This window comes from Sulfuritalea sp. (assembly GCF_017302275.1).
In the GTDB taxonomy this organism is placed as follows: Bacteria; Pseudomonadota; Gammaproteobacteria; order Burkholderiales; family Rhodocyclaceae; genus Sulfuritalea.
On sequence record NZ_JAFLDR010000006.1, the window covers coordinates 1 to 57,504 of the forward strand.

The window sequence follows — 57,504 nt, forward strand, 5'->3', positions numbered from 1 at the left end:
CCTGTCGCTGGTCTTTGTCGGCGCCGGCCGCAGCCTGCGCGAGCAGGCCCTGCCGGTGCTGTTCCGCATCGGCGCCGCAAAAGGCGCGGCGCAGGAAGTCCCGGTCGTCGTCGGCCAGACACTCAAGGTGCTGGCCGCCACGCGCGCGCGCCAGGCCGGCGTGGCGGTGCCCGCCGCCGCCGTGGTGCGCAACGCCGCCAACGAGACCGTGGTCTGGGTGCATGAGTCGGCCGAACGCTTCGTCGCCCGCCGCGTGCGCACGGCCCCGCTCGATGCTGGCCGCATGCTGGTGGCGGAGGGCCTGGTCGGCACCGAACGCGTGGTGACCGACGGCGCGATGGCGTTGTCGCAGATCCGCTAGGCAACGCCCATGACTCCGAAAGCTCTTCTCGAATCATGAAACGCCCACACTCCTGTCATGTCATGGGCGAGCAAACTCGGCCCGCCCCCCTTCGCCCCCCTCGCGGGGGGTTACCAAACGGCTCGCTTCGCTCGACGTCACCAGCGACCCGATCCCTGGTTTCGACGTAAGGGTTCACCATGTTCAACTCGGTCATCGATTTCAGCCTGCGCAACCGGCTGCTGGTGTTCGCCGCGTCGCTGCTGCTGCTCGCCTATGGCGGCATCGCCGCCTTGCGGACTCCGGTCGATGTCTTCCCCGACCTCAACAAGCCCACCGTGACCCTGATGACCGAGGCCGGCGGCATGGCGCCCGAGGAGGTCGAGCAGCTGGTCAGCTTCCCGGTCGAGGCGGCGATGAACGGCATGCCCGGCGTGACGCGCGTGCGCTCGGTTTCCGGCATCGGCCTCTCGGTGGTCTATGTCGAGTTCGACTGGGGCAGCGACATCTACCGCAATCGCCAGCAGATCGCCGAGCGCCTCAACCTGGTGCGCGAGCAATTGCCGCCCGGCATCGCGCCGCAAATGGGGCCGATTTCCTCGATCATGGGCGAGATCGCGCTGATCGCAATTCCGCTGCAGGGCGATGCGGCGGCGGCCGCGACCGGTCGCGGCGCGGAGCAGTCCGGCTCGGCGGCGATGGCGGCGCGCGAGTATGCCGACTGGGTGATGCGGCCGCGCCTGCTGACCGTGCCCGGCATCGCCCAGGTGATACCGATCGGCGGCGAACTGCGGCAGTACCGCGTCACCCCCGATCCGGCGAAGCTGATGGCGCTCGGCATCACGCTCGACCGCCTGAAGGACGCGATCCGCGACTTCAGCCACAACACCGCGGGCGGCTTTGTCGACGCCGGCGGGCGCGAGTACCTGATCCGCAACCTCGGCCAGAGCACGCGCCTCGACGACCTGGCGCGCCTGCCGGTGGCGGTCAAGAACGGCCAGCCGGTGCTGCTGCGCCAGGTCGCCGAGGCCGGCTTCGCCGCGGCCGTCAAGCGCGGCGACGCCGGTTACGCCGGCAAGCCGGCGGTGATCCTCTCCGTGCAGAAGCAGCCCGGCACCGACACCGTGAAGCTGACGCGCGAAGTCGAGCGCGCGCTGGCCGAGCTGGCGCGCACCCTGCCGGCCGGGGTTGCCGCGCCGCGCTTCCTGTTCCGCCAGGCCGAGTTCATCGAACGCTCGGTGAACAACGTCATCGAGGCGTTGCGCGACGGTGCGGTGATGGTGGCCGTGGTCCTCTTCATCTTCCTTGCCAACTTTCGCACCACGCTGATCTCGCTCACCGCCATCCCGCTCTCGCTGCTGATCGCCGCGCTGGTGTTCAACTACCTCGGCCTGTCGATCAATACCATGACTCTCGGCGGACTCGCCATCGCCATCGGCGAGCTGGTGGACGACGCCGTGGTCGATGTCGAGAACGTCCTCCGTCGCCTGCGCGAAAACCGCGTCGCCGCCTCGCCGCGGCCGGTGCTGGAGGTGATTGCCGCCGCCTCCAGGGAAGTGCGCTCGGGTGTGGTGTATGCGACGCTGATCGTGGTGCTGGTGTTCATCCCGCTGTTCGCCCTGCCCGGCATCGAAGGCCGCCTGTTCACGCCGCTGGGCATCGCCTACATCGTGTCCATCCTCGCCAGCATGCTGGTGGCGATGACCCTGACGCCGGTGCTCTGCTACTGGCTGCTGCCGAAGATGAAGCGCATCGAGCACGGCGACAGCCGGCTGGTGGCCTGGCTCAAGCGCCGCGACGAAGGGCTGCTGCACTGGTCCTTCGACCGCGCGCGGCCGCTGCTGGCGGTCGCCGCCATCGCCGTGCTGGTCGCGGCGGCGAGCGTGCCGCTGTTTCCGCGCGCCTTCCTTCCGCCCTTCAACGAAGGCACGCTGACCGTCAATGTGCTGCTGAATCCCGGCACCGCGCTGGCCGAATCCAACCGCATCGGCGCCGAGGCCGAGCGCCTGATCCTGACCGTGCCGGAGGTGACCCAGGTCGGTCGCCGCACCGGCCGCGCCGAACTCGACGAGCATGCCGAAGGCGTGCATTACGGCGAGCTGGACGTCGATCTCAAGGGCTCGACGCGCGGCCGCGACGCGGTGATCGCCGACATCCGCACCCGGCTGGCGGTGCTGCCGGCGGCGGTCAGCATCGGCCAGCCGATCTCGCACCGCCTCGACCACCTGCTTTCCGGCGTGCGCGCCCAGATCGCGCTGAAGATCTACGGCGACGACCTCGACACCCTGCGCGCCCAGGCCGCCGCCATGCGCGAGCGGCTGGCAAGTGTGCCCGGCATCACCGACCTACAGATCGAAAAGCAGGTGCTGATCCCGCAGTTCAAGATCCACGTCGACCACGAGCAGACCTCGCGCCACGGCATCGCCGCCGGGGTGCTGGTCGCCGAACTCGAGCGTATGCTGCAGGGCGAGGCGGTGGGCCACGTGATCGACGGCAGCCGCCGCTTCAACCTGGTGCTGCGCCTGCCCGAGGCGGCCCGCGCCGGCAGCGGGCTGGAGAACCTGCTGGTGGAAACACCTACCGGCCACGTGCCGCTGGCGCGGCTGGCGCGCATCGAGGACGGCAGCGGGCCGAACCAGATCGGACGCGAGAACGCGCGCCGCCGCATCGTCGTCAGCGCCAATACCGACGGCTCCGACCTGAGCCGCATCGTCGCCGACATCCGCGCCGTGCTCGCCGCGCAACCCATGCCGCAGGGCTACTTCACCGCGCTCGAAGGCCAGTTCCAGGCGCAGGAGGAAGCGGCGCGCCTGATCGCCGGCCTGGCCCTGGTCTCGCTGGCGCTGATCTTCCTGGTGCTGTATTCGCGCTACCGCTCGGCGGTGCTGGCCGCCATCATCATGGGCAACATTCCGCTGGCCCTGGTCGGCAGCGTCGTCGCGCTGTGGCTATCGGGCCAGCCGCTGTCGGTCGCCGCCCTGGTCGGCTTCATCACCCTGACCGGCATCGCCACGCGCAACGGCATCCTCAAGATCAGCCACTACATCAACCTGTGCGCCTTCGAGGGCGAGACCTTCGGCCGGCAGATGATCGTGCGCGGCTCGCTCGAGCGCCTGACCCCGGTGCTGATGACGGCGCTGGTGGCGGCTTTCGCCCTGGTGCCGCTGCTGCTGGCCGCCGACGCCCCGGGCAAGGAAGTGCTGCACCCGGTGGCCGTGGTCATCTTCGGCGGCCTGGTCAGCTCCACCCTGCTCGATACCCTGCTGACCCCGGTGATGTTCTGGCTCTGGGGTCAGAAACCGCTGGAACGCCTGTTGCAGGACGCCTCGTCAACCACTTACTGAAGGAGACACGCATGAAACCAAGACTGGCGCTGTTTGCCGCAATCTTCGCCGCCGCCGCGCTGCCGGCCTGGGCCCACGACGACGCGACCCTGGACACGATGAAGTCGCCCAACGGCGGCCAGGTGCGCATGGCCGGCGTCTATCACTTTGAACTCCTGCTGGCCAGGGACAGCAAGGAAGCGAAGGACAACCCGGTCATTGTCTTCGTCACCGATCATGCCGATGGCAAGGTGGCGAGCAAGGGTATGAAGGCCACGGTGACGATGCTCGGCGGCGGGCAGAAGGCCAGCGTCGAACTGCAGCCCGACGGCGACAATCGCCTCAAGGGCACGGCGCGCTACGCCTCGGCGGCGGACCTCAAGGCCGTGGTGGCGGTGACCCTGCCCGACGGCAAGGTCGAGCAGGCGCGCTTCACGCCCTTCGCCAAGGCGGCGCCGGATCCGCACGCCGGGCACAAGCACTGAGGGATGGATGATCGGCGTCCTGATCCAACTCGACCACACCTGGGATGAGGTTCGGGCATATCGCAAGGTCGAAAATCGCCGTGTCGCCAGCGACCACAGGAAGTTCCCGTGGGGCGCCGACTTGTATGTCGCAGTGATGGAAGGCGCCGCGGAGCGTTTGCGGCCCAAGCTGATGACCGCGGTGGCGATCATGGCCGGCCTGCTGCCGATCATGTGGAGCACCGTCACCGGTTCGGAAGTGATGAGCCGCATCGCCGCGCCCATGGTCGGCGGCATGATTTCGTCGACCATGCCGACCTTGATGGTGACTACGGCGATCTATGCGATCGTCAAGAGGTGGCGGTTCGACGCAAAAGCTTGACAGTATTGACGCGCGCCCAAAACTACCCAGTTTCATGAGGTGGTGCGCGTTCAAAATAGCCCAGGGTGATTTACCTTCCCTGCTCATTTGTTGAACAGGACCAAAAGGAGATGATCACCATGAATCAACTGGGAAGAGTCCGGCTCATGTGGCGCGCCGATTTTGACCCGGCATGCCCACGATTGGCCGAGACGCCTCTCCCTAACAGCAGGTCTAGTTTGGCCTGATACCTGATACCCGCAGACCGGTAGTGAAGTCAATGCGGCCGAAGTATCGGACTGATTCGACCGCCAGCCAGGGCGGCTGCGTTCCTTCGACTTCAGACACGGACGCGGGCCGTAGCGGCCTATCTGCCCAGTACCGCTGGCAGATAGCTCATCGCGATCTGGTTGCGCCCACCTTCCTTGGCGCGGTAAAGGGCTTGATCGGCGGCATGGATCAGATCGACCAGGCGACATCCCGCCTGCCATTGCGACAATCCGCCGGAGACCTTGAGCGTCAACGTGCGCCCGTCTTGCAGCACCAGGGATGTCGCGGCAATGTTCTCGCGCAGTCGATCGGCGACCAGCCTGGCCTGGGCAATTTCGGTCCCGGGCATGAGGACAATCATTTCCTCCCCGCCATAGCGGGCGCACAGGTCGGTTGCGCGCAGGCTTCGCCGCAGCATCATGCCAATGTGGCGCAAGGCCTCGTCGCCGCTCTGGTGTCCGTACTGGTCGTTAACTGCCTTGAAGTGATCGATGTCTACCATCAGAAGCGAGGCATTCTGGCCCGTGCGTTCGCACAATTCCAGTTGTTTGGGGAATACATCCTCGAACCAGGCGCGGTTTTGCAGTCCCGTCAGTGCATCGGTCTCCGCCTTGTTGCGGTACTCGCGCTGCAGCTCCAGGCTACCAAGCAGGACGACGTTGTTTTCTCGAATCCGCCGGGTAAGCACATGCAGGAGGTTGAGTGCCATGGCGGGCTGCAGCGTCAGCATTTGCCAAAATACCGGCTTTGGGATTGCCAGCAGTTCGGTTTCAACCGCTGCCACGACGTAGGCGGACGGTGGGCTGGTGTCGATAATGGATAGCTCGCCGACACAATCCCCAACGGCCAGGCGCACCAGCGGATTGACCACGCGGGGTTCGAGGCAAACCAGCAACTCACCGCCGAGCACAACGAATATGTCGGCATTGATCTGCTTCGGATCAAGCAACACGTTTCCAACGTCGACGCTCATGGTGCGGCTTTCGCCAAGTTCGGCTGCGATCGCCGCAAGATCTACATCCCTGAAAATCGAAGCCGCCGATAGCTGCGCTGCAAGCTTCTCCGACGGGATCCTTGTCTCTGTCATTCCATAGCCCTCCCAGGCACGGCATCGCGATTATTGGTATTCAGGAATGGGGCCACCCTCCTGAGCCGGTTCTGCATCCATGCATGCTAGGCGATTTGCGGGCAATCAACAAATGCCACACCTGCTTGGGAGGGTGCGCCTCCTGGCAATCGAGGAGTCAAGCCGATGGTGATATCCCCCGGGTGTCCGGCGGCGTCGCCGCCCATTGCCTTGGAGTAACTTCCGACCTGCCTCGACGGCAAGATGGATCCGCTGCTTTCGCTTCGTCATTCCTTTTACGCCGCCAAGAGCTGGGATCGGGAGCGGCGCCTGCTCACCCGCATTGAGTTTGGCGCCAGGGCACCAATCCGCACTTCATCGTGACCAAACTCGACCGGCCGGCCGAGGATTTCTGGGACAAGCTGTACTGCCAGCGCAGCGACGCCGAGAACCGGATCAAGGAAACCCAACTCGATTTTTCGGCATGCGCGCGAGTTGCCATAGGTTCCTGGCCTTGCGGCTGCTGGTGATCGCTGCCATCTGGCCGCTGCCCAGGCTTTGGCGCGGGACCGCCGGAATCCTCGGCTGCCTTTCGCCGCCGGGCACCCGGCGCGAATTAACGCAGCAGCGAAATGAATGTCGCAGCGATGATGGCCGAAGTAATGACGCCACTGATGTTGGCACCCAGCGCCTGTGGCAGGACGATCGCTCCCGGATTGGCCTCGGAGGCGATTTTCTGCACGATCTTGGCGGTGGTCGGCACGCAACTGACACCGGCGATGCCGATGACGGGGTTGTACTTGCCGCCGCTCAGGAAGTACAGGGCGTAGCCCCCGAGAAGCCCGCCGAGGGCGGAGATCAGCAGTGCCAGCATGCCCAGCAGCAACAGCTTGAGCACCGTCGGTTCGAGCAGGGTGCTGGCCTCGCAGAGTATTCCCAGCGTCAGCCCGAGGAAGAATGTTGCGCCGTAGAGGAAGGTGTCCTCGAGCAGCTTCTTGAAATTGTCGAGGCCGCTTTCGCGCACCGCCACGCCGAGGAAGAGTGAGAAGAACAAGGGCGCGGCGACCGGGAACAGCAGGCAGAGCAGGGTACAGGCGACCACGGCGAAGGTCAGTTTCTGCGCACGGCTGATTTTCGGTCCGCGGTCGGCGCTCATGTCGATGCCGCGGATGTGCTTCGGCACCAGCCACTTGATCAGGTAGGGATAGGCGCCGTAGGTGAGGCCGAGGTAAAGGTAGCCGACCACGGTGATCGGCACGAACAGGTGCTTGGCCAGGATCAGCGAGGTGAACAGCACCATCGGCCCGTCGGCGCCGCCGATCGTGGCGACCGAGGCCGCTTCGCGCTCGGTGAGTCCGAGGCCGATGGCGATCGGGAAGACGACGATGGTTCCCAGTTCGGCGCAGAGCGCAATGAAGATGCTTTGGAAGGGACGCGCCATGACATAGCCGACATCAAGCAGGACGCCGATGCCCATGAACACCAGGCAGGCGATCAGGCCGTTGCTGAAGGTCAGCGTATAGATCGGCTGCAGCCAGTTGATCTGCAGCACGTTCACCAGTCCAACCGGGTCCGAAAGCAGGGGGTCGACAAACAGGGTACCGGCCTTGTTGCCTTCGAGGAACATCACGCCGGCATTGACCGAGGACATGCCCAAGCCCATCGGAACCATCAGCAGCGGTTCGAGGATGTTGCGCGAGCCAAGGTAGATCAGGACGAAGCCCAGCAGCATCAGGAATATGCGCCCGAACATGATCTTCGGCTCGGAGGCCGCCAGGGTGGCGATGCCCTGGAACAGATCGAGGAAGTTGATGCCGTCCATGCGGCTCAGTCCGGCGCTCCGGCACCGCCTCCACGCCGCGGCGTGCCGCCCGCGTCAGCTGGCTTGAACGGATCCATGGCGCTCACGCGATCGTCACCAGTACCTGCCCGCCTTCGACCGCATCCCTGGGCGAAACCAGTACGCGGGTAACCTTGCCGGCGTGCGTGGCGACCACCGGGGATTTCATCTTCATCGCCTCGAGCACCAGCAAGCGATCGCCGGGGCCAACGGTCTGCCCGACACTGACATGCACTTCGACGACCACGCCCCCCATTCCGGCGACGACGTCACCCGCCGCGCCCGGTGTGGCGGTGGCGGTCGTCGCGGCTGGCGTTGGCGCGACGGGAGCGGTGGCCATGCCGGCGACGCCGAGGGCCGCAACCGGAGGCGGCACCGCTTCGCCGGGGGCTAACTCCAGCACGGAGACGTCGTATTCACGGCCATTCACCGTAACCTTGAAATGTCTGGGCATGTCATTCCTCCTCTAGCGGGGGCCGGGTCTGTGGGAATGCTGGGCGGTGCGCGCGCCGCTCGCCCAGCGATTGCCGGTTTTCGCGATGTGCAGTACGTGGTGCGGCCCGATCATGGCGAAGATCGCGGCCGACAGCGCGGCGACATCATCCTCGGGGACGCCGGGGCCGATCGGGCAAACCTCGCCCAGCGGCACCTCGACCGGTTTCGCCTTTTCCAGGCGGGCGGTGCACCAGACCATGGCCTTGATCAGCATGGCGACGATTGCCGAAATCACGATGGCGATGCCGAAGACCTGGAGGGACTTGATGAGGGCGGCGGTCAGCATGGGGCGGCTTCCTTTCGTCTTCGGCTACAGCGGGATGTTGCCGTGCTTCTTGGCCGGCCTGAGTTCCCGCTTGTCGAGGGTCTTGCGCAGGGCCAGCGCAACCATCCAGCGCGTGTCCTGCGGTTCGATGACGTCCGTGACGTAGAAATTGCTGGCCGAGACATAGGGCGAAGCGAACTCGTCCCGGTATTCCTGGGCCAGTTCGGCGGCCTTGGCTTCGCGATCCTCGGCCTTTTCGAGTTCCTTGCGGTAGAGGATTCGCACCGCCGCTTCGGCGCCCATCACGGCGATCTCGGCCGTCGGCCAGGCGAAGACCATGTCGGCACCGAGTTCCTGGCTGCACATCGCGAGATACGAGCCGCCGTAGGCCTTGCGCAGGATCACGGTGATTTTCGGCGTGGTGCAGGAACCATAGGCAGACAGCATCTTGGCGCCGTGGCGGATGATGCCGCCGCGCTCCTGCTCGACGCCGGGCAGGAAGCCCGGTACATCGACCAGGGTTACCAGCGGGATGTTGAAGGTATTGCAGGTGCGCACGAAGCGCGCGACCTTGTCGGCGGCATTGAGGTCGAGTGCGCCGGCCATGACCATCGGCTGGTTGGCCACCAGGCCGACCACCACGCCGCAGATGCGGGCGAAGCCGACGATCACGTTGCGCGCGAAGCCGGCATGCACTTCAAGCAGTTCGCCGCCATCCACCAGGCGGCGGATCACCGCATGCATGTCCAGCGGCTCGGAGGGGCTGTCCGGGATGCAATCGTTGATGCCGGGATCGGCCAGTTCCTCGATGTCCAGGTCCAGGTTGTGCGGCGGGTCCTCCGTGTTGTTCGGCGGCAGATAGGACAGCAGCTGCTTGACCACGGCGATGGCATGGCGGTCGTCCTCGGCGATGAAGTGGGCATTGCCGCTCACCGTGGCATGCATCTCGGCGCCGCCGACTTCGGCCATGGTCGTAGCGCGGCCGGTGACGGCCTTGATCACTTCCGGCCCGGTGAGGAACATGTGGGCGTTGTGCCGCGTCATGATGACGAAGTCCATCAGTGCCGGCGAATAGGCGGCGCCCCCGGCGCAGGGACCGCAGATCACCGCGATCTGCGGCACGACGCCGGAGAGCAGGACATTGGCGTAGAACACATCGCCGTAACCGGAGAGTGCATCGACGCCTTCCTGGATCCGCGCGCCCCCGGAATCCTTGAACGCCACCACGGGTACGCCGATCTTCAATGCATGCTGCATGATGCGTGCGATTTTCTTCGCCTGCATCTTGCCCAGGGTGCCGGCGACCACGCTGAAATCCTGGCTGATCGCCGCCACCTGCATGTCGCCGACGTAGCCGGTGCCGGCGATCACGCCGTCGGCGGGCAGGGCCCGCCCGGCCATGCCGAAATGGGTGGCATTGTGCGCCGCATGCAGGCCGAACTCCTGGAAGCTGCCTTCCAGTACCAGTTCGCCGATCCGCTCGCGGGCAGACAGTTGTCCTTTGGCGTGCAGGGCGTCCAGCTTTTCCCTGCTGACGTGTTCCGTCAGCTTTGCGCGCTTGTCGCGCAGTTTCTGGATCAACTCCGGTCGAATCGTCATCGGATCTCCTCCCAGACGGTACAGGCAAACGCTTTTCCGTTCATGGCCCCGGTCTTTTTGCCGGCATTGCCTCCGCGTAGTATCCACAGTTTCATGCCGGCACGCCAGTATTGCAGGAACAAGCCGCAAGCCTGCCGATCGGGGTCGGGGTGCCGGGAACAGGCTGAAGCCGGTGCAGACGCATCGACCATGTATTCCCGGAACACGGTGCTGCGGCGCCCGACGGCAAGCCGCCCTGGCGCCGGCATCGGCACGTGACGATGCGTGCCTCGGATATGGTAGCCGCTCTCAAGGTTTGTGAGCCGGAATCATGTTTGTTGCGCTGGTAGCCATCGCCTTGCTGATTGCCTCGGTCGGCGCCATCTATTTCATTTTGAAAAGCATGGGGCAGGATGGCGTGGAAATCGCCGCCCCCGGCAGTTGCAAGAGCGGAACCTGCGGCGTCCGCAAGGTCGCGGGCGGCGAAGGGGGATGCCATCAGGAAGAGTCCTGGTTTAGTGAAGCCGGCGCGATCGACGAGCCGGCCACCCTGGATCGCGAGGGTGCGCTGGCGCAACCGCCGGGCAGCCGCCCGGGCCGAGCTCTGATTGCACCCGGCGACGATTCCACGCCGGCCGCATGGGCCAGGAGGCGCCGTGTTGCCAGCGACCGAAGGAAATTCTGGCGGGCGCCGACTTTCCCTGAAGGACGGTATGGTCCTCGTTGACCACGGTCCTGGTCACCGCCCGGGAAATCGGAACCGTCAAGCTCGGCTGCCTTTCAGACGGCGCGCTGGCGTCGATGCTGCGCTAAATCGTGCCCACCGCTCTCGGCCGATAGTCTGTCACGCAAAAGAAGACCCAATTTGCCACGTAGTTCGGCTCGTCCCCACATCGGGTCCGGGGCAGGCCATTCCGGCGAAAGCCGGAATCCAGGCGACGCCAGCTTCTGGATCCCGGGCCAAGCCCGGGACGACGGCCAATCTTGCGTCCATCGGTTTCTAACTGGCCCTGAACTAGCAGCAGCCGCGGCTTTCGGCGCTGCCACCGCTGCTCGCGCTGCCGGCGGTGTTCGTGCCCGCATTGGCGACCGCATTCGTGCCAAACGGCAGCGCCTTGCCGCAACCCGCGAACAGGCCGTAGTGGCGCGAGAAGTCGCCGATGAAATCGAAGTGCGGCGCCAGCCGGCTTTCCCTGAGCATGCGGAAGGTGTTGCCGCAGACCGGGAAGACGCGCCCCGTTTCGATGCGATGGTGCTTGTCGAGGACGAAGGCCTGCGCGTGCTGCGCGATGCTGCCGCGATACACCACGGCCTGGCCGTAGTCTTCGCAATCGGATTCCAGCCCGTCGAGCTTGAACAGGCGGTAGGTGGCGGAATGGAAGTTCACGCCGGCGGTGCGCGGCGCCAGTTCGGGATCGGTGACCGCCAGCGGCCGGTCTTCCACCAGGCGCGGATCGGCAAAGCCCGCCTGCCGCGCGAGGCCGAGGAAGTCGTTCCAGTACAGCGCGCCGCCCAGGCATTCGCCATACAGCACCGGGTCGTTCCTGACGGCTTCCGGCACGCGCCGGTCGGCATACACGTCGGAGAAATAGAACTCGCCGCCGGGCTTGAGCAGGCGCTGCACGCCGCGCAATACCGCCTCCTTGTCGGGCGACAGGTTCACCACGCAGTTCGAGACGATGACGTCGAAGCTGGCGGGCGCCAGGTCGAGCTCGTCGAGGCGCTCGATGTAGCCGTGCAGGAAGCGCACGTTGGCATAGCCGAAGCGCTCGGCATGCCAGGCGCGGTGCTTGACCGCCACGTCGAGCTGCTCGTCGGTCATGTCCACGCCGACCACTTCGCCCTGCGCGCCGGCGAGCTGCGCCAGCGCATACACGTCGCGCCCGGAACCGCTGCCGAGGTCGAGCACGCGGCAGCCGGCCAGCAGCGGCGGCGCCACCAGGCCGCAGCCGTAGTAGCGTTCCAGCACCTCGGGGTGGATGCGCGCCAGCAGGGGCTTGAGCCAGCCCGGCACGGCGGAGGCGTCGCAGCAGGCGCTGGTCCTGAGGTCGGCGGTGCCGGCAAGCTGCTTGCCGTAGTAGTCCTTGACGAGTTCGTGCATGTCGTTTCCTTGTCGATGGCGTTTGCCGTGGGTTGTTTTACTGCCGCGGTGCTGTTCCGGCGCGGTATACCTCGGTGGCGGGATGGAAGGCATACCAGGCGAACCAGTAGCCGACCATCGTCGCCAGTTGCGTCCCGTCGCTGCCGTGGGCGGTTGCGCGCCGGACCTTGTGGTCGTAGCGGATGCTCACGACAGTATCACCGATGCGGTCGGTGATTTCGCCCGCGGTTTTGCCCAGTTCGGCGAAGGGATAGGCCTTCGCGCGGCCGTCGATGAGGATGCCCAGCACCCGTTCCTTGGGATGGAAGCCGGCGGCGCGAAACTGCACCGGGAACATCAGTTCCCCGGATTTTTCATAGCCGTCGTAGGGGTTGCGCCGGTAGGGGCGCACATTGCCGGTGTTGGTCGACAGCACCTGCGTCGCCGGCTGCGCCTTGCGCCAGTCGGCCCAGGAAGTATGGGTCAGCGGCAACATGGTCAGACGCTTGCCCTTGAGGGGGCCGCTGATGGCCTGCCCAAGTATTTGAGACCACAGGGAATTGGTCTGACGGTCGTAGAGCAGCACGTCGCTGTTGTAGAGCAGGCCGGAAACGCCGAAGGTCAGCTCGCGGCCTTCGACGCGTGCGTCGAAGGCGACCCCGGTGCCGCATAGCGGGCAGAAGGTGATCGTTACCGGATCCTTGCCGATGCGGTCGTTCACCACTTCATGCCAGTTGAGGATGGGCACCGGGTAGGCGCGCGCCGTCTTACCCCTGACCAGGCCCAGCACCTCGTCGTCGTTGCGCAGGAAGGCGGCAAAGCCGGCCATGACGAAATCCGGCTTGTCGATGGAGGGAATCCCGTCCTTCTCCGGTCCGCCGAAATTGATCTGCAGCCAGGGGATCAGCGAGTCCTTCAGATCGAAGCCGTTCATCTCCTGCGCGGCGGGGGCTGCCGAGTAGATTGCGGCAACCAGCACCAGGCCGCCGAGCACGCGCCGCAGCCAAAGCGCATGGCGGGCGATCGGGGATCTGTCGGGCAGCGGTGGGTTCAGGCTTGGCATGCCTCTTGGTCGCGCTCGGGGCGGCTTGCTTACAGGCGGCAGGAACATTTTCCGGGGGTGCGCACACCCGGGCTGGCATCGCACCGCCGTCCGTGCGGCCAAAAAGTCGTGCGTCAGCAGCGGGGGTTCATGGCGATGAGCCGGGCGTTTACGCCGTCCTGCCGCGGCATCGCTGCCGCGCGCTCAGTTCTGGCGGGGCGCGGCCGTGGCGCTCACGCCGGCGCGCAGGAAGTGCTCGACGAATTCGCGGTCGAAGCGATCGACGTGCTCGTTCAGCCATTGCAGGGTGAAGGCCGCCAGTTCGTCCGCGACCTCGAAGTCCTGGGCGCGTTTGCGGAATCTTTCCAGTTGCTGGGTCAGGCTCTGGTGTTCGATGACATGGGTCTCGACGTCGGGAAAGGAAAGCATGCGCATCAGGCTTTCCTCGACGGCGAAATGGATGCGCGTTTCAATCGCCAGTTCGTCGAGGATGGCGTTGGTGGCGTAGCCGTAGTGCTTGCCCACCGCCACGCGCAGCCGCTCCAGCAGCGCGTGCAGGCGCTTGTGCTGGGCATCGAGTTCGGCGATGCCGATCTCGAAGTTGGCGGGCAGGGTCTTGCCGTTAGGAGTCGTCACGTCGGTTGGAGCGGGCTGGGGAAGCGGCATCCTAACATCGTCGCGCCCGAAATATGCCAATCAGGCAGCAGCGAAGCGCCGCCGGTACTCGCGCGGGCCACTGCCGGTCCAGGCGCTGAAGGCGCGATAGAAGGCGGCGGCGTCGGCAAAGCCGAGGTCGGCGCCGATGCGGCCCAGCGGCCGCGACGTCTTGGTCAGCCATTCGATGGCCAGCTCGCGGCGCAGGCCGTCCTTGATGGCGCGGAAACTGGTGCCTTCGTCTTCCAGCCGTCGATGCAGGCTGCGCGGCGAGAGGAACAGGCGTTTGGCCAGTGCCGGCAGCGCGAGGTGCTCGGGCAGGGCGGCGCGCAGGTGTTCGCGCACGCGCAGGGCCAGCGCGCGGTCGCGGCGGTACAGGGTGGTGATGCTGGCCGGCGCGTCGGCGAGAAAGCGCGTCAGCGCCGCCTCGTCGCGGCGCACCGGCAGCGCCAGCCATTCGGCCGGAAAGCGCGCCTCCAGGCGTGGCGCATCGAAGGTATGGCGCGGCGCGAAGACCAGCTCGTAGTCGGCCACATGCAGCGGCGGCGGGTAGGGGAAGCTGACCTCGTCCAGCGGCAGCGGGTGGCCCACCAACCAGGCGGCAAGGCCGTGGATCATGCGCAGCAGCCATTCGTAGGCAAACACGCGCCCGGCGAAACCAACCGGCAGCGGCTGTTCCTCGCTGATGACGATGACGGCGGCACGGCCGCTTTTTTCGACCTCGACGGCCAGGTCATCGAGTACGACATGGAGGTAGCGCGCGATGCGTTCCAGGGCGAGCCCGAGAGTCGGCGCCGACAGCACGGCGCGACAGAGAAACTCGAAGCTGCCGCGGTGCAGGGGGCGCGAGAACAGCGCGAAGCCCTCGTCGTCAAGGCTATCGTTGATCAGGCGGTAGAGGGCGGCATAACGCGCCACGGGGATGCGGGCGGTGCGGTCATGGAGCAAGTCTTTGGCAATTCCTGCATGTTCCAGGAGTTGCGCCGGACTCAGCCCGGCGCGCGCTGTTCCCGACAGGATGCCGGTTACGAAGCCGATGGCGACCGTCGGCGAACTGCCGGCGGCGGCTTGGCGTGCTTGTCCTGTCTTGGCCATGATGGCAGATTATGCATAGTTATCGTCGTTTTGTGTCATGGCGGACCAAGGCGGCCTTGCCTATCATTCGGGTTCTGCCGCCTTTCCGAGGAGCCGTGCCATGACCGATCTCAGCATCGCCGCCAAGCTGGTGCCCTACAAGCCCAGGCACAAGGTTCGCTTCGTCACCGCCACCTCGCTGTTCGACGGCCATGACGCCTCGATCAACATCATGCGGCGCATCCTGCAGGCAACCGGCGCCGAGGTGATCCATCTCGGCCACAACCGTTCCGTGGACGAGATCGTCAACGCCGCCCTGCAGGAAGATGCGCAGGGCATCGCGGTGTCGTCCTACCAGGGCGGCCACGTCGAGTTCTTCAAGTACATGATCGACCTGCTCAGGCAGCGAGGCGGCGAGAACATCAAGGTCTTCGGCGGCGGCGGCGGCGTCATCGTGCCGGCGGAGATGAAGGAGTTGCACGATTACGGCGTTGCCCATCTGTATTCGGTCGAGGACGGCCAGAAGATGGGCCTGCAGGGCATGATCAACGACATGGTGCAGCGCTGCGACCACGATCTGAGCAAACGTGCGCCGCAGGAGCTCAAGGCGCTGGAAGTCGCCGACCGCGCCGAGCGCCTGGGGAATCTGGCGCAGATCATCACCGCGCTGGAAAACGGCGCCTGGCCGGAGAAGGCGAAGAAGGCGCTGATCGAAAAAGCCGCCGTGTCGCCAGCGCCGACTCTTGGCATCACCGGCACCGGCGGCGCCGGCAAGTCCTCGCTGACCGACGAGCTGATCCGCCGCTTCCGCCTCGACCAGGACGATGCGCAGAAGATCGCCGTGATCTCCATCGACCCCTCGCGCAAGCGCACCGGCGGCGCGCTGCTGGGCGACCGCATCCGCATGAACGCGATCCAGCATCCAAATATCTACATGCGTTCGCTGGCCACGCGCGATACAGGCTCGGAAATCTCCAAGGCCCTGCCCGACGTGATCGCCGCCTGCAAGGTGGCCGGCTTCGACCTGATCGTGGTCGAGACCTCCGGCATCGGCCAAGGCGACGCCGCGATCGTGCCGCTGGTCGACGTTTCGCTCTACGTCATGACCCCCGAGTTCGGCGCCGCCTCGCAACTGGAGAAGATCGACATGCTCGACTTCGCCGACTTCGTCGCCATCAACAAGTTCGACCGCAAGGGCGCAGAGGATGCGCTGCGCGACGTGCGCAAGCAGTACCAGCGCAACCGCGAGAAATTCGGCGAGAAGCCCGAGGCCATGCCGGTGTTCGGCACCATGGCGGCGCGTTTCAACGACGACGGCGTCACCGCGCTCTACCAGGCCTTGGTGCCGAAGCTCGCCGAGCGAGGCTTGAAGTTTGCCAAAAGCCGATTGCCGGTTGTCAGCGTCAAGGCTTCCTCGGCCGGCCGGGCCATCGTGCCGGCTGACCGTGTCAGGTATCTCGCCGAAATCGCGGACACCCTGCGCGGCTACCACAAGCACATCGTCGAGCAGGCCTTGCTGGCGCGCGAGCGGCAGTCGCTGCAGACGGCGAAGGCGATTTTCGAGGGCTGCAAGAAGAATGCGAACGATTTCGACGAATTGATCGCCTGGAAGGACGGCCAGCTCACGCCACATGCGAGGAAGCTGCTGGCGATGTGGCCGGACATGAAGAAGGCCTATGCCGGCGACGAATACGTGGTGAAAATCCGCGACAAGGAAATCCGCACCGGCCTGGTGAGCGAGACGCTGTCCGGCACCAAGATCCGCAAGGTGGTGCTGCCGCGCTTCGACGACGAGGGCGAACTGCTCAAGTTCCTGATGCGCGAGAACGTGCCCGGCTCCTTCCCCTACACCGCCGGCGTGTTCGCCTTCAAGCGCGAGAACGAAGACCCGACGCGCATGTTCGCCGGCGAGGGCGACGCCTTCCGCACCAACAAGCGCTTCCTCAAGGTTTCCGAAGGCATGCCGGCCAAGCGTTTGTCGACGGCCTTCGATTCGGTCACGCTCTACGGCTGCGACCCCGATCCGCGCCCGGACATCTACGGCAAGATCGGCAACTCCGGCGTCTCGATCGCCACGCTGGACGACCTCAAGGTGCTGTACTCGGGCTTCGACCTGTGCGATCCGGCGACCTCCGTGTCGATGACCATCAACGGCCCGGCGCCGATGATCCTGGCCATGTTCCTCAATGCGGCGATCGACCAGCAGCTCGGCAAGTTCGTCAGCGACAACGGCCGCCAGCCGACCGAGGACGAAGCCGAGAAGATCCGCGAATGGACGCTCTCATCCGTGCGCGGCACGGTACAGGCCGACATCCTCAAGGAGGACCAGGGCCAGAACACCTGCATCTTCAGCACCGAGTTCGCGCTGAAGATGATGGGCGACATCGCCGAGTTCTTCGTGCACAACCAGATCCGCAATTTCTACTCGGTGTCGATCTCCGGCTACCACATCGCCGAAGCCGGCGCCAACCCGATCAGCCAGCTCGCCTTCACGCTGGCCAACGGCTTCACCTACGTCGAGACTTACCTTGCGCGCGGCATGCACATCGACGACTTCGCGCCGAATCTCTCCTTCTTCTTCAGCAACGGCATGGACCCGGAGTATTCCGTGATCGGCCGAGTCGCGCGCCGCATCTGGGCCGTGGCGATGAAGAACAAGTACGGCGCCAACGAGCGCAGCCAGAAGCTCAAGTACCACATCCAGACCTCCGGCCGCAGCCTGCACGCGCAGGAGATGGACTTCAACGACATCCGCACCACGCTGCAGGCGCTGATCGCCATCTACGACAATTGCAACAGCCTGCACACCAACGCCTACGACGAAGCGATCACCACGCCGACCGAGGAATCGGTAAGGCGCGCGATGGCCATCCAGCTCATCATCAACCGCGAGTGGGGCGTGGCCAAGAACGAGAACCCCAACCAGGGCGCCTTCGTCATGGAAGAGCTGACCGACCTGGTCGAGGAGGCCGTGCTCAAGGAATTCGAGGCCATCGCCAGCCGCGGCGGCGTGCTCGGCGCCATGGAGACCGGCTACCAGCGCGGCAAGATCCAGGAAGAGTCGATGCACTACGAGCACAAGAAGCACGACGGCTCCTACCCCATCATCGGCGTCAATACCTTCCTCAATCCGCACGGCTCGGGCGTCGCCAGCGAGATCGAGCTGGCGCGCTCGACCGAGGACGAAAAGCAGTCGCAGTTGAAGCGGCTGGCGGATTTCCAGCAGCGCAACGCCGGCCAAGCCGACGCCTGCATTGCGAAGCTGAAGCAGGCGGTCATCGGCAACACGAACGTGTTTGCCGTGATGATGGAAGCGGTGCGGCATTGCTCGCTGGGGCAAATCAGCAATGCGCTTTACGAGGTGGGCGGGCAGTATCGGCGGTCGATGTAAAAAGGGCAATTGGGATTCTATTGGGACAATACCAAAGTGATAAGTACTTGCCGCTTCGGTCGCTAGGAGGCAGATGACTTGGTGTTCGTCATATCCTGCCAATGTCGATTGACCGGGTTAATTTCAAAGCGTCGAAACGCCCCTTGTCTCCACTCTGTCGCATTCCCATCGCCTGCGTACTTCTCAAGGGATGTGATGTCGCAGGTCAACTTGGTCTGTAGCAAATTGGATAGCTTCATAAACCTTACGCTTGGCAAAGTGCGACCACTTTCGACTTTGCTTGAGTCAAATGGAGAACCTATCACGGTAAGCCTGTTTGCGTTGTAGGCATGATCGTTGAGATGTTCATGTCCTCCCAAGACGATGAGTGGATTTCCCATTCGGCCAAGTTGCACAAGAAAATCGTTCCACCTACCTGTGTTCTGTTGATCGTCTGGGTCACGACCATGAATTAACACGAGTATGCAAACGCTAGGATCGAGGTGCGACTTGCTAATTTCTGCCAGTGCCTGGTTTGTTGTGGATTTGAAGTCTTGGTCAGAAACAAACGGTGATGGCATTGGGTCTTGATTTTTTCGGTTCAGTACGAGGTGCCCTTCGATAGGCAATTCCAAGATCGCGAACCCAATCTGTTTCCAATGTGGGCGCCAATTGAATGTCTTCCTGTCAATTGATTCACCTATCAGCTGTGAATAGAACCGTTGATATGGAGTTAGGCTAAAGCTCCACAATTCTTCGTTAACTGTCGAATCTGAAAGCTGCCACTCCCAGTTGCCTGAATTGGTATCTTGGGCTTTATTACCGCGTTTGGCAGGCTTTTCAATTCGTTGAAGCCTACTTGATAAGGCGAGTGGCCAGCAACAATCATGGTTTCCCGGAGCAATCGAGAATAGACAAGGCTTAGTTACAAAGTCAGCTTCCTGCAAGTCTCTTGCAAACTGAAAAGCAAGTTCGAATTCGTGGGGATAGCCGTTATCTGTGATATCGCCGGTCCATAGCACAACGTCAGCGTGGAGCAAGCTACCGTTATGATCATGAGCCCCATTCCCTATTGCAAAAACGTTTAAGTAGTCTGGTGCGACGTCGGGGCCGAAGTGCGTATCAGTTATATGGAGAAAGCCAACTTCACCTTCGCGTGCAGGACTCCAGTTTGTTGCATGCCCAAGCGCTTCCGCAAGCATATAGTTCCACATTCCTAATGTGTCGTCTGGAAGCCGTTCGACCTCGGTGCCCGCGACGCTTCTAACGTGACTTCTAATAGACGACGTATAAGGCAAGAATCCGAGCTTGGGAATTGACTTTAGTTCGGCCAACACCGACGTAGCCTTGTGGTCTGCTCCTTGCTCCTCAAATCTGCCACTTAGCAGAACTATCGGATATCCGAGAGCTCGAATGCGAGAATAGATCAATGACGAATTGGTAAGCCACTCGCCAGTGAGGACAACGTCAAGAATTACAAGGCAAGGAGCCCTTGAATCGAGTATCGAAAGTGCTTCACTTGGGCTTTCTGGAACTAATGGAGAAACTGAATAATATAGTTTCGAATCTGCAGAAAGCCTCGCGAAAAAATCGCGATAGATCTCTGTTCTTTCACGTTCATCATCGATGATAAGAACACTTACCCCGTGCTTTGTCATGACTTTCCTCCCAACACCCATGAGAACTGAACCTCTGTACAGAACCACTTTCGATTGTTCTGATCTGGTTTGACCCTTCGTCGAATTTGAGTCCCTAAAGTGCTATGGACTATTGCGAGGCTGTCTTGCTGACGTATAAAGGCGTCCTCATCGGAAGTTTCGCGTCCGCAGTTCCACACGCTCAATAGTATTGTTCCATTGGAACTGCCTATCAGAATAATATTTGCACGCGCCTGAATAGAAATCCCGGCCGACTGGAGCCACGGCGGAATATCAATTCGGCTAGTTGGCGCATTGCGAAGGGCGTCCTTGACTAGGCGATCAAGCAGTACGTCAAGTTCAGTACCAAACAGGAGATAACGCGCCCCCTCTGCCTGGCAGTACTTCCTGTGGCCGACGGCGATAGCAACTTCATTAACTCGTTCCGCAGCGGTCCTTAGCACAGTAGTCTTAATCCGGCTCAACATACTGCTAAAGCCATTTGCGGGAGAAGTGTTCTCAAAACGGGTCATCGAACTCTGAAATGATTCTCTGATGCGAACAACAAGATCAATAGCGTTTCTTACTTCTGTAGATGTTCGCTCACCGACATTCCGAGTACTCATTGCCCGAAGCATTTGCAAGTCCTCTGGGCTAATGGTGCAAAGCGCATTGAATAGTTCGCCCGGCACAACGTCGCTTGTTTGCACTGCGAAGCTAGACGATGCCCCACGGCAAATCATCGAAAGCGCTGTTTGCAGAGTCGTGCGACACAAAGCCCAACTAGGGATCGGTTGATCGCCGGCCCAACTTTCAGCATCCTTTAACCGATCCATGCAGTCGCCATGTGCAATGCCAGCTCCGAAAAATCGCAGGGCGTGGCGGAACTGTTCAGCCAGGGTGTGTTCGCTAAGTGTCAGTGCCCAATAATTCGAACGAACTATGTTTGCAGCATCGGAGTTCTTAATATGATCAGATTTCAATAGTTCTCGAATACGATCTTTGAACGGTGCGTTGAGATCATTGGTTTGCGAGCCTTCATCTGCTGATTCCAAAAGTACGGTCATAAGCGCGATGCGGGTTTCATCATTGATAAAACGTGTGGAAGTCACCAGGTTCAATATCTCATCCAGCAACAGTCGCTTAGTCGGACCATCGAGGTTTATCAAAGCAAGCGAAGTTAGGCCACGAAGACGAGATAGCCGATCGGCGGAAACCTCAGCAATAAAATCGGAAGTCGCCGACTCCAGCATCGCCAGATAACGGAGGAGCTGAACACCTGCAGATTCCTTTACTGCGACAGGGATTTCATGAGAGCTCAAAAGAAGATAGCTTCCCAGCACCTCTATAGCAATCGCGATGCCTGCAAACGTATCCTTTCCTGAATCCTGTTCCTCCGCGAATTCGCGAGCCAGACGCAACGGATAAGTAGGGGTACAAAGTGTCCTCGCAATCTCGATTCCATAGGCGGTTGCTTGGGCACTATCTCGGAGCCAAATATAGTTCCAATTTAGGACTTGATCCCTTTCCCACCATGTTTGGCGTGGCTCTGGATCGCTCAGCGTAGGCTTTCCGTCATCTGATATCAGCGATCGCTGGGCTACCTGTTCTCTATTGACAACAGGCTCGTTTGGACGAATCCGAAATCCAAACTTCTTCGATATTGGCTTCGGCAGCCTAAGTGGGATTAGCCCGTGTTCCTCCCATTGTTGTCCCGGATCGGCAAGCGCCCAGTCTTCGTAGATCTTTTCTACCTGTTGGCGAATCATAGGTTGAAATCTATTGGTGCGTTCCCACAGCGCATCTATTGCACGCAATCCGCTACAAATCGGACAAGAACGCTGGTCGTCCAACGATGGAACATCTAGTCGCCAATAGCACTGAATTTGATTGTCTGTTGAGGACTCAGTAAGTGCCGGAGCACTGGTACGGTTTAGTAAGCCGAACCCAACAACCTTCTCCACGCCGAGCGCAAGCAACTGTCGCTGAGTATGTCGAAAAGTACGATTGCCGACGTATCCAATATCCAAGAAGAACACTGTTCCACCGATCGCGCCTTTAGTCTCACGGATATGCTGTTCGGCGAGCTGAGTGATTTGCTTTAGTCCATCCCCAATGTCAGGGAGATAGCTAATTGGAATTGCGCGCCAACGATCATCTAGTCGCCTATTTCCATTCAGGTCCCTCATCTTGAACAGATGGCGCACCATGATTGCGTTCAATCTGCCTGGAGGATATACGAGCATTGGAAATGCAGCGCCCTTCGCCCGCTCGCTGAGTTGGTTCGCAAGCCATTCGTAGAAGCCTTTGCCTGAAACCGCTGACGTTTGAAGTGCATTCAGATGATTAATTTCGACGAGGTCGTGCCGACGTTCGATGTTCCAATGGCCAATCTTCAGCAACTGATCCCGGTGCCATTCGTGATAGGACTCTGATACTGATGGTTGCCGATGCTCATCAGCTCCTCTGTCTTCGATTACACGTGATACGGGACGAATTAGCGAAATCTTGGTTTGTTCAGATTCACAATCAGGCTTCAAGGGCCGGACAAAGGGTGTACCAGGAATGCGTTCCCAGGCGTACGGGCTGGGAGATCTTTGCGGTACTGATTTGGGAGTCCAGCGCAACGCCGAGAAATACCGAAATCGTTGCTCGTCGAGGGGCATTGACGGATTGGTTGGCGCAATGAAGCAAGCCAATACGGCGCTCGGAATACCACGATAGCGCGCCTCGCGGGTGACCGTAGAGCCTGTAACCACTGAACTAATAACGAAGCATTTCGGCGTTGCACTATCGATTGGAGACCTCTCCATCCAGCGTGACGCATCAGCCAAATCGGGCCTAATCAACTCGTCGATTGGAAGAGCTATGTGACCTGGGAAAGCGGCTAGCGCACGGCGCAATGCCCGCCTGACGATCTTTGCTAACTCTCGGTGTTGAACGGCGAGGGAATAGTCCAAGTAAATCGGAAGGACGCTAGCGTTGCCGCCGTCGAGCGCGGTACTCCAAGAGACATCCTTTAGCAGCAGAGGGACATCTAGGTTATCCGCTCTTTGCCAAAAGGCGTCGGAATCAGTTTCTCGAAGCGCACGTGCAACCTGAGCAACCATGTCGAGGTCATGTCGCCCCATGGGTTTAAAGCAAGCCCTAGAACGCTCAGACGCCCTAAGTTGTAGTGTCAGAGAAATTAGGTCTTCCGAGACAATCAGAATTCGCTTCGGATTGCGCGTACCGAAGGTATTGCCATTAGGCACAAGGGATTGGATGTGTTCGGAAAGTAAAATTGCTTGGGCGCGACTTAAATCACAAAATGCGAGGGTAGTAGCGGTCTCATTATTGGAACAAATCGAAAGCCACCTATCAACTAGCGCATCCGTCAAATTCTTCCGAAAATCACGAGACATCCTAATGACCAAAGTGCTCGTAGATGTTTGGGCTTTTTGCTCAAATGCTTGGGCGATTTGCGCCAAGGTTAGCTCTGGACTGGGATCATCTTGCGCCAAATATGCCGCGAGATCGAATACGGGTAGCGTGCCAGAAGTGGTGACCGAATCGGCGAACACTTCGCGTAATAGAGAACAAAAAGGAACATTTCCCTGGGATGATGACGGCGTCAGCCAACCTTCGAGCGAAAGTGCCGAGTGCGATACTTCTAGTGCAAAGTGAAAATATGTACCTGTGGGATGGCTTCCTTCAGGGAAAATTGGAGCGAAATGCTCTGGCGAAGTATGGTCGTAGCCGGTGGATGGTCGCGGATGGCGCCCAGAGTTCCATATAGGCGAAACAAACAATCGTGATCGGTCGCTCTGTTTAGTCAATACAGTATTGACGTGCCGAAGACCAGTTACGTTACTGCGATCGCGAGTGCCAGCGCCGAAATCTCGTTTGTGACGAGATACTGGTTCTCGGAAGACGAGCGAGACCAATCGGCCGATCTTGACCTTTCGGTTGCCGCGCTGGGCGCTTTCGATCCGTTTCCGTAAGCTCTTATCTGAGCTTGAGGCGGCCCAGTCCGCAGAGTGATGGCAAAGTCCGACTCCAACATCGCAAACAAAGAGTTCGATATATTTTCCACTGGTCACTTCGTGGATGTGGTCTACAAGCGGACAAGCGGAGGTACTTTCTTTGTCCTCATCTGCCAAGTGATCGCCGTGCTGACGAAGACGGGCATAGATGCAGATTGGACCAGGAGGCCCAACTGGATATGCATGCTCAGACGCATTTAGCAGAACCTCGGTGGCGACTTGTCGGACCCTAACAAGCGCGCTATCACGATACATAAATTCAGATTGTCGGCCACTAAACAGCTTCGTATCCATAGACCTTATCGCATCATCAACGAACGATGCGACTTCAGCGGCACTCTTTCCTGACATCAATAGCGTCGGTGGTATTCCGGGGTCGACACCGTATAGCAGGTTGCAACCTGCAGTCATGCTCACCGCCTCCTCGAGTCTTCGAATCGATGACAAACGAAACTCGCGGTCGTAGCCATCAAGGCTGCTTTGAAATTGGAACGTAGTAGATTGGCAAACGTTAGCAATACTTCTAAGAAATCCGTGGGAAGCGAGATACAACCGCGCACGGGACTTCGAAACGTCCTTTGACCGAGTAGATGCCTCTCCGAGATTCACGGAGATCTTCGGGTTGTTGTCAATATGCCGATTTGCCCATAGACATAAATTGCAGAGCATCGCCATTGCGGGAATGGGATCAATCCACTCGCATGCGGACAGATCGATCTCTATCTCGGGACCGGCCGTAGAAAGATAGTCTTGGATTTCCTTGCCGAAGTAGACAGAGAACCATCGATCTCGAAAGGAGTGCGGTAGCTTAAGAGGAGACAAAGGCGCCTCGGCAGAAAGATTGATGGGTCGGGGGATGGATACCAAAGCAACTAGCGAGAACAACGACTTACATCTCTCGGAATCTATGGCAAATGGCCAGATATTCTGTGTCAATAGAATAGCATGTCGTATTTGCTCGCGGCATGCACATCGACGACTTCGCGCCCAACCTCAGCTTCTTCTTCAGCAACGGCATGGACCCGGAATATTCGGTGATCGGCCGCGTCGCGCGCCGCATCTGGGCCGTGGCGATGAAGAACAAGTACGGCGCCAACGAGCGCAGCCAGAAGCTCAAGTACCACATCCAGACTTCCGGCCGCTCGCTCCATGCGCAGGAGATGGACTTCAACGACATCCGCACCACGCTGCAGGCCCTGATCGCCATCTACGACAACTGCAACAGCCTGCACACCAACGCCTACGACGAGGCGATCACCACGCCGACCGAGGAATCCGTGCGCCGCGCCATGGCCATCCAGCTGATCATCAACCGCGAATGGGGCGTGGCGAAGAACGAGAACCCGAACCAGGGCGCCTTCGTCATGGAAGAACTGACCGACCTCGTCGAGGAGGCCGTGCTCAAGGAATTCGAGGCCATCGCCTCAAGGGGCGGAGTGCTCGGCGCCATGGAAACAGGCTACCAGCGCGGCAAAATCCAGGAAGAGTCGATGCACTACGAGCACAAGAAGCACGACGGCTCCTATCCCATCATCGGCGTCAATACCTTCCTCAACCCGCACGGCTCCGGCGTGGCCAGCGAAATCGAGCTGGCGCGCTCGACCGAGGGCGAAAAGCAGTCGCAGTTGAAGCGCCTGGCCGATTTCCAGAAGCGCAACGCCGGCCAAGCCGAGGCCTCGCTGGCGAAACTGCGGCAGGCCGTGATCGATAACACCAACGTCTTCGCCGTGATGATGGAAGCCGTGCGCCACTGCTCGCTGGGGCAGATCAGCAATGCTCTGTATCTGGTGGGCGGGCAGTACCGGCGCAGCATGTGATCCGGGTGATCCCGCCGGACTGAGAGTCGGCGCTGGGGGCACGGCGGCCATGGCCGAGGGCGGGGCGCCGAAGCTTCGGGTAATGGATGAAATATCGGAATCAGACTCCGAATATTCATGGTAGTATCCGGCCATGGATTTCCGTTCCACGCATCTCGATCAGCTTCGTCGCCGCCTCGCCGACTTCCCCGTCATGGCCCTGCTCGGGCCGCGCCAGGTGGGCAAAACCACGCTGGCCAGGCAGCTCGCGGAACGCTGGGATGGTCCGGCCACGCTGTTCGACCTGGAGGACCCGGATCATCTGGCGCGGCTCGCCGATCCCGCATTCGTTCTGCGCCCTCTGCGCGGCCTGGTCGTGCTCGACGAGATCCAGTGGCGGCCGGATTTATTTCCGCTGCTGCGCGTGCTGGCGGACCGGCCCGACTGTCCGGCACGTTTCCTGATTCTCGGTAGCGCATCACCCGAGCTGATGCGCCAGTCCGCCGAATCGCTGGCCGGCCGGATCGGGTTTCACGATCTCGAAGGCTTTGGTCTCGACGAGATCGGCGTCGGCGGCCTGGATGCGCGCTGGCTGCGCGGTGGCTTTCCACGGGCGCTACTGGCGGCTACCGATGCGGCCAGCGCCGAATGGCGCGGCGCGCTGATCCGCACTTACCTTGAACGCGATCTGGCGCAACTCGGCTTTGCGCTGCCGGCCGCGACCATGCGGCGCTTCTGGACCATGCTTGCCCATTGCCACGGACAAACCTGGAATGGCAGCGAGCTGGCGCGCGCGATGGGCGTCACCGACAAGACCGTGACGCGCTGGCTGGATGTGCTGGAGGGCACTTTCGTGGTCCGACGCTTGCGGCCTTGGCATGCCAACGTCGGCAAGCGCGAAATCAAGGCGCCCAAGGTTTACATTGCCGATAGCGGATTGCTGCACAGCCTGCTCGGCATCGGCACGCACGAAGCCCTGCTTGCCCATCCCAAGTGCGGCGCCTCCTGGGAAGGGCTGATCGTCCTCGAACTCGCCCGTCGGTCCGGCGTCGGCCGCGACGGCGCGTGGTTCTGGGGCGTGCATACCGGCGGCGAGCTGGACCTGCTGATCCTGCGCGGGACGGATCGCATCGGCTTCGAGGTCAAGCTGACGCGCTCGCCGGCCGTCACGCCATCCATGCGTTCGGCGCGCGAGGTGCTGAAGCTCGATCACCTCTACGTCGTCTGCCACGGCAGCGAGCCGCCCTGGCCACTGGCCGAGGGAATCACGGCTTTTCCCGCGGGCAATCTGTGCCGAACGCCGAATGTTCCCTGAAGCTTTGCCCGTCTGGCCAGGCGGAAGCAGGCGCTGAACGATAGCGGCAACGTCTTCGCCGTAATGATGGAAGCCGCGCGCTGCTGCTCCCTTGGGCCGATCTCGAACGCTCTGTATCTGGGCGGGGGACAGTACAGGCGGAGTGTGTAAGCCTTTGGGTCTGGTTGCAGCGGATCCCGGCTGGATTTCTCACCGCCAGGCGTACTTCGCGAAACGCAACAGCGGTGGCCCGAGCACAGCGGATATCTTTCCCCGATGACGGGCAAAGAGGGCGTAGGCCGGGTCCAGCAGCCAGCGCAGCCACGGCCGCGACAGCAGCCAAGCCAGGGCCGGCAGGTCGGCGCGACGATAGGCTTCGGCGAATACGGGAACGCCGACGATGGTGCTTCCGTCCTCGAGCACGCCATGGATGTTGTCCATGGCCCGGGCGCAGACGATGTTGCAGGGCAGTTCGGTTCCCGGCTCGCCGAGGTCGACGAACTTCAGCAGCCGACGCCGGTTGCGTGCCGCGAGCATATGGATTTCCGCCGCGCACAGCGGACAGGCCCCGTCGAAGAAGATGGTCATCATCTGCATTGCGGCGTGTCGCTCTCAATAAGGGGATAGGCATCGGCGACAAAGGCCGGGCCCTTCATGATCATGACGATGAAGGCGGCGATCGCTGCGGTGAACAGCGCCGTCCAGTGCAGGATGATGGCGCTTGCGACATAGATATCGACCATCATCAGCGGCGGCGTGTCTGCCGGGGCGCCAGTGAGCCAACTCCAGGCGCGGATGGCAATCGAGGGCAGGCAAAGCAGCAGGGAGCCCGCCCAGAGTGCGGTGGGCAAGGCCCGCAGCACCCTGCGCTCCAGCCCTGGCGTGGCAGGGGTGAAACCGGGCAGACGGTTGAAGAGTTTCATCGGCATTTCCTCAATGACTCAGTGCCGGACTGATGATCATGCAGACACAGGCGATGCCGGTGAGCCGGCCACGCAGCGGCAGATACCAGGCGGGCAGGGCACAGTGCCGCACGAGGCGCCTGTCCTGCCAGTAATGGAGCAGGAAACCGACGACCAGCAAGATGCTGGCTGTCCAGCCCGTCAGCAGCAGCGCCGGCCACGCGATCAGCGCCGGCATCACGCTCCACAGGTAGCGAGCGTCGCGTTGCGCTTCGTCGAGGTCCCGCGCCAGCATGGCGGCTCCCCAGTGCAAGGCACCGACGTAGCTAAGGATCACGGCGCCGTAGGCGTGCTGGATATCGAGCCAGAGCGGATCATGGTGGCTACCTGCTGCGCTGCCCGCGGCTGTGGCGATGAATGGCAGCAGACCGCCGTATCCAAGCCACGCCAGGCGTCGGGGGAGGGCGGCGGCCATCATTTCACCGGGGGGCGGATGGTCGAGAAGCCGCCGTCCAGGGACCAGACCTGCCCAGTGACGCGCGTCGCGGCGGGGGAGAGCAGCCAGGCCATCAAAGCGGCGAGTTCGGCGGCGCTGCCGAGGCCGCCGCTGGCGCAGGTGATCATTATCGTGGGCATGGTCTGGCAATCAGGATGAAGTCGGGAAGACGCATTGGCATGGAATTCGGAAGAGGTTTGGAAAAGGCTTGACTTCGGATATGATAGGCCCAATCATTGTGTTTGTCCAGGACAAAAACTCTGGAAATTTCTGTTGTTGCACCACTGGAAGTCCATTACATGCTGAAACTGACCTTGAAAACCCTTCACATCAGTGGCTTGCTGGTCAGCGCCGGGGTGGCGGTGGCCGCCTTGGCTGCCGGCAAGTATCTTGCGGAGCCACCCACACCGGCCTATTGCAAGGTGGGAGGGAATTGGCTGTCGATGAGCACAATGCCGCCAACGCCTGCAGTTGTCCAGGACATTATTGCCAATGCGGTCAGGCAGGATGTGGTCCTGCTGGGCGAACAGCACGACAACGAAGATCATCATCGCTGGCAGTTGCAAATGCTCTCGGCCCTGCACGCGCAACGCCCGGACATGGTGATCGGCTTCGAGATGTTCCCGCGCCGCGTTCAGCCCGTGCTCGACCAGTGGGTAGCCGGTTCGCTGAGCGCCAAGGACTTCCTGAAGCAGACCGAGTGGGACAAGGTGTGGAATTTCCCCGCGCCGATGTACATGCCCTTGTTCGAATTTGCGCGGATCAACAAAATCCCCATGCGGGCGCTCAATGTGGAATCAACGCTGACACGCATGGTCGCCGACAAGGGTTGGGAGAACGTACCCGAAGCCGCCCGGGAAGGCGTAGGCCGGCCCGCGCCGGCGCTCCCCGCTTACCTCGACTACCTGCGCGAGGTGTATCGAATGCACGAAACCAGGTCGAACGCGCACGCCGAAAACGAAGGGAACTCCCCCGATGCCGGCCTGAAAGGCTTTGTCGACAGCCAACTGACCTGGGACCGCGCGATGGCCGAGGGCTTGAGCCAGGTGCTCAACCGGGATGGCCGAAAAAATCCGGCTTTGGTCCTCGGCATCATGGGCAGCGGGCATATTCGCCATGGCCATGGCGTGCCGCACCAGCTCGGTGATCTGGGGGTAAGCAAAGTCGCCAGCCTGTTGCCGGTGTCGCTGGACGACGATTGCCGCCGACTCGAGGCGGGCTTCGCCACGGCCGTTTTCACTTTGCCCGAGAAGCCCATGGCGCCGAGCGAACCGCCGCGCCTCGGCATTGCGCTGGAGGACACGGCGCAGGGGCTGAAGATCGGCGCCGTGACCGCCGGCAGTCTGGCTGAAAAAACCGGGCTGCGCGTCGGCGATCGGATCATTGAGATTGCCGGCCGCCCGGCCGGCGGCAGTGGCGATGCGGTGGCAACCATCCGCCGCCAGCCGCCCGGCACCTGGCTGCCGCTGCGTATTGCACGCGGTGACAGTCAGATCGAACTGGTGGTCCGCTTCCCGGCGCAGCCATGACCCTCGCCCGTTTCCGTCATGCCGCCAGGTCTCTGCTCGGCCTGTTGTTGTTTGCTGCCGGCGCCCATGCCGCGCCTGCACCCGACCTGCTGCTCGACGTTTCACTCGATCCACAAACACGGCAATTCAAGGCCGAAGCCGAATTGCTGGTCAGGTCACCCAGCTTCCGCTTTCTGCTCCATGAATCCCTGCGCGTTACCGGTGCCCGGGCCGGAGGGCAAACCGCCAGCGTCGAGCAAAGCGGCGGCCCCGCCGGCTTCCGGCAATGGCGTATTCGCCTGGCGCAGGCCGGGGAAAAACTCGCCATCCGCTTCGAAGGCCGCCTGCCGCCCCTCGAGCGCGACCGCGACCACCGCAGCGTGCTTGGCGGCATGCCGCCGATGGCCGCGCCCGAGGGCAGTTTCCTGTCGGCGGGAAGCGGCTGGTATCCGCGCCCGGCGGAGCTCTTCTCCTACCGCGTCAACCTGGCCGTGCCTGCCGGACAACGCGCCTTGGTGGCCGGCAGACGCATTGCCGAAACCGTGCCGGCAGGTGCCGGAGAAAGCTACCGGGCGAGCTTCGAATTCACCCAGCCTGCCGACGGCATCGACCTCATGGCCGGGCCCTGGGTCGTGCGCGAAAAAACCGTGGCGCGCGTCAAACAACCGCCGCTGTTCCTGCGCACCTTCTTCCCGGCCGATCTCGATGCCACGCCAGGGCTGGCGCAAGCCTATCTCGACGACACGCAGGCCTACATCGAACGCTACAGCAAGGAAATCGGCGCCTATCCCTACAGCGAATTTTCCATCGTCGCCAGCCCGCTGCCCACGGGATTCGGCATGCCGACGCTGACCTACCTCGGGGCGGATGTCTTGCGCCTGCCTTTCATCCGCAAGACCTCGCTCGGGCATGAAATCCTGCACAACTGGTGGGGCAACGGTGTTTATGTCGATTACGAGCGCGGCAACTGGTCGGAAGGCCTGACCACCTTCATGGCCGACTACGCCTACAAGGAAGACGAATCGGCCGCCGCCGCCGGCGACATGCGCCTCGCCTGGCTGCGTGATGCCGCCGTTTTCGCCGGGGAGAAATCCGGCTCGCTGCGCGAGTTCCGCTCACGCGCCAACGCCGCGGGCGCCACGGTCGGCTATGGCAAAGCGGCGATGCTGTTCGTCATGCTGCGCGATCGCCTCGGCAGCAAGGTCTTCGAGCAGGGCATTCGAAATTTCTGGGCCGCTCAGCGCTTCAAGATAGCCGGCTGGGACGACCTGCAGGCTGCTTTCGAAAGCGCCTCGGGCGAAAAGCTCGGCGCCTTTTTCGCCGCCTGGCTCGATCAGCAGGCCCTGCCCGATGTATCGATTGTCCGAGCCGAGATCAGGCCAAGCGGCACGCAGCATCAACTGGATATCCGCTTCAACAAGCGGGATGCCCGCCTGCCCTTGCGCCTGCCGCTTGAAATCATGGGTGCCGGCCAGCGCCAGACGCACTGGGTTGATCTCGACGCCGGGCGCAACACCGCCTCGATCAAGCTGGCCTTTGCGCCGCAGACAATGCGACTCGACCCCGAGATGCGCGTCTGGCGTCGCCTCGAGGCCGGTCAGTTGCCGCCGATCCTGCGGCAGTGGATCGCCGCCGGCGCGCCGCAACTGGTCAATGCCGCCCGCGCGCCCGAGGTAAACCTCGCGGTCAACCAGCTCGCCGCGCGATTTTTCGAAGTGAAACCCAAACTGCTTGCCCCCGCTCAACTCGGCACCGCCCTGAGCGGCAAGACTCCCGTCCTGCTCGCCGGCACCCATGCCGAAATCGATCAAGCCCTGGCCGGCGCCGGCCTGCCCGCCCGTCCGGCCAGCCTGGCCGGGCAAGGCAGTGCCCAGGTCTGGACCGTGGCGGGAACCCCCTTCCAGCTTGCCGTCATCTCCGCCCAGGATGCCGCGGCGCTGAATGCCCTGCAGCGCGGCCTGCCCCACTACGGCGGGCAAAGCTGGCTGATCTTCGAACAGGGCAAGGCCATCACCAAAGGCATCTGGCCGGCCAGCGTGCCTGAAATCTCCGTCAACAGCGCCGTGCGCAAGGAAAACCGATGAAACTCCAGACTAGACTCACCACCCTGCTTGTTGGCCTGCTATGGACGGGTAGCCTGATGGCGACTGAAGAACCCAAATTCGAATCGCTGCGCAAGGAAGACAACGTCGAAATCCGCCTTTACGCGCCACTCATCGTCGCTGAAACCGTGGTCGATGGCGACATGGACAGTGCCACCAGCCAAGGCTTCCGACGCATCGCCGGCTACATTTTCGGGGACAACGCGCGCATCGCCATGACGGCCCCCGTGGTTGCCGAACCGCAAGGCAAGGCCGAGAAGATCGCCATGACCGCCCCGGTCAGCATCGAGCCGCAAACTGCCGATGGCAAGCGCATGGCAGGCGCGCAAAGCTGGCGCATCCATTTCGTCATGCCCAGCCAATACACGATGGCCACCCTGCCCAAACCGCTCGATCCGCAGGTCAAGCTACGCGAGATCCCCGCCAGGACCTACGCCGCGCTGACCTACACCGGCTTCAACAGTGAAAGCGCGGTACAGGAGAAAACCGACGAGCTTCTCGACTGGCTCAAGGCGCAGGCGATCGAAACCGTCGGCAAGCCGCAACTCGCCCGCTACAATCCGCCCTGGACGCTGCCGTTCCTGCGCCGGAACGAAATCCTGCAGGAGATCAAAGGGACGCAACCTTGACGTGACCGACAACACGAATGTATTCACGGCGATGATGGAAGCCGTGCTCCACCGTCGCTGGGGCAGGGCAGTATCGCGCTCTACGAGGTCGGCGGCCTGAACCGCCGGAACATGCAAGAGTCGGCGCTGGCGGGACGGCGATGACCGGGGAGTCGGGCCTGGAATCCGTCGTGGCGGGGCAGCGCTGCGATCATTGCGGCGCCCGGCTTACTGAGATCGTCACCGAATGCCCGTTCTGTGGCGCACGCCTGCTGAACCTCGTCAGCCTGGAGGACGAAACGCGGGCCTTCCTTGAATCGACCGAGATTCGTTTGACCGAGGCGATCACCGGCCATGCGGACGGGCTGATGGTGCCGGCCCTGTTCAGCTTCCTGGTCTCCGGGCCGGCCTGCTACCTGATTCTCGATAGTTATACCGATATCGGCTTGCTCGCGCGCATCGGCCTGGCCGTGCTGGCGTGGTTCAGCGCCTTCGTGTTTTTCGGCTGGCAGGTGAACCTGCGCGGCGAACGCGCCGAGAAACACGCCTGGCGAACGGTGGTCCAGCCTGCAGTTCGTGGCTACCTCGCGCGCAAGGGTTTCAGCGACGCCGAGTTCATGGTGCTGGCGCGCCGGCTGCTGGCCGAGGACTAGCAACTGCGCAAGATGCTGCTTCAGCGCCTGGGCGGGTATTCCGCCGAGTGAATCGTGGAGGTTCGCGCGGGATAAAATCGACATTCAGGAACCACAGTTCAAGGGAGCAACAAATGACGATAAAGAAGGTAGGCATCATCGGCGCCGGCACCATGGGCAACGGCATAGCGCAGGCCTGCGCGGTGGTGGGCATTCCGGCCGTGATGCTGGACATCAACGACGCGGCGGTGCAAAAGGGCGTGGCGACGATCTCGGGCAGCCTCGATCGCCTGGTCAAGAAGGAGAAGATGACGGCCGAGCAGAAGGCGGCGGCGATGGCGCTGATCAAGCCGACCACCGCCATGGCCGATTTCGCCGGTGTCGATATCGTCATCGAAGCGGCGACCGAGAACCTCGGCCTCAAGCTCAAGCTGCTCAAGGATGTCGAGGCGGCGATCGGAGCCGATACCATCATCGCCAGCAACACCTCGTCGATCTCGATCACCCAACTGGCGGCGGCGACCGGCCGCGCCGGCAAGTTCATCGGCATGCATTTCTTCAACCCGGTGCCGATGATGGCACTGGTCGAACTGATCCGCGGCCTGCAGACTACCGACGAGACCCATGCCGCGGTCGAGGGCTTGGCCCGCGCCCTGGGCAAGTCGCCGATCACGGTGAAAAACAATCCCGGCTTCGTCGTGAACCGCATCCTTTGCCCGATGATCAACGAGGCGATCTTCGTGCTCGCCGAGGGCCTGGCCTCGGCCGAGGAAATCGACGCCGGCATGAAGCTGGGCTGCAACCATCCGATCGGCCCGCTGGCCTTGGCCGACATGATCGGCCTGGACACCATGCTGGCGGTGATGAACGTTTTCTACGAAGGCTTCAACGATTCCAAGTACCGTCCGGCGCCGCTGCTAAAGGAAATGGTCGCCGCCGGTTACCTCGGGCGCAAGACCGGACGCGGCTTTTACACGTACTGAAAGTCGGCGCTGGCGACACGGCGATCGCGGGCCAAGCGGCCCGTGATCGCCGAGGCTGCGGAACGGCTAGCCGCCGAACCGGCGCAGGCCGTCGAGGTCGAGCACCGTGACGCCGCCATATTGCGTGGTGAGGAAGCCATCCGCTTCCAGCAGGCGCAGCGACTTGTTCACGCGCTGGCGCGAGACGCCGGCGAGGTAGCCGATTTCCTCCTGAGAAATCGCGATGCGCGCCTCGATGCCGGGCTGCAGCACCGGATGGAAGAGGGCGGCGAGGGTGCGCGCCACGCGCGCATCGATGTCGAGCAGCCGTTCCGATTCGAGCAGGCCGATGAACAGCCCCAGCCGCTCGTTGATCTGGTTGATGACGAAGCGGTTGAAGGCGATGCTGTTGTCCAGCAGCCAGTGGAAGGTTTCGCGCTTGACGCAGGCGATGCGGCTGTCGCGCAGGGCGACAACGTCGTAGCGACGCGGCTCGGCTTTCAACATGGACCCTTCGCCAAACCAGCCGCCGGCGGCGATGCCGGTGAAGCTGGCGGTCTTGCCCGTGGCCCAGTCGCTGGACATCTTGACCAGACCCTCGATGACGCCGTGCCAATGGTCTACCGGCTCACCCTTGTGGCATACATAGCTGCCGGCCGGCACCAGGCGTTCCACGGTACCCTCGCGCGCCCGCGCGAAATTCTCGTCAGAAAGCGCCTGCGCCCAGCTTGTGCGGCGCAGCATGTCGTCGAGAGAGATTGCGGTATTTTTGCAATTGTCAGGCACGCGACAATTATAGGCAGGAGAATGCCTTAGACTCAAATGTCGCAGCGGACAAATCGCGTCACAAGCGACCGCGCAACGCAAGTGCTGGAGGAGAGAAAACGCATGGCAGCATCCCAATCGGGGCTGGCTTCAGGCCCGCTCGATACGTTTCCCCGTCTGTTGTTGAACCATGCCGCGACGCGCGGTGATCGTCCGGCGACGCGCGAGAAATATCTCGGCATCTGGCAGACCTGGAGCTGGAGCCAGGTCGCCGAGGAAGTGCGCGCGATCGCCTGCGGCCTCGCCGAACTCGGCTTCAAGCGCGGTGACAACCTGGCCATAATTGGCGACAACCGTCCGCGCCTTTACTGGTCGATGTGCGCAGCACAGATGCTGGGCGGCGTGCCGGTGCCGATGTACCAGGATGCCGTGGCGACCGAAATGGCCTTTGTCCTGACCGATGGCGCGATCCGCTTTGCCATCGTCGAGGACCAGGAGCAGGTCGACAAGCTGCTGGAGATCCAGGCGCAGTGCCCGGATCTTGCGCACATCCTCTATGACGATGCGCGCGGCATGCGCCACTACACCCAGACATCGCTGCAAGGGCTGGACGAAGTCGTCGCCATGGGCAAGATTCACGACAAGAACCAGCCCGACTTCATCCCCGGCGAAATCGCCAAGGGCCATCCGGACGATGTCGCGGTGATGCTGTACACCTCGGGCACCACGGGCAAGCCGAAGGGCGTCTGCCAGACCCATGAGACCTTCATCGCCGCGGCGCAAAGCGGTGTCGGCTTCGATCGCCTGACCGACCAGGAGGATATCCTCTCCTACCTACCCATGGCCTGGGTCGGCGACCACCTGTTTTCCTATGCGCAGGCCATGGTGGCCGGCTTCACCATCAACTGCCCGGAATCCGGCGACACGGTGCTGACCGACCTGCGGGAGATCGGGCCGACCTACTACTTCGCGCCGCCGCGCGTGTTTGAGAACCTGCTGACCACGGTGATGATCCGCATGGAGGACGCGGGTGCGCTGAAGCGCGGCATGTTCCATTACTTCATGGCCGTGGCGAAGCGCTGTGGTGCCGACATCCTTGATCGCAAGCCGGGCGTATCGTCCCCGGATCGCCTGCTGTACGCGCTGGGCGATCTGCTGGTCTACGGGCCTCTGCGCAATGTGCTCGGCATGAGCCGGATTCGCGTCGCCTACACGGCGGGCGCCGCCATCGGCCCCGACCTGTTCCGTTTCTACCGTTCGATCGGCGTGAACCTCAAGCAGCTCTATGGCTCGACCGAAACCTGCGCCGCGGTGTGCCTGCAGCCCGATCGCGAGATCAAGTTCGACAGCGTTGGCAAGCCGGCGCCGGGGGTCGAAGTCAAAATTTCAGACGGCGGCGAGGTGCTGGTGCGCGGCAAGCTGCTGCTCAAGGAATATTACAAGCGTCCCGATGCGACGGCCGAGGTAATCGATGCCGAAGGCTGGTTCCACACCGGTGACGCCGGTTTCTTCGACGACGAGGGCCACCTCAAGATCATCGACCGCGCCAAGGACGTTGGCAAGCTGGCCAAGGGTGCGATATTTGCGCCCAATTACATCGAGAACAAGCTCAAGTTCTTCCCGCACATCAAGGAGGCGGTCTGCTTCGGTCACGACCGCGACATGGTCTGCGCCTTCATCAATATCGACATGGGTGCGGTGGGCAACTGGGCCGAGCGTCGCGGTCTGCCGTATTCCGGCTACACTGACCTGGCCGCGAAGCCTGAGGTGCTCGAACTGATCCGGGAGTGCGTTGAGCAGGTCAATCTGGACCTGTCGCACGACGCAATGGTGGCCGAGACGCAGATCCACCGCTTCCTGGTGCTGCACAAGGAGCTTGATCCGGACGATGACGAACTGACTCGCACGCGCAAGGTGCGGCGGGGATTTGTCGCGGAAAAGTATGGAGTCTTGATTGACGCCCTGTACACCGGCAAGACGTCCCAGTTCATCGAAACCCAGGTCAAGTTCGAGGATGGTCGCACCGGCAAGGTGTCGGCCGATCTGAAGATTTGCGAGGTGAAAACTTTTCCCGCCGGCTTGAAGAAAGCGGCCTAGACCAGCAGCAGCGGACACGGCGAACGACTTATGACCGACAGGACCCATTCGGAACGCATCATTTTCCATGACGCCATCGAGACGATGGAGGTGGATTTCTCGAGCATGACCTTCGCCGACATTGCCCAGGTCGATGCCGTTTACGACGAAATAGAGCGGCAGCTCACCGCGACGGGGCAGCGCTGGTTTTTCCTGGTGCTCTACACCGATTGCGTGATTGCGCCGGAGGCCTGGGATCGCTTCGCCGCGCGGGGCAAGAGCGCCAACGTCAATCACGGCCGGGGCAGCGTGCGGGTTGACGCCAAGGCTGAGACGCGGGAGGCGATCCGGGAGCGTGCGGGGAAGGAGTCCTTCCGCTCGAACATCTACGATACGCGCGATCAGGCTTTGCTGGCGCTGGGGGAGATGCGCAAGCGCCAGCGCGACCTGGCCAAAGGTGCGGATGAAGTATTCCTGCGCGTCGACAATGTCAGTTTGCGTTTCGGCGGCGTCAAGGCCATCACCGACATCAGCTTCGAAATCAAGCGCGGTGAAATTTCGGCCATCATCGGCCCGAACGGGGCCGGCAAGAGCTCGATGCTGAATGTCATCAACGGCGTTTACCATCCGCAGGAAGGCACCATCACCTACCTTGGCGAGGTACGCCAGCAGATGAGTCCGCGTGCGGCCGCTTGCCAGGGAATCGCCCGCACCTTCCAGAACATCGCGCTGTTCAAGGGCATGTCGGTGCTCGACAACATCATGACCGGGCGCAATCTGAAGATGAAGGCCAACCTGCTGCAGCAGGCCCTCTGGTTCGGACCGGCGCAGCGCGAGGAGCTGGCGCACCGTGCCAAGGTCGAGGAAATCATCGACTTCCTGGAAATCCAGCACATCCGCAAGACCCCCGTCGGCCGCCTGCCCTATGGCCTGCAAAAGCGCGTCGACCTGGCGCGCGCGCTGGCCATGGAACCGGAACTGCTGCTGCTCGACGAGCCCATGGCCGGCATGAACGTGGAGGAAAAGCAGGACATGTGCCGCTTCATCCTCGACCTCAACGACCAGTTCGGCACCACGGTCCTGCTGATCGAGCACGACATGGGCGTGGTGATGGATCTTTCCAACTTCGTCGTGGTGCTCGATTACGGCAAGAAGATCGCCGAAGGCACCCCGGACGAAGTCCGTGCCGACCCGAATGTCATCAGCGCCTATCTCGGCGCCAGCCACTGACTTTCATGATGCTAACCATCATGAAAATCAGCAGCCATCAAGTTGCCCCCCACCCCCTGCCCCCGCCCCAGGGCGGGAGACCAAGTCTGCTCGCTGCGCTCGATATCACCAGCGGCACTCGCGGTCGCATCTCAAGTTAAGGACGAACCATGGCATTTTTCCTGGAAACCCTGCTTGGCGGCCTGATGAGCGGCATGCTTTACTCGCTCGTTGCGCTTGGCTTCGTGCTGATCTTCAAGGCCTCCGGCGTGTTCAATTTCGCCCAGGGCGCGATGGTGCTGTTCGCCGCGCTGGCGATGGCGCGCTTCTCCGAATGGATTCCGGCCTGGCTGGGCATGGAGAACCTGTTCGTCGCCAATCTGCTGGCCTTCGTCGTTGCCGTCGCGATCATGTTCGTCGTCGCCTGGCTGATCGAGCGCCTGGCCCTGCGCCATCTGGTCAATCAGGACGGCGCCACCCTGCTGATGGCCACGCTGGGCATTGCCTATGTGCTGGACGGAATCGGCCAGACCATCTTCGGCAGCGACATCTACAAGATCGATGTCGGCATGCCCAAGGAACCGGTAATGATGCTGGAAAGCGTCTTCGAGGGCGGCATCCTGATCAACAAGGAAGACTTCATCGCCGCCCTGATCGCGGCGCTGCTGGTCATTTCGCTGTCGATCTTCTTTCAGAAGACGGCGACCGGCCGGGCGCTGCGCGCGGTGGCCGACGACCACCAGGCGGCGCAGTCGATCGGCATCCCGCTGGACCGCATCTGGGTCATCGTCTGGTGCGTGGCCGGCATCACGGCACTGGTGGCCGGCATCATCTGGGGCTCCAAGCTGGGCGTCCAGTTCTCGCTGTCGACCATCGCGCTGCGCGCGCTGCCGGTGGTGATTCTCGGCGGCCTGACCTCGGTGCCGGGCGCCATCATCGGCGGCCTGATCATCGGTGTCGGCGAGAAGCTTTCCGAGGTCTATCTCGGCCCGTTTGTGGGTGGCGGCATCGAGATCTGGTTTGCCTACATGCTGGCGCTGGTTTTCCTCCTGTTCAGGCCGCAAGGCCTGTTCGGCGAGAAGATCATCGACCGCGTCTGATTCGGGGACTGCGCAATGTTCTATAGAGAAAACGGTCAGTTCAAGACCTCGTACAAGGCCGACCAGCAGGTCTTCGCCATTCCGCAGGATCGCTGGGCGATTTTCGCCCTCGTGGTCTTCGCCTTCGTCGGCGTGCCGATGCTGGTGGACGAGTACATGTTCCGCGCCATCCTGGTGCCCTTCCTGATTCTGTCGCTGGCCGCCCTGGGCGTAAATATCCTGGTCGGCTACTGTGGCCAGATCACCCTCGGCGCCGGCGCGTCGATGGCGGTGGGGGCCTACGCGGCCTACAATTTCCTCATTCGCGTCGATGGCATGCCGGCGCTGGCCGCGATCCTGCTCGGCGGCCTGATGGCCGCCGCCGTGGGCATCGTGTTCGGGGTGCCTAGCCTGCGCGTGCGCGGGCTTTATCTTGCCGTGGCGACGCTGGCGGCGCAGTTCTTCTGCGACTGGGCATTCCTGCGCATCAAGTGGTTTACCAACAATGCCTCGTCCGGGTCGGTGTCGGTCGCCGACATCAGCCTGTTCGGCTGGACCATCAGTTCGCCTACCGACAAGTACCTGTTCTGCCTCGGCATCCTCGTTGTCTTCAGCGTCATGGCGAAGAACCTGGTGCGCGGCAACATGGGCCGGCAGTGGATGGCGATCCGCGACATGGACGTGGCGGCAACCGTGATCGGCATCCGCCCGATGTACTCCAAGCTCACCGCCTTCGCCGTCAGTTCGTTTTACCTGGGCGTCGCCGGGGCCCTGTGGGGTTTCGTCAACCTCGGTTCCTGGGAGCCGGCGGCGTTTTCGATCGACCGCTCGCTGCAATTGTTGTTCATGGTCATCATCGGCGGCATGGGCGCGATTTCCGGCAGCTTCTTCGGCGCCGCCTTCATCGTGATCCTGCCGATCTTCCTCAACCAGATGCTGCCGCTGGTGGGTAGCCTGCTGGGGCTGCAGGTTTCGATCGCCCTGGTTTCCCATGTCGAATTCATCATCTTCGGTTCGCTGATCGTGTTCTTCCTGATCGTCGAGCCGCATGGAATCGCGCGCCTGTGGGCCACGGGTCGCGAAAAACTGCGTTTGTGGCCCTTCCCGCACTGAACATTGCGGCAGCTTTCCGATCAAAACAGGTTCCGCAGGTGTAGCACCCATATCATCCAAGAGGAGACAACATGAAACTACGCAAACTCGCCGTCGCCGCATCGCTCGCCGCGATCGGGCTGTCCGCTGCACTAACTACCCCGGCGTTCGCTGCCGAAGAACAGTTCTTCCCGGTCCTGGCCTATCGCACCGGCGCCTATGCGCCCAACGGCACGCCCTGGGCCAACGGCTTTGTTGACTACCTGAAGCTGACCAATGCCCGCGGCGGCGTCAACGGCGTCAAGATGATCTGGGAAGAGTGCGAAACTGGTTACGCCACCGACCGCGGCGTCGAGTGTTACGAGCGCCTCAAGGGCAAGCACGGCGGCGCCACCGCGGTACAGCCGCTGTCCACCGGCATCACCTTCGCCCTGACCGAAAAGGCCCCGGTCGACAAGATCCCCGTGATCACCGCCGGCTACGGCCGCAGCGAGTCGCAGAACGGCGCCGTGTTCGGCTGGAACTTCCCGTTGGTCGGCACATACTGGATGGGCGCCGACGTGCTGGTGCAGCACATCGGCAAGAAGGAAGGCGGCCTCGACAAGCTCAAGGGCAAGAAGATCGCGCTGGTCTATCACGACAGCCCCTACGGCAAGGAGCCGATCGCCCTGCTGCAGGAACGCGCCAGGATGCACGGCTTTGAAGTCTCCCTGCTGCCGGTTGCCCATCCAGGCGTCGAGCAGAAGGCCACCTGGCTGCAGATTCGCCAAAGCAAGCCGGACTATGTCTTCCTCTGGGGTTGGGGCGTGATGAACTCGACCTCGCTCAAGGAAGCCCAGGCCACCGGCTATCCGCGCGAGAAGATGTACGGTATCTGGTGGGCCGGTGCCGAGCCGGACGTCAAGGACGTCGGCGACGGCGCCAAGGGCTACAACGCCCTGGCCATGCAGCACGGCGCCGAGCCGGACTCCAAGGTGGTCAAGGAAGTCCTCGAAAAGCTCCATGCCAAGGGCCAGGGCACCGGTCCCAAGGAAGAAGTCGGCCAGGTGCTTTACATGCGCGGCCTGATTTCCTCGATGCTGCAGGTCGAGGCCGTGCGCGCGGCGCAGGGTCGTTACGGCAAGGGCAAGCGCATCACCGGCGAGCAAATGCGCTGGGGCCTGGAGAACCTCAACCTCGACCAGAAGGCGCTGGACGGAATGGGCCTGGGCGGCGTGATGCGCCCGGTGCAGACCTCCTGCCTCGACCACATGGGCTCGGCCTGGGCGCGCGTGCACACCTGGGACGGCAAGAAGTGGAACTTCACCTCCGACTGGTACCAAGGTGACGAGAAGGTGTTGCGTCCGATGGTGATGCTGGCTTCGGGCAAGTACGCGGAAGAGAAGAAGATCAAGCCGCGCACGCCGGAAGACTGCAAGAAGTAATCAGCCCGACGGCGGGGAGCGGTTTGCCGTTCCCTGCCTTCTGTCTTTCGTTCCCTGAAAGAACACATGACTACAGCCAACATCCTCCTCAACGTCAACAGCATCGAGGTGATCTACAACCACGTGATCCTCGTGCTCAAGGGCGTTTCGCTGTCCGTGCCCGAAGGCAACATCGTCGCCCTGTTGGGCGGCAACGGCGCCGGCAAGACCACGACCCTGCGCGCCGTGAGCAACCTGCTGCATGGCGAACGCGGCGAGGTCACCAAGGGTTCGATCGAATGCCGCGGCGAGCGCATCGAAGCGCTGACCCCGGCCGACCTGGTCAAGCGCGGCGTGGTGCAGGTCATGGAGGGCCGCCACTGTTTCGGCCACCTGACCATCGAGGAAAACCTGATGACCGGCAGCTATACGCGGACCGATGGCAAGGCCGCCGTGGCGCAGACGCTGGAGAAGGTCTACAACTATTTTCCCCGCCTGAAGACGCGGCGCACCAGCCAGGCGGCCTACACCTCGGGCGGCGAGCAGCAGATGTGCGCCATCGGTCGCGCGTTGATGGCCAACCCGACCATGGTGTTGCTCGACGAACCTTCGATGGGTCTCGCGCCGCAGATCGTCGATGAGGTGTTCGGCATCGTAAAGGACCTCAACCAGCGCGAGAAGGTGACCTTCCTGCTGGCCGAGCAGAATACCAACATGGCCCTGCGCTACGCGGACTTCGGCTACATCCTCGAAAACGGGCGCGTGGTGATGGAAGGCGCGGCGTCGGACCTGGCCAACAACGAGGACGTCAAGGAGTTCTACCTCGGCATTTCCTCGGGCGAGCGCAAGAGCTTCCGCGAGGCGAAGCACTACCGCCGCCGCAAGCGCTGGCTCGCGTGAGTCCCGCGGATCGCGCGGCGCGCTGCGGCGTTGCTCAAGGCCTCGTTTAGAGAAACTAAACGTCGGCCTTTTCGCGCCTTGCATCGCTTGGCGCTCCGCGGTCCTCACCACCCGATTCACCGCCTACAACTTCTGTATCCGGAGCTGTCCATGTCCAAACACCTTGACGCCCTCGAAACCCGCTCAGCCGACGAAAGAAATTCGGCGCTGGCGACACGGCTGCCGCAGCAGATTGCGCACGCCAAGGCCAACACAGCGTATTTCGCCGAATCCCTGATGCACATTGACGCGGCATCGATCAACTCGGTCGAGGCGCTCGCCGCCCTGCCGGTGGTGCGCAAGAGCGACCTGATCGAATTGCAGAAGACGCGGCGTCCGTTCGGCGGGCTGGCGGCTTCAGGCTGGGGCCAGTTGGGGCGCGTGTTTTCGTCGCCCGGCCCGATCTACGAACCCGAAGGCCGCAGCGCCGATTACTGGCGCACGGCGCGTGCCCTGTATGCCGCCGGGTTTCGCGCCGGCGACCTGGTGCACAACAGCTTTTCCTATCACATGACGCCGGGCGCCTGGATCCTCGAAGCCGGGGCGCAGGCGCTTGGTTGCACGGTGTTTCCGGCCGGTGTCGGTCAGACCGAGCAGCAGGTGGCGGCGATGGCCGACCTGCAGCCGAACGGCTATGTCGGCACCCCGTCCTTCCTGCGCATCCTGCTTGAGAAGGCCGACGAACTCGGCGTCAAGCTGCCTTCGCTGACCAAGGCGCTGGTCTCGGGCGAAGCCTTCCTGCCGCCGGTGCGCGATGCGCTGCTGGCGCGCGGTATTGCCGGCTACCAGGCCTATGCCACCGCCGAACTCGGCGTCATCGCCTATGAGACCGAGGCGCGACAGGGCCTGGTCGTCGATGAAGGCGTCATCGTCGAGATCGTCCGTCCCGGCACCGGCGATCCAGTGGCCGAAGGCGAAGTCGGCGAAGTCGTCGTCACCACCTTCAACAGCGACTATCCCCTGATCCGCTTCGGCACCGGGGACCTCTCGGCCGTGCTGGCCGGCGCCTCGCCCTGCGGACGGACCAACATGCGCATCAAGGGCTGGATGGGCCGCGCTGACCAGACCACCAAGATCAAGGGCATGTTCGTGCACCCCGAGCAGGTCGCCGCCGTGGTCAAGCGCCATCCGGAGATCGCCAGGGCGCGGCTGGTGGTGACCAATCCGGACAGCACCGACCAGATGACCCTGAATTGCGAAGTCGCGGCGCCGGGCGCCGACCTGGAAAAGGCCATCGCCGAGAGCGTGCGCGACATCACCAAGCTGCGCGCCGAGGTCAAGCTGGTCGCGGCGGGCAGCCTGGCCAACGACGGCAAGGTGATCGAGGACGAACGCAAGTATGACTGAGCCGGTGGCGCGATCCGGCCCGCTCGCGGGCATCCGCGTTCTTGACCTGACGCGCCTGCTGCCCGGGCCGGTGGCGACCATGCATCTGGCCGACCTCGGCGCCGAGGTTATCAAGATCGAGGGCACGGGCCCCGGCGACTATGCCCGCGCCATGGGCCCGGGCGAGCGCGCCGCCGCCGGCGGCAGCGGCGACAGCGTCTTCTTCCGCATGGTCAATCGCAACAAGAAAAGCCTGCGCCTGGACCTCAAGCAGGCGGCCGGCGTGGCGGCCTTCCTGCGTCTGGCCAGGGATGCCGATGTGATCTTCGAGAGCTTCCGCCCCGGCGTCGTCGACAAGCTCGGCATCGGCTACGAGGCGGTCAAGGCGATCAACCCGCGCATCGTCTATTGCGCGATCACCGGTTACGGCCAGACCGGCCCCTGGGCCGAGCATGCCGGCCACGACATCAACTTCCTGGCGACCTCGGGCCTGCTCGACCAGATCGGCAGCCACGATGGCGAGAAAAGCGGCCCGCCGGCCATCCCCAACCTGCAGGTCGGCGACCTGCTCGGGGGAGCGCTGACTCCGCTGCTCGGCGTTCTTGCCGCCGTGATTGGCGCCAGGGCCACGGGGCAGGGCAGCCACGTCGATGTGGCAATGACCGACGCCGTGCTGGCGCACAACATCTTCCCCCTGGTGACCACCCAGGTCTTCGGCCGGCCGGCGCCGCGCGGCGCCGACCTGTTGACCGGCGGCGTGCCATGCTATGGCGTGTATCGCACGGCCGACGATCGCTACCTCGCGGTCGGCGCGCTGGAGCCGAAATTCTGGCAGGCAATGTGCGCAGCGATCGGCCGTGCCGACCTGGCGCCATTTGGGCTGGCGACGGGCGGCAAGGGACGCGAGGTGAAAGCGGAACTCGCCGCCTTGCTGGCCTCGCAACCCATGGCGCATTGGGAACCGATCTTTGCCGCCGCGGACTGCTGCGTCACGCCGATTCTCCGCGTCGACGAAGCGCTGCGGCACCCGCAGGTACAGGCCCGTGAAATGGTGGTCGAGATCGGTGGCGTCAAGCAGTACGCACCGCCCTTCAAGCTTTCTGCCTGGCCCTGGGAGGTTTCTGCACCGGCGCCCGCCGCCGGTGCCGACAGCGAGGCGGTGCTTGCCGCCGCCGGATTCTCCGCTGCCGAGATCGGCGCCCTGCGTGAGGCCAAGGTAATCTAGGGCGACAATGCCCGTCGATGCCGCGCTCGCCCTCGCACTCTTTCCTGACTTTGCCCTGATCCTGCTCGGCTCCAGCCTGCGCCGCCTCCTGCACCTGGGCGACCACTTCTGGAGCGGCCTGGAGAAATTGGTCTACTACGTGCTGTTCCCGGCGCTGCTGTTCGGCGGCTTGGTCAAGGTGCGTATCGAATGGTCATCAGCGGCGCCCATGCTTGCCGTGGCCGGTGCGGCGATGGGCGGTGGCATGCTGCTGGGGCTGGGCGCGCGCTTCTTGCCGATCACGTCGATCTCCTTTGCATCCCAGTACCAGTGCGCCTTCCGCTTCAATTCCTACATCGGTCTGGCGGTCGCCGGCTCGCTGCATGGCATTCCCGGAATCGCCGCCATGGGCATCGTGGTCGGCCTCATGGTGCCGCCGGCCAATCTGGCGGCGGTGTGGATGCTGGCGCGCCATGGCGAGGCCGGCGTGTTGGGCGAAGTGTTGCGCAATCCCTTGATCCTGGCGACGCTGGCCGGAATTGCCGCCAACCTGGGCGGCCTCGAACTACCGACGGTGGCACTCAAATTCCTCGGCAGGCTGGGTGACGCCGCGATCGTGCTCGGCTTGCTGGCCGTCGGCGGTGGACTGCGCATAGTCGGCGCTGGAGGTACGGCGACGCATCTGGCTGCGGGCTATTTTCTGCTGGTCAAGCTCGTGGCGATGCCCGCGATTGCCTTGTTGCTGATACGCGTCTTCGGTTTGGGCGGTGTGCATGCCGATGTGGCGCTGATTTTCGCCGCCCTGCCGGCCGCGAGTTCGGCCTATATCCTGGCCCAGCGCATGGGCGGCGACGGCGCGCGCGTAGCCTGGCTGATTTCGGCGGGAACGCTGGCGAGCATGCTCAGCATCCCGCTCTGGCTGGGCCTGCGCTGACGCCGGACCGCAAAGGGGAGGCAGGCGGGCAAAGCACTACTTCTTCTTGTCCCTGGCCTTTGTCGCGTCCGCATCAGCCGCTTCCGCGGCTGCGGTAGTTTCGGCGGCCGCGGCCTGGCCGGCACCCTGCATGAAGTTCCACGGCCATAGCGCCGGGTTGGCGAAAGGATTGGCCTGGGCTTCCGGGCTGCTCGCCGACTGGCTGATGGCCTGCAGCGCCGACAGCGTCGCGCGCTGCATCTCCAGACCCTGGATGGTCATCTGCAGCATGCCGAGATTGGTCTTGAGCCAGCCTTCCACGGCCTTGAGGTCCGCGATGCGTTTTTCCAGTTCGTTGGTGTCGAGGGTGGGCGTCACCAGGCCCGGAAGGGGCATGCCGGTGTTGCCCCAGAGGGACTTGAGGAATTCCATCGGATCGGACGGTGTGTTGCTCATGGTGTTGGCTCCCGGAATGGTGGGTCGATCTTACCCCAGCGCCGTGTTCCGCGCTAAACTGCCCTTTGTCATATCCGCAAGCGGCCCGAGGGGAAATCCATGCTCAATCTGTTGGTGGTGGAAGATCATGCCCTGGTGCGCGAGGGCCTGCTTGCGACGCTGAAAAACCTGGGTGAGGACACCCGCACCATCGGCGTGCCGGATGCCAACGAAGCCATCGGTGTGCTCGAGAAGCAGGACATCGACATGATGATCCTCGATCTGATGCTGCCCGGTACCCGCGGCCAGACCTTCCTTCCCGTCGTGCGCCGACGCTTTCCGACCGTGCCTGTCGTCGTGCTGTCGGCCCTGGACGACGCCGACACGGTATCGCGGGTGATGAAGGCGGGCGCTTCGGGTTTCGTTTCCAAGGCCGGATCCAGCACGGAATTGCTCGATGCCTTGCGCGCTGTCCTGGCCGGCGAGGTCTATCTGCCGGCCAAGCTGCAGGAACTGGCCAATCGAAGCGGTTCGGCCCACGGCGACGGCAAATCGCTGGCGCAGCGCTTCGGCCTCACCGCCGCCCAGTCGCGCGTGATGGATTTCCTCGCCGAAGGGCGCAGCAATCGCCAGATCGGCGAACTGCTGGGACTCAGCGAGGGCACCGTCAAGATTCACGTTTCCGCGATCATGAAGGCGATGGGCGTCAGCAACCGCTCGGAAGCCGCTCTGCTCGCCAGCCGCAAGCCGCGCCGCCACTGACGCAGCGACCGCCGCGGGTGTTCAGGCGGTTTCCGCTTCGCTGCGAATCGAGATGTTCAGCAGGTCGAGCACCTGACGGGCGATTCCGCGGCTGGCATTCGCCAGCGGCGAAGGAAGACTGGCCGGCATGGTTTTCTGCAGCAGGTACTTGCTGGCGGAGATGCTGGTCACCGGTTCCAGGATGCGGTCGCCGAAGTGCGACAGAAACTGGTCGACGGTCTTTTCCGCCGCCTCGCGCTGCCAGGCATTGCTCGGCCATTGCGAGGGAATGGCGTAGGCGCGCGGGAACATCTCCAGGTCGCGGATGACGGTGCGGATGTCCTCGTGCGAATCGCGGAACGGCAGCAGCACCAGGTCCGCCATGGCGTAGAGGTTGCGGTCCGCTTCCGTGCGGTTGCCGCCGCCGTCGATCACTCCCATCCAGGCATTGAGTGAGCGGATCTTGCCGGTCACCTTGTGTAGCGCTTCGCGTGACCGCGCATCGGCGATCAGGTAGCGGCGCCCGGCAGGATCCAGCGGTTCGCGGCAGGTGTCGGTCAGCACGCAGACGGCGCGCTGGCCGAGCAGGCCGAGGCCGTGACACAGCATGTGGGACATCGTGGTCTTGCCGGTGCCCCCCTTGTTGCCGATGACGCAGACGATTTCCGCCATTTGCGACTCCTGGTCGATCCCGCCATGCGGCCGGGCTCTGGTTCCCGGCAATTATTGGCCATCGACGCCGCGCTTGAAATCCGAATTTGGGCGGCAATCGCCGCATTCTTCCGGCGGGATGGCGTCGGTCGGCCGGGTAGTCGTTCCTCAGTCGATGCCGAGCTTCGCGCGCAAGGCCGCGCGCTCCGCTGCGACGCCATCGATGCTGCGCCGCCTGACATGGCCGAAGCCGCGAATCTTCTCCGGCAATGCGGCCAGCGCCACGGCGGCGTCGAGCATGCCGTGGTCCAGTTTCCCGAGCACTGCCGCGATGTCGGCTTCATAGTCCGCCAGCAGCGCACGTTCGCGCCTTCGTTCCTCGCTGCGGCCGAAGACATCCCAGCGCGTGCCGCGCAGCCACCGCCCCCTGGCCAGCCATTTCAATGCCGTGAACATCCAGGGGCCGAAGGCCAGTTTGCGCGCCTGGCCGGTCTTCGGATCCGGAGGAGCGAGCAGGGGCGGCGCGAAATGGAAGCGCAGCGTGAAGTCACCCTCGAACCGCTCGCCGATCCTTTGCATGAAGTCGGACTCGGCATACAGCCGCGCCACCTCGTATTCGTCCTTGATCGCCATCAGCTTGAACAGGTTGTTTGCCACTGCGGTGGCGAGTCGCGTTGAACCCAGCGCCGCCTCGGCGGCACGGACCTGCTCGATCTGGTTGCGGTAGCGGCTGGCGTAGGCGGCATCCTGATAGTCGGCCAGGATGTTTTCACGTCTGGCAATCAGCTGTTCAAGAGTCGGCGCCGGCGACACGGCAGCCTGGGGCCGTGCGTGGGCCAGGGCGGCAGCCGCATCCTGCGCGGCGCGCCGGCCCCAGAGAAAAGCGGCGCGGCTCATCGACACCGCCGTGCCGTTCAACTCGATGGCGCGATCGATGGCTTCCCACGAGACGGGCACCAAGCTTTTTTGCCACGCGTAACCGAGCAGGAACAGGTTGCCGGCGATCGAATCGCCGAGCAGGCGCAGGGCGAGGTCCGAGGCATCGACGAAGTGTGCCGCGCCATTGCCGACCGTCTCGCCGATCAGGCCCTGCATTCGATCGAGAGGGAACTGCCAGTCGGGATTGCGGGTGAAATCCGCGGTCGGGGTCGCCGCGCAATTCACCACCACGCGCGTACGCCCGCTCTGCATGCGTGTCAGGGCGTCGGGCGAGGCGGTGACGATGACGTCGCCACCGATCACCGCATCGGCTTCGCCGGTGGCGACGCGCACCGCATGGATGGCGTCGGGGTCGTCGCAGATGCGCACGTGCGAGAACACGGCGCCGCCCTTTTGTGCGAGGCCGGTCATGTCGAGCACGGTGACGCCCTTGCCATCGATGTGCGCCGCCATGCCGATCAGGGCGCCGAGGGTGACCACGCCGGTGCCGCCGACGCCGGTGATGAGGATGTCGTACGGAGTTGCCGTGGCGGCAAGAGTCGGCGCCGGCGGCACGGCGAAGGAATCGGCCGTGGTGCCGGAGCCGGCTGTTCCGCGGCCCTTCCTGACGCTGCCGCCGATCACCGAAACGAAACTGGGGCAGAATCCCTTTTCGCAGGAGTAGTCCTTGTTGCAGGCGGACTGGTCGATCGCGCGCTTGCGTCCGAACTCGGTTTCCAACGGCACCACGGCGAGGCAGTTGGACTGCACGCCGCAATCGCCGCAGCCCTCGCAGACGGCTTCGTTGATGTACAGGCGGCGCGGCGGATCGATCATCTTGCCGCGCTTGCGGCGCCGGCGTTTCTCCGCGGCGCAGGTCTGGTCGTAGATGATGGCGGAAACGCCGGGGCATTCGCGCATGTCGCGCTGGATCGCATCCAGGTCGTCGCGATGGCGGATCGGCACGCCGTGCGGCAGATCGGGATGGCCGTAGGCGCGCGGCGTGCCGTCGGTGACGACGACGACGTGGTGCACGCCTTCCGCATGCAGCTGGTGGGCGATCTGCGGTACCGTCAGGTTGCCGTCGACCGGCTGGCCTCCGGTCATGGCAACGGCATCGTTATAGAGGATCTTGTAGGTGACCCCTTTTTTTTGTTCCTGGGCCAGGGGCGAGCCGTTGAAGGCCGCCACGGCCGCGCGCACCGCGAGCGAGCCGGAGTGGAAGTAGGTGCCGTCGCCGAGATTGACGAAGACATGGCGCTGCTCCGTGAATGGCGCCTGGCCCATCCAGGCCGCGCCTTCGCCGCCCATGTGGGAGTAAGTGGAGGTGGCGCGGTTCATCCACAGCGCCATGAAATGGCAGCCGATGCCGGCCAGCGCGCGCGAGCCTTCGGGCACGCAGGTGGATGTGTTGTGCGGGCATCCGGGGCAGAAGTAGGGCGTCCGTACCACGGGAATCGCCAGCGTGGCGGAGCCCTCCTTAGCCTCCAGCAAAGCCAGCCGCTCACGGATGCGCGGCGAGGTGAAATGCCTGCCTATGCGATCGGCAATGACGCGGGCGATCTGCGCCGGCGACAGTTCGCCTGAGGCAGGCAGCAGCCAGCGACCGTTGGGCAGCGCCCACTCGCCCTGTTCGTCGAACTTGCCGATCACGCGCGGACGGACGTCCTCGCGCCAGTTGTAAAGTTCCTCCTTCAACTGGTATTCGATCAGCTGGCGCTTTTCCTCGACCACCAGGATTTCTTCGAGGCCTTCGGCGAAGCGGCGCACGCCGTCGGATTCCAGCGGCCAGACCATGCCGACCTTGTAGAGGCGGATGCCGATCTCGGCGGCAAGCCGATCGTCGATGCCGAGGTCGTCGAAGGCCTGGCGCACATCGAGGTAGGACTTGCCGGTGGTGATGATGCCCAGCCGCGGATTGGGCGCGTCGATCACGACCTGGTTCAGCCGGTTGGCGCGGCAGTAAGCCAGCGCGGCGTAGAGCTTGTGGTCGAGCAGCCGCGCTTCCTGCAGCAGGCGGTCATCCGGCCAACGGATGTTGAGGCCCTGCGCCGGCAAGGAGTAGTCGTCGGGCAGGACGATCTTTACGCGGTCGGGCGAGATATCGACCGAAGCCGAGGATTCGACCGTATCGGCCACCGCCTTGAAACCGACCCAGCAGCCCGAATAGCGGCTCATGGCCCAGCCGTGCAGGCCGAGGTCGAGGTAGTCCTGCACACCGGCCGGCACCAGTACCGGCATCATTGCCGCCTTGAACGCGTGCTCCGACTGGTGTGCGACGGTGGACGAGCGCGCGGCATGGTCGTCGCCGGCCACCGCCAGTATGCCGCCATGCTTCCACGTACCGGCCGAATTGGCGTGCTTGAAGACATCGCCGCAGCGATCCACGCCCGGCCCCTTGCCGTACCACATGCCGAATACACCGTCATGTTTCGCCCCGGGCGACAGATTGACCTGCTGCGTGCCCCACAGCGCCGTGGCGGCGAGGTCCTCATTGACGCCCGGCTGGAACACCACCTGGTTCGTTGCCAGATGCGGCCTGGCCTTCCACAGCGCCTGGTCGAGCCCGCCCAGCGGCGAGCCGCGGTAGCCGCTGACGTAGCCGGCGGTGTTGAGGCCGGCCAGCGCGTCGCGTTGGCGTTGCAGCAGGAGAAGGCGCACCAGAGCCTGGGTGCCGGTGAGGAACACGCGGCCTGCGCCGAGCGCGTACTTGTCTTCCAGCGTGATGTTGCGCAACGGCGCGTTCATGCCGGCGGCAGGATCTTGCCCGGATTCAGGATGTTGTCGGGGTCGATGGCGCGCTTGATGGTCCGCATCAATTCGATCGCCACGTCACCGTGTTCGAGTGCCATGTAGCCTTGCTTGCCGATGCCGACGCCATGTTCGCCGGTGCAGGTGCCGTCCATGTGGATCGCGCGCTGCGCCAGGCGCGCGGCAAAGCCCTTGGCACGCACCAGGTCGTCGGCGCTGTCGCCATCGACCAGCAGCATGATGTGGAAGTTGCCGTCGCCGACATGGCCGACCAGGGGGCCGGCGAGGCCGCTGGCGTTTTCGTCGAGGTCGCGGAAGGTCTCCGCTATGCAGTCCGCCAGCATCGAGATCGGCACGCAGACGTCGGTGGTGAGCGCCCGGCAGCCCGGCTTGAGCCCGAGGCCGGCGTAATAGGCGTCGTGCCGCGCCTGCCACAGGCGGCTGCGATCTTCGGGGCGCGTCGCCCATTCGAAATCCTGTCCCCCATGCTCGGTCGCAAGCTCCTGGACCGTTTCCGCCTGCTCCTTGACCCCGGTCGGCGAGCCGTGGAACTCGAAAAACAGGGTCGGCGCCTCGCGCAATGCCGTCTTGCTGTGGCGGTTGATGGCGGTGATCGCCAGCGCGTCCAACAGTTCGATGCGCGCCACCGGAACACCGAGTTGTATGGTCTGGATCACGGTCCTCACCGCCGCCGCGAGCGTCGGGAAGGCGCAGACCGCGCTGGAGATGGCCTCGGGTACGGGATAGAGCTTGACCGTCAGTTCGGTGATGATGCCCAGCGTGCCTTCGGAGCCGACCATGAGGCGCGTCAGGTCGTAGCCTGCCGCGGACTTGCGGGCACGGCCCCCGGTCTTGAGGATGCGTCCGTCGGGCAGGACCACCGTCATTCCCAGCACGTTCTCCCGCATCGTGCCGTAGCGCACGGCATTGGTTCCGGACGCGCGGGTCGCCGCCATGCCGCCGATGCTGGCGTCGGCGCCGGGGTCGATGGGGAAGAACAAGCCCGTCCCATTCAGAGCGGCATTGAGTGCCTTGCGCGTCACGCCGCATTGAACCGTTGCGTCGAGATCGTCCTGGCGTATGGCGACGACGGCGTTCATGGCGGAAAGGTCGATGCACACGCCGCCTTGCACGGCCAGAAGGTGACCTTCGAGCGAGGTGCCGGTTCCGAATGCGATGACCGGCGTTCGGAATTGGTGGCAAAGCGCGACGACCGCCGCGACTTCCTCGGTCGACTCGGCGAATACCACGGCGTCGGGGGGCATCGGCGGATGCGAGGACTCGTCCTTGCCGTGGTGGAGGCGAACCGCCGTGGAAACCGAGAAGCGGGGGCCGAAGCGTCTGGCGAGACTGTCGGACAATTCCGACGGAAGCGGGGGGCGCTCGGATGGTGCGTTCATGGCGATCTCCGGCTGGGGGCGTCGCGGAATTGTACGCCGCGCGTCCAGCGGCGTTACCGCCTTCGATGGCGATTGCGGACTTCGTGCCGAACAGCGCTGTGGCACGGCTGGGAGTGCCAGGGATCGCGAATTCGCCAATGTCTGACTTTCTCCTTGACGGCCCCGTCGAATGTGGAGATAATCACGGGTTCAGCTGGAGGGGTTCCCGAGCGGTCAAAGGGATCAGACTGTAAATCTGACGGCTCTGCCTTCGAAGGTTCGAATCCTTCCCCCTCCACCAGCGGATTTTGGAAATGGTCGTGGTTTCAAAGCGGTAAGCGGACAAGTAGGGCGGGCGGCGGTAGTTCAATGGTAGAACATCAGCCTTCCAAGCTGATTACGCGGGTTCGATTCCCGCTCGCCGCTCCAGGTTTGGCAAGTGTTGTTGGCAGTTGAAGATTTCAGCCCTTGTAGCTCAGTGGTAGAGCACTCCCTTGGTAAGGGAGAGGTCGCGTGTTCGATCCACGCCAAGGGCACCATTTTCTAGTGATTGTTTATTTGTTGGGGTGCGACATGGCAAAAGGCAAATTTGAGCGTACGAAGCCGCACGTGAACGTGGGGACGATTGGTCACGTAGACCATGGCAAGACGACATTGACGGCGGCGATCACGACGGTGCTGTCGGCGAAGTTTGGTGGCGAGGCGAAAGCCTATGACCAGATTGATGCGGCGCCGGAAGAAAAGGCACGCGGCATCACGATCAACACCGCGCACGTCGAGTACGAAACCAAGAACCGTCACTACGCCCACGTCGATTGTCCGGGCCACGCCGACTACGTCAAGAACATGATCACCGGCGCCGCGCAGATGGACGGCGCCATCCTGGTCTGTTCCGCCGCCGACGGCCCCATGCCGCAAACCCGCGAGCACATCCTGCTGGCGCGCCAGGTGGGCGTGCCCTACATGGTCGTGTTCATGAACAAGTGCGACATGGTCGATGATGCCGAACTGCTCGAACTCGTCGAAATGGAACTGCGCGAGCTGCTCTCCAAGTACGACTTCCCGGGCGACGACATCCCGATTGTCAAGGGTTCGGCCCTGAAGGCCCTCGAAGGCGACAAGGGCGAGCTCGGCGAAATGGCCATCATGGCCCTGGCCGATGCCCTGGACAGCTACATCCCGACGCCCGAGCGCGCGATCGACAAGCCCTTCCTGATGCCGATCGAAGACGTCTTCTCGATCTCCGGCCGCGGCACCGTCGTGACGGGGCGTGTCGAACGCGGCGTGGTCAAGGTCGGCGAAGAAATCGAAATCGTCGGCATCCGCCCCACCACCAAGACCACCTGCACCGGCGTCGAAATGTTCAGGAAGCTGCTGGACCAGGGGCAGGCCGGTGACAACGTCGGCGTGCTGCTGCGCGGCACCAAGCGTGAAGAAGTCGAGCGCGGCCAGGTGCTGGCCAAGCCGGGCAGCATCACGCCGCACACGCACTTCACCTCCGAGGTGTACATCCTGTCGAAGGACGAAGGTGGCCGTCACACCCCGTTCTTCAATGGCTATCGCCCGCAGTTCTACTTCCGCACCACCGACGTCACGGGCAGCATCGAACTGCCGGCCGGGACGGAAATGGTGATGCCGGGAGACAACGTGGCGATGACAGTGCGACTGATCGCCCCGATCGCCATGGAAGAAGGCCTGCGTTTCGCCATTCGCGAAGGCGGCCGTACCGTCGGCGCCGGTGTCGTCGCCAAGGTCATCGAATAACAACGCGCGGCCTTCACAGGTGGGCGGCACATCGGCAACGAGGTGTCGCCCTGTAGTCTCTGCTGCAGGGGTGTAGCTCAATTGGCAGAGCGGCGGTCTCCAAAACCGCAGGTTGGGGGTTCGATTCCCTCCGCCCCTGCCACTGATTTGAAGCGATTGCGCAATAACTTAATACTTTATGGCCGATAAACTGAAGTTCCTGCTGGCGCTCTTGTTGTTGGCCGCCGGCGTGGCCGGGTTCTACCTCCTCGGCAACCAGCCGATGATTCTGCGCGTGCTGTCCGTGCTCGCCGGTTTGGGCGCGGGAATTGCGGTTGCCTGGTTTACCGCTCCGGGGCAGCGTTTTTTCGAGTTCAGCCAGGAGACGGTGGTTGAAACGAAAAAGGTGGTCTGGCCTTCGCGCAAGGAGACATTGCAGACCACGGGTATCGTGTTTGCGTTCGTGCTGACCATGGCCATCGTGCTTTGGATGACCGACAAGACCCTCGAATGGGTGCTCTACGACCTGGTTCTGGGCTGGAAAAAATCATGACAAAACGCTGGTACGTCGTTCACGCTTATTCCGGATTCGAGAAATCGGTTCAGCGCGCGCTGGTCGAGCGCATCAACCGCGCCGCGATGCAGGACAAGTTTGGCCAGGTTCTGGTGCCGGTCGAGGAAGTCGTTGAAATGAAAAACGGCCAGAAGAGCATTTCCGAGCGGAAATTCTTCCCCGGTTACGTTCTGGTCGAGATGGAGATGGACGACGACTCCTGGCATCTCGTCAAGAGTACGCCCAAGGTCACCGGATTCGTCGGCGGGACGTCTACCAAGCCCACCCCGATTTCGGAAAAGGAAGTTTCCAAGATCATGCAGCAGGTGCAGGACGGGGTCGAAAAACCGCGCCCCAAGGTTCTGTTCGAAGTGGGTGAGATGGTGCGCATCAAGGAAGGCCCGTTTACCGACTTCAACGGCAACGTCGAGGAAGTCAATTACGAGAAGAGCCGCCTGCGTGTCTCCGTGACCATCTTCGGTCGCGCCACGCCGGTGGAACTGGAGTTTGCGCAGGTCGAGAAGGCCTGAGGTTTTCCAGGCCGCGCCGCCGCGGCCGGTTTCGGTGGTACGGCGGCAACGAGGAGCGCAAGTAGCACGTCCATTCGGGCGCATGAACGCGCGTTACGACTCACTTTGATCAGGAGCCTTCATGGCAAAGAAGATTATCGGTTACATCAAGCTGCAGGTACCGGCAGGCAAGGCCAATCCCTCGCCCCCCATCGGTCCGGCACTGGGCCAGCGCGGCCTCAACATCATGGAATTCTGCAAGGCCTTCAATGCCCAGACCCAGGGGTTGGAGCCGGGCCTGCCAATTCCGGTGGTGATCACGGCGTTCGCCGACAAGAGCTTTACCTTCATCATGAAGACGCCGCCGGCGACCATTCTGATCAAGAAGGCGGCTGGCATTACCAAGGGTTCGCCCAAGCCCCATACTGACAAGGTAGGCAAGATCACTCGTGCCCAGGCCGAGGAAATCGCCAAGACCAAGATGAAGGATTTGACCGCTGCCGATCTCGATGCAGCCGTGCGCACCATCGCGGGTTCCGCCCGCAGCATGGGCATCACCGTGGAGGGACTCTGATCATGGCGAAGAAATCCAAGCGCGTAGTAGCGGTCCTGGCCAAGGTCGACCGCAACAAGGCCTATCCGATCGCTGATGCGCTGAACCTGGTCAAGGAATGCGCGACCGCGAAGTTTGACGAGTCGATCGACGTTTCCGTGAATCTTGGCGTCGATGCCAAGAAGTCGGACCAACTGGTGCGCGGTTCCGTCGTATTGCCGGCGGGTACCGGCAAGACCGTTCGCGTCGCCGTGTTTGCGCAGGGCGCCAAGGCAGAGGATGCGCGGGCCGCCGGCGCCGACGTGGTCGGTTTCGATGACTTGGCCGCCGATGTCAAGGCGGGCAACATGAACTTCGACATCGTGATCGCCACGCCCGACGCCATGAAGGTGGTCGGTGCTCTCGGCCAGATCCTCGGCCCGCGCGGCCTGATGCCGAACCCGAAGGTCGGCACCGTGACCATGGACGTGACGACCGCGGTGAAGAATGCCAAGGCAGGCCAGGTGCAGTACCGTACGGACAAGGCCGGCATCATCCACTGCACGATCGGCCGCGCGTCGTTCAGCGTCGATTCGCTGAAGACCAACCTCTCGGCCCTGATTGAGGCACTGCAGAAGGCCAAGCCGGCTGCTTCCAAGGGCGTGTATTTGAAGAAGGTGTCGCTGTCCAGCACCATGGGCGCCGGCGTTCGTGTCGACCAGGCCAGCCTGTCGGCGCAAGCATAGAACTTTGGGCTGCAGCGCTGTCCGCGCTTTCGTGCGGATGGCGCTGCAGGTTGTCAAAGACCGCAGGTGTCCGCAAGGACGTAAAGCATGGCGACGGAACATCGTCGCGGCTGCCGGCGTAGATGGCGTTACCCGATGATGGAATCTCGGTTCCTGAATGAAGGTCGCCGTATCACCAGCGCCGACTTTTCGGCGTTGGGGTTTAATAGGAGTTGACCGTGAGTCTCAATCTTGACGACAAGAAGGCGGTAGTTGCCGAAGTATCCGCAGAAGTTGCGAATGCCCAGTCGATCATCGCCGCAGAGTACCGTGGTCTCGGAGTGGTTGATCTCACCGCATTGCGCGCAACCGCGCGC

Annotated in this window: 48 protein-coding genes, 4 tRNA genes and 2 pseudogenes (1 of these 54 only partly in view); 34 read left to right on the forward strand and 20 right to left on the reverse strand. The window is 63.0% G+C overall.

What is annotated here, in order from left to right:
- The 4 genes and pseudogenes from J0M27_RS04525 to J0M27_RS04540 form a co-directional block, all read left to right on the forward strand.
- Positions 1-361: pseudogene (locus tag J0M27_RS04525) on the forward strand (HlyD family secretion protein); the annotation flags it as partial.
- Positions 362-540: 179 nt separating this feature from the next.
- Positions 541-3,684: an efflux RND transporter permease subunit gene (locus tag J0M27_RS04530; RefSeq protein WP_294987897.1), complete on the forward strand. Its 3,144-nt coding sequence runs from the start codon at positions 541-543 to the stop codon at positions 3,682-3,684.
- Between the two features lie 11 nt (positions 3,685-3,695).
- The gene (locus J0M27_RS04535; protein ID WP_294987899.1) at positions 3,696-4,148 is read left to right on the forward strand and encodes a hypothetical protein; all 453 of its coding nucleotides are present in this window, start codon (positions 3,696-3,698) and stop codon (positions 4,146-4,148) included.
- A 7-nt stretch (positions 4,149-4,155) separates the two neighbouring features.
- Positions 4,156-4,509, forward strand: coding sequence for an efflux RND transporter permease subunit (locus J0M27_RS04540; RefSeq protein WP_365962161.1), 354 nt, complete (start codon positions 4,156-4,158; stop codon positions 4,507-4,509).
- 346 nt (positions 4,510-4,855) lie between these two features.
- Here J0M27_RS04540 and J0M27_RS04545 read toward each other — a convergent pair whose 3' ends face one another.
- A complete protein-coding gene (locus J0M27_RS04545) occupies positions 4,856-5,731 on the reverse strand; it encodes a diguanylate cyclase (RefSeq protein WP_294987901.1) in 876 nt (291 codons plus the stop codon).
- A 390-nt stretch (positions 5,732-6,121) separates the two neighbouring features.
- Here J0M27_RS04545 and J0M27_RS04550 point away from each other — a divergent pair.
- Positions 6,122-6,297 (forward strand): annotated as a pseudogene (locus tag J0M27_RS04550) (transposase); the annotation flags it as partial.
- 143 nt (positions 6,298-6,440) lie between these two features.
- Here J0M27_RS04550 and J0M27_RS04555 read toward each other — a convergent pair.
- From J0M27_RS04555 to J0M27_RS04570, 4 genes are all read right to left on the reverse strand, one after another.
- A complete protein-coding gene (locus J0M27_RS04555) occupies positions 6,441-7,646 on the reverse strand; it encodes a sodium ion-translocating decarboxylase subunit beta (protein ID WP_294987903.1) in 1,206 nt (401 codons plus the stop codon).
- Positions 7,647-7,728: 82 nt separating this feature from the next.
- A complete protein-coding gene (locus tag J0M27_RS04560) occupies positions 7,729-8,118 on the reverse strand; it encodes a biotin/lipoyl-containing protein (protein WP_294987905.1) in 390 nt (129 codons plus the stop codon).
- Positions 8,119-8,130: 12 nt separating this feature from the next.
- The gene (locus tag J0M27_RS04565) at positions 8,131-8,445 is read right to left on the reverse strand and encodes a hypothetical protein (RefSeq protein WP_294987907.1); all 315 of its coding nucleotides are present in this window, start codon (positions 8,443-8,445) and stop codon (positions 8,131-8,133) included.
- A gap of 24 nt (positions 8,446-8,469) precedes the next feature.
- Positions 8,470-10,023 (reverse strand): acyl-CoA carboxylase subunit beta, encoded by a 1,554-nt coding sequence (locus tag J0M27_RS04570; RefSeq protein ID WP_294987909.1) that lies wholly within the window; start codon positions 10,021-10,023, stop codon positions 8,470-8,472.
- Between the two features lie 310 nt (positions 10,024-10,333).
- Here J0M27_RS04570 and J0M27_RS04575 point away from each other — a divergent pair, with 310 nt between their 5' ends.
- A complete protein-coding gene (locus J0M27_RS04575) occupies positions 10,334-10,729 on the forward strand; it encodes a hypothetical protein (protein WP_294987911.1) in 396 nt (131 codons plus the stop codon).
- Positions 10,730-11,017: 288 nt separating this feature from the next.
- On the opposite strand, the gene J0M27_RS04580 is transcribed toward J0M27_RS04575, so the two are convergent.
- From J0M27_RS04580 to J0M27_RS04595, 4 genes are all read right to left on the reverse strand, one after another.
- Entirely contained in the window at positions 11,018-12,103 is a 1,086-nt protein-coding gene (locus J0M27_RS04580; protein ID WP_294987913.1) for a methyltransferase domain-containing protein, read from the reverse strand.
- A gap of 37 nt (positions 12,104-12,140) precedes the next feature.
- Positions 12,141-13,145: a DUF3179 domain-containing protein gene (locus J0M27_RS04585; RefSeq protein ID WP_294987915.1), complete on the reverse strand. Its 1,005-nt coding sequence runs from the start codon at positions 13,143-13,145 to the stop codon at positions 12,141-12,143.
- Between the two features lie 183 nt (positions 13,146-13,328).
- Positions 13,329-13,760, reverse strand: a complete 432-nt coding sequence (locus J0M27_RS04590; protein WP_294987917.1) for a hemerythrin domain-containing protein — start codon at positions 13,758-13,760, stop codon at positions 13,329-13,331.
- Between the two features lie 60 nt (positions 13,761-13,820).
- On the reverse strand, positions 13,821-14,873 hold the full coding sequence (locus J0M27_RS04595) for an AraC family transcriptional regulator (RefSeq protein ID WP_294987918.1): 1,053 nt from the start codon (positions 14,871-14,873) through the stop codon (positions 13,821-13,823).
- Positions 14,874-14,973: 100 nt separating this feature from the next.
- Between J0M27_RS04595 and icmF the strand changes: the two genes are divergently transcribed.
- The gene (gene icmF / locus J0M27_RS04600) at positions 14,974-18,243 is read left to right on the forward strand and encodes a fused isobutyryl-CoA mutase/GTPase IcmF (protein WP_294987920.1); all 3,270 of its coding nucleotides are present in this window, start codon (positions 14,974-14,976) and stop codon (positions 18,241-18,243) included.
- Positions 18,244-18,305: 62 nt separating this feature from the next.
- Here the strand turns inward: icmF and J0M27_RS04605 are convergent, their stop codons facing one another.
- Positions 18,306-19,880, reverse strand: a complete 1,575-nt coding sequence (locus J0M27_RS04605) for a metallophosphoesterase (protein WP_294987922.1) — start codon at positions 19,878-19,880, stop codon at positions 18,306-18,308.
- Positions 19,877-24,769 (reverse strand): hypothetical protein, encoded by a 4,893-nt coding sequence (locus tag J0M27_RS04610; RefSeq protein ID WP_294987924.1) that lies wholly within the window; start codon positions 24,767-24,769, stop codon positions 19,877-19,879. Before J0M27_RS04610 ends, J0M27_RS04605 begins: the two co-directional genes overlap by 4 nt.
- Positions 24,770-24,849: 80 nt before the next feature.
- Here J0M27_RS04610 and J0M27_RS04615 point away from each other — a divergent pair, with 80 nt between their 5' ends.
- Together J0M27_RS04615 and J0M27_RS04620 are read left to right on the forward strand one after the other, a co-directional pair.
- On the forward strand, positions 24,850-25,701 hold the full coding sequence (locus J0M27_RS04615; protein WP_294987926.1) for a methylmalonyl-CoA mutase family protein: 852 nt from the start codon (positions 24,850-24,852) through the stop codon (positions 25,699-25,701).
- A gap of 133 nt (positions 25,702-25,834) precedes the next feature.
- Positions 25,835-26,995: an ATP-binding protein gene (locus J0M27_RS04620; protein WP_294987928.1), complete on the forward strand. Its 1,161-nt coding sequence runs from the start codon at positions 25,835-25,837 to the stop codon at positions 26,993-26,995.
- Positions 26,996-27,184: 189 nt separating this feature from the next.
- Here J0M27_RS04620 and J0M27_RS04625 read toward each other — a convergent pair whose 3' ends face one another.
- Genes J0M27_RS04625 through J0M27_RS04640 form a run of 4 tightly spaced genes read right to left on the reverse strand, consistent with a single transcriptional unit; the run spans position 27,185 to position 28,512 of the window.
- On the reverse strand, positions 27,185-27,571 hold the full coding sequence (locus J0M27_RS04625; protein WP_294987930.1) for a DUF393 domain-containing protein: 387 nt from the start codon (positions 27,569-27,571) through the stop codon (positions 27,185-27,187).
- Entirely contained in the window at positions 27,562-27,897 is a 336-nt protein-coding gene (locus J0M27_RS04630) for a hypothetical protein (RefSeq protein WP_294987932.1), read from the reverse strand. Before J0M27_RS04630 ends, J0M27_RS04625 begins: the two co-directional genes overlap by 10 nt.
- 10 nt (positions 27,898-27,907) lie before the next feature.
- Positions 27,908-28,351, reverse strand: coding sequence for a DUF3429 domain-containing protein (locus J0M27_RS04635; RefSeq protein ID WP_294987934.1), 444 nt, complete (start codon positions 28,349-28,351; stop codon positions 27,908-27,910).
- A complete protein-coding gene (locus J0M27_RS04640) occupies positions 28,351-28,512 on the reverse strand; it encodes an SDR family oxidoreductase (RefSeq protein WP_294987936.1) in 162 nt (53 codons plus the stop codon). Before J0M27_RS04640 ends, J0M27_RS04635 begins: the two co-directional genes overlap by 1 nt.
- Positions 28,513-28,671: 159 nt before the next feature.
- On the opposite strand from J0M27_RS04640, the gene J0M27_RS04645 reads away from it, so the two are divergent.
- From J0M27_RS04645 to J0M27_RS04665, 5 genes are all read left to right on the forward strand, one after another.
- Positions 28,672-29,901 (forward strand): ChaN family lipoprotein, encoded by a 1,230-nt coding sequence (locus tag J0M27_RS04645; protein ID WP_294987938.1) that lies wholly within the window; start codon positions 28,672-28,674, stop codon positions 29,899-29,901.
- Complete coding sequence (locus J0M27_RS04650; RefSeq protein ID WP_294987940.1) at positions 29,898-31,964, forward strand: M1 family aminopeptidase; 2,067 nt, start codon at positions 29,898-29,900, stop codon at positions 31,962-31,964. The genes J0M27_RS04645 and J0M27_RS04650 overlap by 4 nt, the downstream gene beginning before the upstream one ends.
- Complete coding sequence (locus J0M27_RS04655; RefSeq protein WP_294987942.1) at positions 31,961-32,611, forward strand: heme-binding protein; 651 nt, start codon at positions 31,961-31,963, stop codon at positions 32,609-32,611. Before J0M27_RS04650 ends, J0M27_RS04655 begins: the two co-directional genes overlap by 4 nt.
- 140 nt (positions 32,612-32,751) lie before the next feature.
- The gene (locus J0M27_RS04660; protein WP_294987944.1) at positions 32,752-33,243 is read left to right on the forward strand and encodes a hypothetical protein; all 492 of its coding nucleotides are present in this window, start codon (positions 32,752-32,754) and stop codon (positions 33,241-33,243) included.
- 113 nt (positions 33,244-33,356) lie between these two features.
- On the forward strand, positions 33,357-34,205 hold the full coding sequence (locus J0M27_RS04665; RefSeq protein WP_294987946.1) for a 3-hydroxybutyryl-CoA dehydrogenase: 849 nt from the start codon (positions 33,357-33,359) through the stop codon (positions 34,203-34,205).
- A gap of 66 nt (positions 34,206-34,271) precedes the next feature.
- Here J0M27_RS04665 and J0M27_RS04670 read toward each other — a convergent pair whose 3' ends face one another.
- Positions 34,272-34,928, reverse strand: coding sequence for a Crp/Fnr family transcriptional regulator (locus J0M27_RS04670; protein WP_294987948.1), 657 nt, complete (start codon positions 34,926-34,928; stop codon positions 34,272-34,274).
- A gap of 144 nt (positions 34,929-35,072) precedes the next feature.
- On the opposite strand from J0M27_RS04670, the gene J0M27_RS04675 reads away from it, so the two are divergent.
- The 9 genes from J0M27_RS04675 to J0M27_RS04715 all read left to right on the forward strand — a co-directional run bounded on the left by J0M27_RS04675 (position 35,073) and on the right by J0M27_RS04715 (position 46,211).
- Positions 35,073-37,046, forward strand: coding sequence for an AMP-binding protein (locus J0M27_RS04675; RefSeq protein WP_294987950.1), 1,974 nt, complete (start codon positions 35,073-35,075; stop codon positions 37,044-37,046).
- 30 nt (positions 37,047-37,076) lie between these two features.
- Complete coding sequence (locus J0M27_RS04680) at positions 37,077-38,255, forward strand: ABC transporter ATP-binding protein (RefSeq protein WP_294987952.1); 1,179 nt, start codon at positions 37,077-37,079, stop codon at positions 38,253-38,255.
- Between the two features lie 149 nt (positions 38,256-38,404).
- Positions 38,405-39,334: a branched-chain amino acid ABC transporter permease gene (locus J0M27_RS04685; protein ID WP_294987953.1), complete on the forward strand. Its 930-nt coding sequence runs from the start codon at positions 38,405-38,407 to the stop codon at positions 39,332-39,334.
- Between the two features lie 15 nt (positions 39,335-39,349).
- Positions 39,350-40,426 (forward strand): branched-chain amino acid ABC transporter permease, encoded by a 1,077-nt coding sequence (locus J0M27_RS04690; RefSeq protein ID WP_294987955.1) that lies wholly within the window; start codon positions 39,350-39,352, stop codon positions 40,424-40,426.
- A 71-nt stretch (positions 40,427-40,497) separates the two neighbouring features.
- Entirely contained in the window at positions 40,498-41,829 is a 1,332-nt protein-coding gene (locus J0M27_RS04695; protein ID WP_294987957.1) for an ABC transporter substrate-binding protein, read from the forward strand.
- Between the two features lie 66 nt (positions 41,830-41,895).
- Complete coding sequence (locus J0M27_RS04700; RefSeq protein ID WP_294987959.1) at positions 41,896-42,708, forward strand: ABC transporter ATP-binding protein; 813 nt, start codon at positions 41,896-41,898, stop codon at positions 42,706-42,708.
- 150 nt (positions 42,709-42,858) lie between these two features.
- Positions 42,859-44,094, forward strand: a complete 1,236-nt coding sequence (locus J0M27_RS04705; RefSeq protein WP_294987961.1) for an AMP-binding protein — start codon at positions 42,859-42,861, stop codon at positions 44,092-44,094.
- Positions 44,087-45,298: a CaiB/BaiF CoA-transferase family protein gene (locus tag J0M27_RS04710; RefSeq protein WP_294987963.1), complete on the forward strand. Its 1,212-nt coding sequence runs from the start codon at positions 44,087-44,089 to the stop codon at positions 45,296-45,298. Before J0M27_RS04705 ends, J0M27_RS04710 begins: the two co-directional genes overlap by 8 nt.
- 7 nt (positions 45,299-45,305) lie before the next feature.
- On the forward strand, positions 45,306-46,211 hold the full coding sequence (locus tag J0M27_RS04715) for an AEC family transporter (RefSeq protein WP_294987965.1): 906 nt from the start codon (positions 45,306-45,308) through the stop codon (positions 46,209-46,211).
- Between the two features lie 36 nt (positions 46,212-46,247).
- On the opposite strand, the gene J0M27_RS04720 is transcribed toward J0M27_RS04715, so the two are convergent.
- Positions 46,248-46,646, reverse strand: a complete 399-nt coding sequence (locus tag J0M27_RS04720) for a PhaM family polyhydroxyalkanoate granule multifunctional regulatory protein (RefSeq protein WP_294987967.1) — start codon at positions 46,644-46,646, stop codon at positions 46,248-46,250.
- Positions 46,647-46,745: 99 nt separating this feature from the next.
- On the opposite strand from J0M27_RS04720, the gene J0M27_RS04725 reads away from it, so the two are divergent.
- Positions 46,746-47,387 carry a response regulator transcription factor gene (locus J0M27_RS04725; protein WP_294987968.1) on the forward strand — a complete coding sequence of 214 codons (642 nt, stop codon included), beginning with the start codon at positions 46,746-46,748 and terminating at the stop codon, positions 47,385-47,387.
- Between the two features lie 21 nt (positions 47,388-47,408).
- On the opposite strand, the gene J0M27_RS04730 is transcribed toward J0M27_RS04725, so the two are convergent.
- The 3 genes from J0M27_RS04730 to J0M27_RS04740 all read right to left on the reverse strand — a co-directional run bounded on the left by J0M27_RS04730 (position 47,409) and on the right by J0M27_RS04740 (position 53,086).
- Entirely contained in the window at positions 47,409-48,038 is a 630-nt protein-coding gene (locus tag J0M27_RS04730; protein WP_294987970.1) for a ParA family protein, read from the reverse strand.
- 147 nt (positions 48,039-48,185) lie between these two features.
- Complete coding sequence (locus tag J0M27_RS04735) at positions 48,186-51,683, reverse strand: indolepyruvate ferredoxin oxidoreductase family protein (protein ID WP_294987972.1); 3,498 nt, start codon at positions 51,681-51,683, stop codon at positions 48,186-48,188.
- Positions 51,680-53,086, reverse strand: coding sequence for an FAD-linked oxidase C-terminal domain-containing protein (locus tag J0M27_RS04740; RefSeq protein ID WP_294987974.1), 1,407 nt, complete (start codon positions 53,084-53,086; stop codon positions 51,680-51,682). Before J0M27_RS04740 ends, J0M27_RS04735 begins: the two co-directional genes overlap by 4 nt.
- 195 nt (positions 53,087-53,281) lie before the next feature.
- On the opposite strand from J0M27_RS04740, the gene J0M27_RS04745 reads away from it, so the two are divergent.
- From J0M27_RS04745 to rplJ, 10 genes are all read left to right on the forward strand, one after another.
- Positions 53,282-53,366 (forward strand) — tRNA-Tyr (locus J0M27_RS04745).
- 54 nt (positions 53,367-53,420) lie between these two features.
- Positions 53,421-53,494, forward strand: a tRNA-Gly gene (locus J0M27_RS04750).
- 35 nt (positions 53,495-53,529) lie between these two features.
- Positions 53,530-53,604 (forward strand) — tRNA-Thr (locus J0M27_RS04755).
- A 34-nt stretch (positions 53,605-53,638) separates the two neighbouring features.
- Complete coding sequence (gene tuf, locus J0M27_RS04760) at positions 53,639-54,829, forward strand: elongation factor Tu (protein WP_294987976.1); 1,191 nt, start codon at positions 53,639-53,641, stop codon at positions 54,827-54,829.
- 66 nt (positions 54,830-54,895) lie between these two features.
- Positions 54,896-54,971: transfer RNA gene (locus tag J0M27_RS04765), tRNA-Trp, on the forward strand.
- A gap of 36 nt (positions 54,972-55,007) precedes the next feature.
- Positions 55,008-55,361 (forward strand): preprotein translocase subunit SecE, encoded by a 354-nt coding sequence (gene secE, locus J0M27_RS04770; RefSeq protein WP_294987978.1) that lies wholly within the window; start codon positions 55,008-55,010, stop codon positions 55,359-55,361.
- Positions 55,358-55,891: a transcription termination/antitermination protein NusG gene (gene nusG / locus J0M27_RS04775; RefSeq protein WP_294987980.1), complete on the forward strand. Its 534-nt coding sequence runs from the start codon at positions 55,358-55,360 to the stop codon at positions 55,889-55,891. Before secE ends, nusG begins: the two co-directional genes overlap by 4 nt.
- 121 nt (positions 55,892-56,012) lie before the next feature.
- Positions 56,013-56,444 (forward strand): 50S ribosomal protein L11, encoded by a 432-nt coding sequence (gene rplK, locus J0M27_RS04780; protein ID WP_294987982.1) that lies wholly within the window; start codon positions 56,013-56,015, stop codon positions 56,442-56,444.
- A gap of 2 nt (positions 56,445-56,446) precedes the next feature.
- Positions 56,447-57,148 carry a 50S ribosomal protein L1 gene (rplA, locus tag J0M27_RS04785; RefSeq protein ID WP_294987984.1) on the forward strand — a complete coding sequence of 234 codons (702 nt, stop codon included), beginning with the start codon at positions 56,447-56,449 and terminating at the stop codon, positions 57,146-57,148.
- A 218-nt stretch (positions 57,149-57,366) separates the two neighbouring features.
- Positions 57,367-57,504: the beginning of a 50S ribosomal protein L10 gene (gene rplJ, locus J0M27_RS04790; protein ID WP_294987986.1), read on the forward strand. The gene runs 387 nt beyond the window's last position; the window shows 138 of its 525 coding nt (coding positions 1-138); its start codon is at positions 57,367-57,369; its stop codon lies beyond the right edge, outside the window.

Coding starts and splice junctions, on each gene's coding strand:
- J0M27_RS04530 (WP_294987897.1), top strand. CDS start 541: ATGTTCAACTCGGTCATCGATTTCAGCCTGCGCAACCGGCTGCTGGTG.
- J0M27_RS04535 (WP_294987899.1), top strand. CDS start 3,696: ATGAAACCAAGACTGGCGCTGTTTGCCGCAATCTTCGCCGCCGCCGCG.
- J0M27_RS04540 (WP_365962161.1), top strand. CDS start 4,156: ATGATCGGCGTCCTGATCCAACTCGACCACACCTGGGATGAGGTTCGG.
- J0M27_RS04545 (WP_294987901.1), bottom strand. CDS start 5,731: ATGAGCGTCGACGTTGGAAACGTGTTGCTTGATCCGAAGCAGATCAAT.
- J0M27_RS04555 (WP_294987903.1), bottom strand. CDS start 7,646: ATGGACGGCATCAACTTCCTCGATCTGTTCCAGGGCATCGCCACCCTG.
- J0M27_RS04560 (WP_294987905.1), bottom strand. CDS start 8,118: ATGCCCAGACATTTCAAGGTTACGGTGAATGGCCGTGAATACGACGTC.
- J0M27_RS04565 (WP_294987907.1), bottom strand. CDS start 8,445: ATGCTGACCGCCGCCCTCATCAAGTCCCTCCAGGTCTTCGGCATCGCC.
- J0M27_RS04570 (WP_294987909.1), bottom strand. CDS start 10,023: ATGACGATTCGACCGGAGTTGATCCAGAAACTGCGCGACAAGCGCGCA.
- J0M27_RS04575 (WP_294987911.1), top strand. CDS start 10,334: ATGTTTGTTGCGCTGGTAGCCATCGCCTTGCTGATTGCCTCGGTCGGC.
- J0M27_RS04580 (WP_294987913.1), bottom strand. CDS start 12,103: ATGCACGAACTCGTCAAGGACTACTACGGCAAGCAGCTTGCCGGCACC.
- J0M27_RS04585 (WP_294987915.1), bottom strand. CDS start 13,145: ATGCCAAGCCTGAACCCACCGCTGCCCGACAGATCCCCGATCGCCCGC.
- J0M27_RS04595 (WP_294987918.1), bottom strand. CDS start 14,873: ATGGCCAAGACAGGACAAGCACGCCAAGCCGCCGCCGGCAGTTCGCCG.
- icmF (WP_294987920.1), top strand. CDS start 14,974: ATGACCGATCTCAGCATCGCCGCCAAGCTGGTGCCCTACAAGCCCAGG.
- J0M27_RS04605 (WP_294987922.1), bottom strand. CDS start 19,880: ATGACAAAGCACGGGGTAAGTGTTCTTATCATCGATGATGAACGTGAA.
- J0M27_RS04615 (WP_294987926.1), top strand. CDS start 24,850: ATGCACATCGACGACTTCGCGCCCAACCTCAGCTTCTTCTTCAGCAAC.
- J0M27_RS04620 (WP_294987928.1), top strand. CDS start 25,835: ATGGATTTCCGTTCCACGCATCTCGATCAGCTTCGTCGCCGCCTCGCC.
- J0M27_RS04625 (WP_294987930.1), bottom strand. CDS start 27,571: ATGCAGATGATGACCATCTTCTTCGACGGGGCCTGTCCGCTGTGCGCG.
- J0M27_RS04630 (WP_294987932.1), bottom strand. CDS start 27,897: ATGAAACTCTTCAACCGTCTGCCCGGTTTCACCCCTGCCACGCCAGGG.
- J0M27_RS04635 (WP_294987934.1), bottom strand. CDS start 28,351: ATGGCCGCCGCCCTCCCCCGACGCCTGGCGTGGCTTGGATACGGCGGT.
- J0M27_RS04640 (WP_294987936.1), bottom strand. CDS start 28,512: ATGCCCACGATAATGATCACCTGCGCCAGCGGCGGCCTCGGCAGCGCC.
- J0M27_RS04645 (WP_294987938.1), top strand. CDS start 28,672: ATGCTGAAACTGACCTTGAAAACCCTTCACATCAGTGGCTTGCTGGTC.
- J0M27_RS04650 (WP_294987940.1), top strand. CDS start 29,898: ATGACCCTCGCCCGTTTCCGTCATGCCGCCAGGTCTCTGCTCGGCCTG.
- J0M27_RS04655 (WP_294987942.1), top strand. CDS start 31,961: ATGAAACTCCAGACTAGACTCACCACCCTGCTTGTTGGCCTGCTATGG.
- J0M27_RS04660 (WP_294987944.1), top strand. CDS start 32,752: ATGACCGGGGAGTCGGGCCTGGAATCCGTCGTGGCGGGGCAGCGCTGC.
- J0M27_RS04665 (WP_294987946.1), top strand. CDS start 33,357: ATGACGATAAAGAAGGTAGGCATCATCGGCGCCGGCACCATGGGCAAC.
- J0M27_RS04670 (WP_294987948.1), bottom strand. CDS start 34,928: ATGCTGCGCCGCACAAGCTGGGCGCAGGCGCTTTCTGACGAGAATTTC.
- J0M27_RS04675 (WP_294987950.1), top strand. CDS start 35,073: ATGGCAGCATCCCAATCGGGGCTGGCTTCAGGCCCGCTCGATACGTTT.
- J0M27_RS04680 (WP_294987952.1), top strand. CDS start 37,077: ATGACCGACAGGACCCATTCGGAACGCATCATTTTCCATGACGCCATC.
- J0M27_RS04685 (WP_294987953.1), top strand. CDS start 38,405: ATGGCATTTTTCCTGGAAACCCTGCTTGGCGGCCTGATGAGCGGCATG.
- J0M27_RS04690 (WP_294987955.1), top strand. CDS start 39,350: ATGTTCTATAGAGAAAACGGTCAGTTCAAGACCTCGTACAAGGCCGAC.
- J0M27_RS04695 (WP_294987957.1), top strand. CDS start 40,498: ATGAAACTACGCAAACTCGCCGTCGCCGCATCGCTCGCCGCGATCGGG.
- J0M27_RS04700 (WP_294987959.1), top strand. CDS start 41,896: ATGACTACAGCCAACATCCTCCTCAACGTCAACAGCATCGAGGTGATC.
- J0M27_RS04705 (WP_294987961.1), top strand. CDS start 42,859: ATGTCCAAACACCTTGACGCCCTCGAAACCCGCTCAGCCGACGAAAGA.
- J0M27_RS04710 (WP_294987963.1), top strand. CDS start 44,087: ATGACTGAGCCGGTGGCGCGATCCGGCCCGCTCGCGGGCATCCGCGTT.
- J0M27_RS04715 (WP_294987965.1), top strand. CDS start 45,306: ATGCCCGTCGATGCCGCGCTCGCCCTCGCACTCTTTCCTGACTTTGCC.
- J0M27_RS04720 (WP_294987967.1), bottom strand. CDS start 46,646: ATGAGCAACACACCGTCCGATCCGATGGAATTCCTCAAGTCCCTCTGG.
- J0M27_RS04725 (WP_294987968.1), top strand. CDS start 46,746: ATGCTCAATCTGTTGGTGGTGGAAGATCATGCCCTGGTGCGCGAGGGC.
- J0M27_RS04730 (WP_294987970.1), bottom strand. CDS start 48,038: ATGGCGGAAATCGTCTGCGTCATCGGCAACAAGGGGGGCACCGGCAAG.
- J0M27_RS04735 (WP_294987972.1), bottom strand. CDS start 51,683: ATGAACGCGCCGTTGCGCAACATCACGCTGGAAGACAAGTACGCGCTC.
- J0M27_RS04740 (WP_294987974.1), bottom strand. CDS start 53,086: ATGAACGCACCATCCGAGCGCCCCCCGCTTCCGTCGGAATTGTCCGAC.
- tuf (WP_294987976.1), top strand. CDS start 53,639: ATGGCAAAAGGCAAATTTGAGCGTACGAAGCCGCACGTGAACGTGGGG.
- secE (WP_294987978.1), top strand. CDS start 55,008: ATGGCCGATAAACTGAAGTTCCTGCTGGCGCTCTTGTTGTTGGCCGCC.
- nusG (WP_294987980.1), top strand. CDS start 55,358: ATGACAAAACGCTGGTACGTCGTTCACGCTTATTCCGGATTCGAGAAA.
- rplK (WP_294987982.1), top strand. CDS start 56,013: ATGGCAAAGAAGATTATCGGTTACATCAAGCTGCAGGTACCGGCAGGC.
- rplA (WP_294987984.1), top strand. CDS start 56,447: ATGGCGAAGAAATCCAAGCGCGTAGTAGCGGTCCTGGCCAAGGTCGAC.